This is a genomic window from Leisingera sp. (assembly GCF_982940295.1).
The window spans coordinates 107,377-147,974 of sequence record NZ_CEYXRG010000010.1 but is presented as its reverse complement, the minus strand read 5'-3'; the positions used below and the strand labels follow the sequence as shown (position 1 = coordinate 147,974).

The following is a 40,598-nucleotide window of genomic DNA, read 5'->3' as shown; positions in this document are numbered from 1 at the left end:
ATCCGCCGGCCCTGCCGGCTTAAATACTTCGTTTAAAACGGAACGTCGTCCGTGGCAGAAACAAAGCGGGCGACCACTTTCTTGGTGCCTGCCTTCTCAAAGTCCACTTCAAGCTTGTCGCCCTCGATGCCGGTGATGGCGCCGTAGCCGAACTTCTGGTGGAACACCCGCTCCCCCAAGGTGAAGCTGGAGGTCGCGGTCAGGTCGATCACCTGGTGCTTGCTCTCTTTTGGCTGCGACAGGCCGCGCTGGCCCGCGCGGGCCTGCATCCGCTTCCAGCCGGGCGAGTTGTAGCCATCGGCCTGCGCCATTTTCTCTTCGATCGTTGAGCGCACCTGCCCGCCCGCCATCGCGCCGCCGGGCGCGGCAGCGCCATAGCCGCCGCCATAAAGGCCCGGGGGCGTCAGCACCTCGACATGCTCCTCCGGCAGCTCGTCAATGAAACGCGAGGGCAGCTGCGATTGCCATTGCCCGAACACCCGCCGGTTGCCGGCGAAAGATATGGTGCAGATCTGTTCGGCGCGGGTGATGCCGACATAGGCAAGGCGGCGCTCTTCCTCCAAGCCCTTCAGGCCGCTTTCGTCCATCGAGCGCTGCGAGGGGAACAGCCCGTCTTCCCAGCCCGGCAGGAAGACAGCGGGAAATTCCAGGCCCTTGGCCGCGTGCAGGGTCATGATCGAGACCTTCTCGTCCGCGTCCTGCTTGTCGTTGTCCATCACTAGGCTGACATGTTCGAGGAAGCCCTGCAGGTTCTCGAAAGATTCCAGCGCCTTGACCAATTCCTTGAGGTTTTCCAGACGGCCCGGCGCCTCAGGCGTCTTGTCGTTCTGCCACATGCCGGTGTAGCCGGACTCGTCCAGAATGATCTCAGCCAGTTCCATATGGGTCATGTCAGCGTCGCCGGCCATGCGGCCCCAGCGGGCGATGCCTTCGACCAGCTGACGCAGGGCGCCGCCGCCCTTGCCCTTGATCTGGCCGCTCTCGACTGCAAGCCGCGCACCCTCCACAAGTGAAACGCCATTTTCGCGGGCGATGCTTTGGATGGTCTGCTGCGCCTTGTCGCCAAGGCCGCGTTTCGGGGTGTTGACGATGCGCTCAAACGCCAGATCGTCGTCGGGCGAGACCACGACACGGAAATAGGCCATCGCATCGCGGATCTCCATCCGCTCATAAAAGCGCGGGCCGCCGATCACGCGGTACGGCAGGCCGATGGTCAGGAAGCGGTCCTCGAACGCGCGCATCTGGTGGGAGGCGCGCACCAGAATGGCCATCTGGTCTAGCCCCAAGGGAGCCTGGCCGCGGGTGCCGCGCTGCATCGATTCAATCTCTTCGCCGATCCAGCGGGCCTCTTCCTCGCCGTCCCAGTGGCCGATCAGACGGACTTTCTCGCCGTCACCGGCCTCGGTCCAGAGTTCTTTGCCCAAGCGGCCCTGATTGCCGCGGATCACGCCGCCGGCGGCCGCGAGGATATGGCCGGTGGAGCGGTAGTTCTGCTCCAGCCGGACCACCATAGCGCCGGGAAAATCCTTCTCAAACCGCAGGATGTTGCCAACCTCGGCGCCGCGCCAGCCATAGATCGACTGATCGTCATCGCCGACACAGCAGACGTTCTTATGCTTGCCCGCCAGCAGCCGCAGCCAGAGGTACTGGGCGACGTTGGTATCCTGGTATTCGTCCACCATGATGTAGCGGAACCAGCGCTGGTACTGCTCCAGCACGTCGGGGTGGTTCTGGAAAATCGTGACCATGTGCAAGAGCAGGTCGCCGAAATCCACCGCGTTCAGCTCGCGCAGGCGGGTTTGGTACTGGGCGTAGAACTCGGTGCCGCGGCTGTTATAGGCGCTGGCATCGCCTGCGGGCACCTTGTCCGGTGTCAGTGCGCGGTTTTTCCAGTCGTCGATGATGCCCGCCAGCATCCGCGCGGGCCAGCGCTTGTCGTCGATGCCCGCGGCCTGGATCAACTGCTTGAGCAGGCGGATCTGGTCGTCGGTGTCGAGAATGGTGAAGTTCGATTTCAGCCCCGCCAGCTCAGCGTGGCGGCGCAGCAGCTTGACGCAGATCGAATGGAAGGTGCCGAGCCACGGCATCCCTTCAACAGCCTGGCCCAGCATAGCGCCGACCCGCTCCTTCATCTCGCGCGCGGCCTTGTTGGTGAAAGTCACCGACAGGATCTCATTCGGGCGCGCCCGTCCGGTGCTGAGGAGATGCACGATGCGGGTGGTCAGCGCCTTGGTCTTGCCGGTGCCCGCGCCCGCCAGCATCAGCACCGGGCCGTCGAGGCATTCAACGGCCTCCCGCTGGGCGGGGTTGAGGCTGTCCAGATACGGCATCGGCCGCGCCTGCATGGCGCGGGCCGACAGCGAAGCGCCCTCAAAGGCGTCCATTTCGTCAAAACTGCTCATGGGCGCGATCTTAGCCTGATTCAAGCCTGGCGGAAAGAGGACGTTCACACTCTGTTCACCTGCCTTCCGCCACATCTTCAGGGCCCATTAGCGGCGGCTGTAAAGTGCTCAGCGGAAAGAAAGATTTCAGGAGTCTTACGGGAGATTAACGGGACCGAAAGCAATCCCGGCTAGGGTCGCGGTTGCATACCGCCCCTTAACTTTACAGCACTTCAGGCGCAGAAAAATGAAGAAAAACTTGAGATCCAGCCTTGCTGAAAAGATCCGCAGCTTATCGCTGATCCTGGTCCTTGTCGCAGCCGCGGGCGCATCGGCCTGGGCTGTGTTTGCGGTCCCCACGCCCATCGTGGACCGGATGATCGAAAACGATCTGCGCAAGCAGTCGCAGCATTGGCAGCGCAGGGTGGTGCTGCACATGACAGACGTCGGGGACTCCTTTGAAGAGGGGCGGATCCGGCCCGCGGACGCCCAGGATCTGCTGCTGCTGCCAGAGGAGACGGACGTATTCCGGTTCCGCCTGCTGACCAGCGACGGGGAAATTTTCTGGTCCACCCGCAGCGAAGAGATCGGCGAGTATGAGACCAACGCCTTTTTCAGCACACAGGTCGCGCGCGGCGAGGTCTATTACATGCACGAGCCGCTGCCGGCCTACGAGGTGGATGGGTTCCCGCTGCAGTCCAACGGCTTTGACAGCAGCATCACGCGGGAGGTTGCGCAGGTCTATGTGCCGCTGATTCACAATGGTCAATTCGACGGTGCGATCGATTTCTACACCGATATCACCGACCTGAGGACGACGTTTATCCGCCGCGCCCAGCTGTCGCTGATTGTGCTGACTTCCATTGCGCTCTTGGCCATGACCATCGCCGTCTATGTGGTGTTCAGGACCAACCGGTTCAGCATGAACCAGATGCAGCAGCAGAACAAGAAAGAGCGCGGCATCCTGGATGAACAGCTGCGGCTGGCCCGCGAGGTGCAGCTGCTGGGGGAGCTGAACGAATGGCTTCAGTCAAGCCGCTCCCTGGATGAGCTGTTCGACATGGTTGCCCGTTTCATGACCCACATCCTGCCCACCGCCGAGGGCAGCATCTATGTCTACTCCAACTCCCGCGATGTGCTGGACGGCTGTGCCAGCTGGAACGGCGGCAGCCACAAGGATCACATCCACCCTGAGGAATGCTGGGGCCTGCGCCGGGGCCGCACCTATGAGTTCGGCACCTCTGAGATTGATTTCGTCTGCGAGCACGCGGAGCCGCATGACGGCCGGAGCTATTACTGCTTTCCGATCCTGGCGCATGGTGAAACCGTTGGCCTGATGCATCTGCGGGCGATCAAGGACGAATGCCCGGAGTTTGTCGGCACCAAGAAACTGGCGCAGATGTGCGCGGAGCAGATTTCAATGGCAATCGCAAACGTGCGGATGCGCGACCAGCTGCACGACCAGTCGGTGCGCGATCCGCTGACCGGACTGTTCAACCGCCGTCACATGACGGAAAGCCTGCGCAAGCTCATCGGCGCCAGCCAGAACAGCGGACGGCGGCTCAGCGTGGTGTCGATCGACGTCGACCACTTCAAGAAATTCAACGACAACCATGGCCATGATGCGGGCGATATGGTGCTGCGTGCGGTCGGCTCGGTGCTGGAACAGGCCTGCGACGGCGACGAGATCGCCTGCCGTCCCGGCGGCGAGGAGTTCACCCTGATTCTGCCTGGCCTGAGCCAGGAGGACGTGATGACCAAGGCTGAACTGCTGCGCCAAGGGGTTGAGGATGTGGTCGTCCGCTATGGTGAAAAGGCGCTGCCGCGGATCACCATTTCGCTGGGCGTGGCGCATTACCCGGCGCATGGCACCATGCCGCAGGATCTGCTGCGCGCCTCTGACGATGCGCTGTATGATGCCAAGGCCAAGGGCCGCAATCAGGTCTGCGTTGCGGATGGCGCAATCCCTGCCCCGCGCAATCCGGCGGTGCAGGCCGCGGGCGCCCCGGAACCGCAGGACAAGGATGCCGCGGCCTAGGCCGCAGCCGGGCGCCCGGAAGCCGTGACAGGCGCCGGGCGCTTTTTCTTGCACTCTGCCGCCCGCCGCGTACCAATGCGTGCATGGATTTGCATCAAAGATACCCGGGCCTTAACGATCTGAGAGACCGCGCCCGGGCCCGGCTGCCGCGTTTCGTCTGGGACTATCTGGACAGCGGCACCGGCGGCGAGGCCGCCAAGGCACGTAACCGCACCGGGCTGGACCGGGTGCGGTTTCTTCCGTCCATCCTGCACGGACCGATGGAGCCGGACCTGAGGACTGAGTTCCTGGGCAAGCCGCAGGCCCTGCCGTTTGGCATCGCGCCCGTCGGCATGTCAGGACTGATCTGGCCGGATGCCGAGGCCATCCTGGCCCGCAGCGCCGCCGCGGCGGACATTCCCTTTTGCCTGTCAACCGTGGCCAGCCGCTCGCCCGAGGATCTGGCACCGCACCTGGGGGAGGACGCCTGGTTTCAGCTTTATCCTCCGAAGGATGAGGGCATCCGCACCGACCTGCTGGCGCGGGCCCGGGATGCGGGGTTCCGGACGCTGGTGCTGACGGTGGATGTTCCCGCCGCCTCGCGCCGGGAGCGGCAGACGCGCTCCGGCCTGACCCAGCCGCCGCGGCTGACCCCGCGGCTGCTGGCGCAGATCGCGATGCGGCCCGCCTGGGCGCTGGGGATGGCACGGCATGGGATGCCGCATATGCGGACGCTGGACAAATACATCTCCGGCGCGCAGGCAAACCTGCCGCCAACCGCCCATATCGGTTACCTGCTGCGCACCTCGCCCGATTGGAACTATGTGCAGTGGTTGCGCCGCAACTGGGACGGCCCGTTCATCATCAAGGGCGTGCAGCGGGCGCAGGATGCCAGACGGCTGGAAGAGGCCGGCGCCGATGCGGTCTGGATCTCCAACCACGGCGGCCGCCAGTTCGACGGCTGCCCCGCCGCAATAGACCTGCTGCCGGAGATCCGCGAGGCAGTGCGGATTCCGCTGATCTTCGACAGCGGAATCGAGGGCGGGCTGGACATCATCAGGGCACTGGCGCTGGGGGCGGATTTTGTCATGCTGGGCCGCGCCTACCATTATGCGCTGGCAGCGCTTGGCGCTGACGGCCCGGCGCATCTGACCGATGTTCTGGCCAAGGACATGCAGGCCAATATGAGCCAGCTGGGAACGCCGGATCTGGCGGCCCTTCGATCCCTGGAACCGCGTCTTTTGACGGCGGGGTGAACCGCCGCCCGCGTCAGGCTGTCTTCTCCAGCCGCTCAAAGGCGGCGAGAAAGTCGCGCACGACCTGCCGCACGGCGGTTTCGCTGCCGCGGTCGGGGCTGTTGATCGGGATCAGGTTTTGCAGCGCAAACACGTGCTTTTGCACGGCCCCCGGCAGCACGTGCGGTTCCGAGAAGGCCATCCGCCATTCGGGGAAGGCCCGGTATTCCGCCGGCTCGCTGACCAGCACCCGGATATTGCCGTGCCGCGGGTCGGCACTGATGCGGTGAAACAGCGCAGCCAGCGCTTGTGCCGGGCCTTCGATCACCTGCAGGAACCACCCCTTGTGGCCGACCAGCATGCCGGTCACTTCGGCGGCAGCGTTGGTTTTCTGCGCTTTCTCGACGATTACGGCCAGATCTGTGCTGGTCATGCCGCCCGCAGCCTGGCTGACGTAGATAATACGGTGCATCTTTACTCTCCTTTGCAGCAGCCGGCACCGGGCGCGGCTGGTTTGATGAGGGCAAGCAATTGAACCCAAGCCTGTTTTCAGTCTAACCGCGCAATCGCCCGCTGCCTCTGTACCGGAAGGTCAGGTCCTGGCTCTTTGGTTGCGCAAATCCCTGCATTTCTGACCCAAAGTTGAGCACGCCATCCTAAAGCGGTGCACCCCCGGCTGCCGCTTTCCGGCCCTGCCGCGCTCATCAGCCGGCGCGGGGCCCGTTACAAAGCGGAAAAAACCGGCATCCGGTATGTAACAAAAATCCAAAAACAGGCCGCTTGAGAGCGCAATCATGCCGGAAATACCCAGAACTACGGTTGTGCGGATCGCTAATATCCGCCTAACACTGCACCAACTTGCACGGACCCCGAGGGTGAAATGACCGACTTCAAAAAGATCCTGATTGCCAACCGTGGCGAGATCGCGATCCGCGTGATGCGCGCCGCCAACGAGATGGGCAAGCGCACCGTCGCCGTCTATGCCGAGGAAGACAAACTCGGCCTGCACCGGTTCAAGGCGGACGAAGCCTACCGGATCGGCGAAGGCATGGGGCCGGTTGCGGCCTATCTGTCGATCGACGAGATCATCCGCGTCGCCAAGGAAAGCGGCGCCGATGCGATCCACCCCGGCTACGGCCTGTTGTCCGAGAACCCGGAGTTCGTTGACGCCTGCGCCCGCAACGGCATCACCTTCATCGGCCCCAAGGCGGAAACTATGCGCGCGCTTGGCGACAAGGCCTCCGCCCGCAAGGTGGCGATCGCGGCCGGCGTGCCGGTTATTCCCGCGACCGAAGTGCTGGGCGACGACATGGACGCGATCCGCAAGGAAGCGGCCGAGATCGGCTATCCCTTGATGCTGAAGGCCTCCTGGGGCGGCGGCGGCCGCGGCATGCGTCCGATCCACGCCGAGAAGGAGCTGGAAGAAAAGGTGCTGGAAGGCCGCCGCGAGGCGGAAGCCGCATTCGGCAACGGCGAGGGGTATCTGGAGAAGATGATCACCCGCGCCCGCCACGTCGAGGTGCAGATCCTGGGCGACAAGGACGGCAACATCTATCACCTTTATGAGCGGGACTGTTCGGTCCAGCGCCGCAACCAGAAAGTGGTTGAGCGTGCCCCTGCCCCGTACCTGAGCGACACGCAGCGCGCCGAGCTGTGCGACCTGGGCCGCAAGATCTGCCAGCATGTGAACTATGAGTGCGCAGGCACCGTCGAATTCCTGATGGATATGGAATCCGGCAACTTCTACTTCATCGAAGTGAACCCGCGGGTGCAGGTGGAGCATACCGTGACCGAAGAGGTCACCGGCATCGACATCGTGCAGGCGCAGATCCTGATCGCCGAGGGCAAGACCATTGCCGAGGCCACCGGCAAGGCCAGCCAGGACGATATCCGCCTGAACGGCCACGCGCTGCAGACGCGCGTCACCACCGAGGATCCGCTGAACAACTTCATCCCGGACTACGGCCGCATCACCGCCTACCGCTCTGCGACCGGCATGGGCATCCGCCTGGACGGCGGCACCGCATATGCGGGCGGCGTGATCACCCGGTATTACGACTCGCTGCTGACCAAGGTGACCGCCTGGGCGCCGACGCCCGAGAAGGCGATTGCCCGCATGGACCGCGCGCTGCGCGAATTCCGGGTCCGCGGCGTCAGCACCAACATCGCGTTTGTCGAGAACCTGCTGAAGCACCCGACCTTCCTGTCGAATGAATACACCACCAAGTTCATCGACGAGACCCCGGACCTGTTCCAGTTCAAGAAGCGCCGCGACCGCGGCACCAAGGTGCTGACCTATATCGCGGACATCACCGTGAACGGCCACCCGGAGACCGAAGGCCGCCCGGCGCCCGCTGCCGACCTGAAAGAGCCGCGCGCGCCCAAGGCGGAGCCGGGCAACCTGCCCTATGGCACCCGCAACCTGCTGGAGCAGAAAGGCGCGCAAGCCGTTGCCGACTGGATGAAGGCGCAGCGCCAGCTGCTGCTCACCGACACCACCATGCGCGACGGCCACCAGTCGCTGCTTGCGACCCGGATGCGCTCGATCGACATGATCAAGGTGGCGCCGGCCTATGCGCAGAACCTCAGCCAGCTGTTCTCGGTCGAGTGCTGGGGCGGTGCGACCTTTGACGTGGCCTACCGCTTCTTGCAGGAATGCCCGTGGCAGCGTCTGCGCGACCTGCGCGAGCGGATGCCGAACCTGATGACCCAGATGCTGCTGCGCGCCTCCAACGGCGTCGGCTACACCAACTATCCGGACAACGTAGTGCGGGAGTTCGTGCGCCAAGCGGCCACGACCGGTGTCGACGTGTTCCGCGTCTTCGACTCGCTGAACTGGGTCGAGAACATGCGCGTCGCGATGGACGCGGTGGTCGAGAGCGGCAAGGTCTGCGAAGGCACCATCTGCTATACCGGCGACATCCTGGACCCGAACCGCGCCAAGTACGGCCTCAAGTACTATGTCGGCATGGCCAAGGAGCTGGAAGCCGCAGGCGCCCACATCCTGGGCCTGAAGGACATGGCAGGCCTCTTGAAGCCCGCCGCCGCCCGCCAGCTGGTCAAGGCGCTGAAAGAAGAAGTCGGCCTGCCGGTCCACTTCCACACCCACGACACCTCCGGCGTGGCGGGTGCCACCATTCTGGCGGCAGCTGATGCCGGCGTCGATGCGGTGGATGCGGCCATGGACGCCTTCTCGGGCGGCACCTCGCAGCCCTGCCTCGGCTCCATCGTGGAGGCGCTGCGCAACACCGACCGCGACACCGGCATCGACATCGCCAAGGTGCGCGAGATCTCCGGCTACTGGGAACAGGTGCGGGCGCAGTACGTGGCGTTCGAGAGCGGCCTGCAGGCCCCGGCCTCAGAGGTTTATCTGCACGAAATGCCGGGCGGCCAGTTCACCAACCTGAAGGCGCAGGCGCGCTCGCTGGGGCTGGAAGAGAAATGGGCCGATGTGGCGCAGACCTATGCTGACGTGAACCAGATGTTCGGCGACATCGTCAAGGTGACCCCGTCCTCCAAGGTGGTTGGCGACATGGCTCTGATGATGGTCAGCCAGGGCCTGACCCGTGCGCAGGTCGAGGATCCCGCCACCGACGTGGCCTTCCCCGACTCGGTTGTTGACATGATGCGCGGCAACCTGGGCCAGCCCCCGGGCGGCTTCCCCGAGGGCATCGTCAGCAAGGTTCTGAAAGGCGAGGCACCGAACACCGAACGCCCCGGCGCGCATCTGGAGCCGGTCGACCTGGAAGCGGTCCGTGCCGATCTGTCCAAGCAGCTGGAAGGCTTCAAGGTCGATGACGAGGATCTGAACGGCTACCTGATGTATCCCAAGGTGTTCCTGGACTACATGGGCCGCCACCGCCAGTACGGCCCGGTGCGCACCCTGCCGACCCGGACCTTCTTCTACGGCATGGAGCCGGGCGAGGAGATCACTGCCGAGATCGACCCGGGCAAAACCCTGGAAATCCGCCTGCAGGCCATCTCCGAAACCGACGAGAAGGGCGAGGTGAAGGTCTTCTTTGAACTCAACGGCCAGCCCCGCGTGATCCGGGTGCCGAACCGTCTGGTCAAGGCTTCAACCCAGGCCAACCCCAAGGCGGAAGCGGGCAACCCCAACCACGTCGGCGCGCCGATGCCGGGTGTTGTCGCATCGGTTGCGGTGCAGGCAGGCCAGCAGGTGCATGAAGGCGACATGCTGCTGACCATCGAAGCGATGAAGATGGAAACCGGCATCCACGCCGAGCGCGACGCGGTTGTGAAGGCGGTGCATGTTCAGGCCGGCGGCCAGATCGACGCCAAGGACCTGCTGGTCGAGCTGGAATAAGCTGCTAGGCGGATCTGAAACAAGGGCGTCCTGCCAGTGGCAGGGCGCCCTTTTCATTGCGCGGCGGAACCGGAATTCTGCGAGAATTCCGGCCAGTTTTCCGGCGCGGAAAACTGGGGGCTTCGCCCGCCTGCGAAGCCAGAAAATCCTCGCAGGATTTTTGGCCGTTTCCCGCGCCGGGAAACGGTCTGCCGCAAGGTTTCAGACACGCAACGCCGCAGGCTCCGGCAAGGTCACGGTTTCGACCTGCACAGGCTTGATCACATTAATCCTTCCCGCCCAGCTGTCCGCCTGCGGTGGCTTGCTGTGCGCCAGCAGCCCAAGGCCAATCGCGGCACAGAGGCTGCCAATCCGCAGGAAATCCTTGCAAAGCATCCTATCAATCTCCCCTGACAATCCGGTCTTTGAGGATGAAACGCGCGTCTTGCGCCGTTCCGTCGCGGTCGGTGCGGATTTTTTTCTCCTGCTGCCGATTTTCCTCTTGCAGCCTGGCCCCCAAAACCCTATTTCACCGCTCACCGGATGGCAGCGCGGGCGTAGCTCAGGGGTAGAGCATTACCTTGCCAAGGTAAGGGTCGTGAGTTCGAATCTCATCGCCCGCTCCATCGGGAAACGGACAGGCCGCCCTTCGGGGCGGCCTTTCGCTTTTGCCGGTTTGCCCCTACTCTGGCCCGGTGCGGAATCCCTTGTGCGGAATCACCTTTCCGCCTAGGAACAGAGCAAGAACGCGAAAAAAACACGGGCGGAGCAGAATGCTGACATCGGTAGAACTATGCGCAGGTGCGGGCGGCCAGGCCCTTGGGCTGGAAAAGGCAGGCTTTGACCACACGGCGCTGGTTGAGATCGACAAGCACTGCTGTGCCACCCTGCGCCACAACCGGCCGCAGTGGAACGTGCTGGAAGAGGACGTGCGCAAGTTCAAGGAGGTTGCGGGCGACTACAAGGGCATCGACCTTTTGGCCGGCGGTCTGCCCTGCCCGCCGTTTTCCGTCGCGGGCAAGCAGCTGGGCGAGAAGGACGAGCGCAACCTGTTCGATGACGCGATCGAGATTGTCGACGCCACCCGCCCCCGTGCGGTGATGATCGAGAATGTGCGCGGCTTTCTGGATGCGGTGTTCCATGACTACCGCGAGAAGCTGAAGAAGCAGCTGTCGAAACTGGGCTATGAGACCGATTGGCGGCTGCTCAATGCCTCCGACTTCGGGGTGCCGCAGCTGCGGCCGCGGGTGGCGATTGTCGCCCTGCGCAAGGAATTCGCAGGTCAGTTCAACTGGCCCGAGCCGCTGCCGCACAACCCGCCGACCGTGGGTGCCACCCTGATCGACCTGATGAAGGAACGCGGCTGGCGCGGGGCCGATGACTGGGCCGCCAAGGCGGATGAGATCGCGCCAACCATCGTTGGCGGCTCCAAGAAACATGGCGGCCCCGACCTGGGCCCGACCCGCGCACGGCGCGCCTGGGCGGCTTTGGGCGTTGAGGGCCGCACCATCGCGAACGAGGCGCCGGATCCGTTCCACAACGACATGCCGCGGCTGACGGTGCGGATGGTCGCGCGCATTCAGGGCTTCCCGGATGCCTGGCATTTCACAGGTGCCAAGACCAATGCCTACCGCCAGGTCGGCAACGCCTTCCCGCCGCCGGTGGCCGAAGCCGTGGCGCGGGAACTGAAGGCGGCGATTGCCAAGCCGAAGCTGCATGCTGTGCGAGCGTAGCAACAGAGCGTTAAGGGCAGTGCCCGGCCGCGGGCGGAAACGAAGTGCCCGCCCATGGGGGCGGTCGGGCACTGCCCGGCGTGCCGCCGGGCGGGAGATCCTCATTTGAAACAGAAGCTCCCAGACAGCCTTGTCCTTCCCGGCCATCCGGATTTCGGCATCCTTTTCCCGCTGGCAGAAGAAATCACCACCCGTGCGGGCGGCGCCTTGGCGCTGGAATATGATGTGCCGCAAATGCTGCGGCAGTGCATTGATGATGTGATCATGACGCCCAAGACCGGGCGGCGCGCTTATGAAGAGCTGGAGAAGACCGAAAAGACCTATATCGGCACCCGGGTCGAGATCGAGCTGCGGGCGCTGCTGCGCTTGCGCAAGGGGCGGCTGGATACTGAGATCCTGGGCCAGGATGTCGACATCAAGCACACCATGGGCGGCAACTGGATGATCCCGACCGAGGCGATTGATTGCGCCTGCCTGCTGGTCGCCGCGGATGAGGTGCGGGCGCGCTGCTATCTGGGTCTGATCGTGGCCCGGCCTGAGTATTTGACCGCGGGGCAAAACAAGGACGCCAAGCGCAGCATCTCCGCCGAGGGGTTCCGCCATATCCTGTGGCTGCTGAAGGATCAGCCCTACCCTGCCAATTTCTGGCGGACTGCGGATGAGGCGGCGGTGGAGCAGATCTTTGCAGGTGAGACTGGCAACGATCGGATGGCGCGGCTGTTCCGGCTGATTCAGGGCCGCCCGGTGCCGCGCGACGTGGTGGAGGCGGTGGCGCAGCAGAAGGACTTTATGCGCCGCATCCGGGCCGATGGCGGCCACGGCACCCGCGACATGCTGGCGCGCGAGCAGATCGTGCTGCTGGAAGGCCAGAAGGATGCCCAGCTGATCAAGGCGCTGGGTCTGCCGCCCTGCCCGGCCAGCGCGTTTATTTCCTGCCGGATTGAAAGCAGCTACCATGCCCGCATGGTGGAGCAATCCAGGCACAAGTTGGAATGGCCGACAAGCTGACACCGGAACGGCGCAGCGCCAATATGGCGAAGATCCGCGCCAAGCACACCAAGCCCGAAATGCTGGTGCGGCGGATGGTGCACGGGATGGGCTTTCGCTACCGGCTGCACCGCAAAGACCTGCCCGGCAAGCCGGACCTGGTGTTCGGGCCGCGCCGCAAGGTGATTTTTGTGCATGGCTGTTTCTGGCACCTGCATGAGTGCCGCGACGGGCGCATTCCGGCCAGCCGCCGCGATTACTGGGAGCCCAAGCTACGGCGCAATGTTCAGCGCGACGCAGAGCAAGAGGCGGCATTGCAGGCAGCGGGCTGGCAGGTACTGACGATCTGGGAATGCGAAACCAAGGATCGCGCGGCCTTGAAAAACCGCCTCGCGGACTTTCTGAAATCCACAGAATAACGCTTATCCACAGATACTTGCGCGGTTCTGAAAATTTCCTCTTGCAGCCCGTTTGGGAAAACCCTAAACACCGCTTCACCGAATGGCAGCGCGGGCGTAGCTCAGGGGTAGAGCATTACCTTGCCAAGGTAAGGGTCGTGAGTTCGAATCTCATCGCCCGCTCCATTCGAAAGCCGAAAAGGCCGTCCCTCGGGGCGGCCTTTCGCTTTTTGGCCCGGCGGCGCCGGCGGCATTTTCTTCATCAGACTGTCACTTTCCGCTTGCAGCCTCCTGCCGGATTTCCTATTCACCGCCTCACCGGATGGCAGCGCGGGCGTAGCTCAGGGGTAGAGCATTACCTTGCCAAGGTAAGGGTCGTGAGTTCGAATCTCATCGCCCGCTCCATCGGGAAACGAACAGGCCGTCCTTCGGGGCGGCCTTTCGCTTTTTCCGGCACCGGGTTTGGACGCACCCTGAAATTTGATCAAATTCCCTTTGACGCGCGCCGCAAAACACGCCAAAGCTACTGCAAAACAGCCCCTGCGGCAGGTCATTGTAGGAGTTTGGACATGGCCCCTGTCATCTATCCCACCACCAATTTCACCGCGACCGAGCAGCTGTGCCTGGACCGCGGCGAAGGCATCTATGTCTATGACACGGACGGCAACAAATACATCGAAGGCCTGGCGGGCCTGTGGTGCACCTCGCTGGGCTACAGCAACACCGAGGTGATGGATGCGATCACCGATCAGCTTCACAAGCTGCCGTTCTCGCACACCTTCGGCGGCAAGACTCATGAGCCGATCATGAAGCTGGCCGAGAAGCTCAAGGCGATGGTGCCGGTGGAGGATGCCTATATCTTTTTTGGCAACTCCGGCTCGGACGCCAACGACACCCACTACAAGATGCTGCGCTATTACTTCAACGCCATCGGCAAGCCGGAGAAGCGCAAGATCATCACCCGCGAGCGCGGCTATCACGGGGTGACCGTGGCGGCCGGTTCGCTGACCTCCCTGCCCGCGAACCTGGCCCACTTCGACGCGCCGCTGGAGGCGCTGCATATCCTGCGCTCCGACGCGCCGCATTATTACACCGGCCGCCAGGGCAACGAGACCGAGGAGCAGTTCGTCGACCGGATCATCAGCAATCTGGAAGAGCAGATTCTGGCCGAAGACCCCGACACCATCGCCGCGATGATCGTCGAGCCGATCACCGGCGCGTCCGGCGTGATCGTGCCGCCGGAAGGGTACTATGAGAAGCTGCAAGCGCTCTTGCGCAAGCATGGCATCCTGGTCTGGGCCGATGAGGTGATCTGCGGCTTCGGGCGCACCGGGGCGGATTTCGGCTGCACCACCATGGGCATCAAGCCGGACCTGATGACCTTTGCCAAGCAGCTGAGCTCGGCCTATTTCCCGATCTCGGCCTCTGTGATCCCCGGCTGGATGTATGAGGCGATGATCGCGCAGACCAATGAAGTCGGCGTGTTCGGCCACGGCTACACCTACTCCGGCCACCCGGCGGCCTGCGCCGCAGCACTGAAGACGCTGGAGATCTACGAGCGCGACAACCTGTTCGAGCACGCCGCCGAAGTGGGGGCCTACATGCAGGCGCAGCTGCGCGAGGTGTTCAGCAGCCATCCGCTGGTTGGCGAGGTCCGCGGCAAGGGCCTGATCGCGGCGCTGGAGCTGGTATCGAACAAGACCACCGGCGCGAGCTTTGGCAAGGGGGCCGCGGGTGCCGCCGCGCAGAAGGCCTGCCAGGACAACGGGCTGATCCTGCGGGCAGTCGCCGGCAACGCACTGGCGCTGTGCCCGCCGCTGATCATCACCAAGGCAGAAGTGGACGACATGCTGGCCCGGATGAAGACCGCGGTAGATACGGCTTATGCAGAATTGCAGGACAAAGGCCTGATTGCTGCCTGACCAGCCTGTACTGGGAAGGAAAAACGCCCCGCACTGCGGGGCGTTTTGCTGTCTGCCTCTTGGCTGCCGGTGGCCTCAGAACACCTTGTAGGTCATCGTGGTCAGCGACCGCTCAATCCCTTCGATCTGCAGCAACTGGTCGTTGATGTATTTGCCCACATCCTCGCCGCTGGGGATGTAGAGCTTCATCAGCAGGTCGAAATTGCCGCTGGTGGAGTAGAGTTCGGAGTGGATTTCCCGCAGCGCAATCTCTTCGGCCACCTTGTAGGTGGTGCCGGGCTTGCAGCGGATCTGGACAAAGACGCAGGTGGACATGGGAGGCCCTCATGGCTGATCAGGAATTTGCGCCCAAGCTCGCACGCGCCGCATCCGGGCGCAAGAGACCGGGATGGGACCGGGATTGCTGCAACAGATTGCCCTGCTTGCACAATGCCGCACTTGAGCCAGCCCCCCTGCCCGCCCTATAAGCGCCGGGGCAGAACCAAAGTTCTTGCAGCATGACGAAGGAAAAGCCGCTGATGCGTACCGCCAAAGTGACCCGCAAGACCGCGGAAACCGATATCTCGGTCGAAATCAATCTCGACGGCACCGGGGTTTACGACAACCAGACCGGCGTCGGCTTTTTCGACCACATGCTGGACCAGCTGGCGCGCCATTCGCTGATCGACATGACCATCCGGGCCAAGGGCGATTACCACATCGACGACCACCACACGGTGGAGGACACCGGCATCGCGCTGGGTCAGGCGCTGGTGCAAGCGCTGGGGGACAAGAAGGGCATCCGCCGCTATGGCGAGTGCCACCTGCCGATGGATGACGCCCAGGTGCGCTGCGCGCTGGACCTGTCGGCGCGCCCGTTCCTGATTTGGAACGTTGAGCTGCCCACCCAGAAGATCGGCGCGTTCGACACCGAGCTGGTGCGGGAGTTCTTCCAAGCCCTGAGCACCCACGGCGGCATCACCCTGCACATCGACCAGCTGCACGGGTTCAACAGCCATCACATTGCCGAGGCGGCGTTCAAGGCTGTCGCGCGCGCGCTGCGGCTGGCGGTGGAAACCGACCCGCGCAAGGCGGATGCGATTCCCTCCACCAAGGGTGCACTCTGACATGCTGACGGCAATTATCGACTACGAATCCGGCAACCTGCACTCCGCCGAGAAGGCGTTCCAGCGCATGGCGCGGGAAGTGGATGCGGGCGAGGTCGTGGTGACCTCCGACGCCGATGTGGTTGCGCGTGCCGACCGGCTGGTGTTGCCCGGCGACGGCGCCTTTCCGGCCTGTGCGGCGGAACTGCGCGGCCACAAGGGCATCTATGACGCGATGGTTGAGGCGGTGGAGCAGAAAGGCCGTCCGTTCCTGGGCATCTGCGTCGGCATGCAGCTGATGGCGACCACCGGGCACGAGTATCAGGACACTCCGGGTTTGGGGTGGGTCGGCGGCGATGTCGTGAAGATCACGCCGGCAGACCCGGCGCTGAAGGTGCCGCACATGGGCTGGAACGATCTGGTGATCGACCATGCGCACCCGGTATTTGACGGCATCCAGAGCGGCGATCACGTGTATTTCGTGCACTCCTACCACTTCCGCGTGGCCAATCCGGCGGAACGGCTGGCGCATGTGGATTATGCCGGCGACGTGACCGCAGTCATTGGCCGGGACACGATGGTGGGCATGCAGTTTCATCCGGAGAAAAGCCAGGCCACCGGGCTGCGGATGATCGGAAACTTCCTGACCTGGAAACCGTAAGGGGACGGCGCTGACGCGCCGTTGCCTCCGGCGGGAGTATTTGGGGAAAGATGAAAGCCGCGGCGCTCAGGCGGCAGCCGTCCTCAGCGAAACCGGCGCCACGCCATAGGCCTTGCGGAAAGCACGCGTGAAGCCTTCGGGGCTGGTGTAGGCATAGCGGCGGGCCACCGCCTCCACCCTGTCGCCGCGCGCGAGATCCTGATGCGCCAGGATCAGCCGCCAGCGGCGCAGGTAGCCCATCGGGGTTTCGCCCACCTCTGCAGCGAACAGCTCGGCAAAGCGTGAGAGCGACAATCCCGCCTCCTGCGCCAGATCGGCATTGGTCCAGAGCCTGCCGGGGTGATCATGCATCGCGACGATGGCCCGGCTGAGGCGCGGATCGGCGAGGCCCGCCAGAAGACCCGGCTCTGTCGCCCCCTTCTGGATCTGATTACGCAACAGGCGCACCATCAGCACCTCGCCCAGCCGGTTGATCACCGACTGCGCGCCGCAGTGCTGGCCCTCGGCTTCCTCCTGCATGAGCCGCACCAGCCCCTGGGCTTCGGCATTGCCGGCGATGCCGTAGTCCACCAGCTGCGGCAAGGCGGCCAGAAACGGGTTGCTCTGCCCCGACCACTCCACCCGCGCGGACCACATGACCGTGGCCGGATCCAGCTCCTGCATCGCCCCTTTGGTGCAGTAGAGAATGCGCACCGGCGCGCCGGTGCTGTCCGCCAGCGCTGCCAGATTGGCCTCCCCCGGTCCGGCCGCCTGCACGGCCAGCTGAAAGCGGTCCATCAATGTGGTGAGGCGATCCATAATTCCGGGGTTCCCGTCAGGTTTTTCGGATTTATGCGACAGTAAACTGCGCGATACCTTTGGGCAAGCACCACCACCACTCACATCACACAAATGGAGCGTCACTATGCTGATCCCCCGCCAGAAGACCCCGGACCTGACCCTGCCGACGCTGGACCACGGCCAGTTTGACCTGTCGGCGGAAAACGCCGAGCGCGGCACCGTGATCTGCTTTTACCGCGGCCTGCACTGCCCGATCTGCGCGACCTACCTGAAGGAATTCGAGAAAAAGGTTGCGGCCTTTGCCGAGCGCGGCGTCGACTGCATCGCGATCAGCTCCGACGGCGAGGAGCGCACCCGCGCGATGGCCGACAAGATCGGGGCCAAGGAACTGCGGTTCGGCTATGACCTGCCGCTGTCCGTGGCCAGGGAATGGGGGCTTTATATCTCAACCTCGCGCGGCAAGACCTCGATCGGGATCGAGGAGCCGGAGCTGTTCTCCGAGCCCGGCCTGTTCATGGTGACGCCGGAGCAGACGCTGTACTATGGCTCGGTCCAGAGCATGCCGTTTGTGCGCCCGCATTTCGCGGAGCTGGTGGCGGCGTTGGATTTTGCGATCCCCAATAACTACCCGGCGCGCGGCGAATACACTGGTGAGGTCTAAGCGTCACAGCTGCCGCAGGGGCCGGTGCAATTCGCCGGATTGAACAATAGACAAGGGGTCCGCTTCGATGCATACGGGGCGGACCTTTTGTCACTGCGGCAGCCCCCATTGCACATCCGTTTCGAGAAATACGACCACGCCGACGGCAAGCACCGCTATTGCTTGCTGAGCCTGACGCCGACGCTGTTCGGCGACTGGTGTGTTGAGCGTGTCTCGGGGCCGCTGAACGCTCCGGGCGGGGCGCAGAAGCGGACCTATTTTGCAGGCCATGCCGAGGCGCTGGCGATTTTCGAAGGCTTCCGGGACCGGCAGCTGAAACGCGGTTATGCGCCGATCCCGGTGCAGCTGGGGCTGCTGTAAAGCCCCCGCCGGACTTACTTGATCCGGGTCCAGGTCTGTTTCGAGCAGATCAGCCCGCCCGCCACGCAGCCGCGCAAGGCTAAGGAGCTGCCTGCCAGATCCATCTTGCCGATGTAGACCTTGTTGTTGGACGGCCGCCAGACCTTGCCCTCGTAGGAGCCGTCGCCGTTCGGCAACATGTCGATCACCAGCGTCTTGCCGAGGTTCGGGGACTTGTACTCCCCCTCGCTGTTGAAGGTGCGGGCGATCTTGCCGCAGACGGCAGCACCGCATTTAGCCATCTGGACATGGGCATAGGAGCCGTCGTCGGGCTGGGTCTTCCAGACACCCAGAACCGGATCCGCCGATGCGGCGCCTGCCAAACCCAGTGCCAGCGCGACGCCTGCCAATAGATGTTTCATTCCATTTCCTCCCTGTTTTCAGGCAGCCTGTCCCTGATGCGCCGCTTCTGGCAAGGTTGACTTCGGGTCGCGTTGCAATCTGCCCTCGCGTTGTGCAAAACACCGCCAGCTTGATTTCACGAAGGACCGCCCGGATGATCCTCTACCCCGCGATTGACCTCAAAGACGGCCAGGCCGTGCGCCTGCTGCATGGCGAGATGGACAAGACCACCGTGTTCAACGACAACCCCGCCGCCCAGGCGCTGGAGTTTGTCGAGGCGGGCTGCGAGTGGCTGCACCTGGTGGACCTGAACGGCGCCTTTGCCGGCGAGCCGGTGAACGCCGCGCCAGTCGAGGAGATCCTGAAGCAGACAAAGGTGCCCGCGCAGCTGGGCGGCGGTATCCGCGACATGGCCACCATCGAGCGCTGGATTGATAAGGGCCTGGCGCGGGTCATCCTGGGCACCGTGGCGGTGGAGAATCCGGGCCTGGTGCGTGAGGCGGCGCGGGAATTCCCCGGCAAGGTCGCAGTCGGCATCGACGCCCGCAACGGCAAGGTCGCGACCAAGGGCTGGGCCGAGGAGACCGATTTCATGGTCACCGACCTCGCCAAGTCGTTTGAGGACGCGGGCGTTGCCGCGATCATCTATACCGACATCCTGCGCGACGGCGCGATGAAGGGCCCTAATGTCGAGGCGACTGCCGATCTGGCCAATGCGGTCAGCATCCCGGTGATCGCGTCCGGCGGCGTGTCCTCGCTGGAGGACCTGCGGGCGCTGAAATCCTGCGGTGCGCCGCTCAATGGTGCGATTTCGGGCCGGGCGCTCTATGATGGCGCCATCGACTTGAAAGAGGCGCTGGCGGTTCTGAAGGCCTGACGCCCCGCCCCGGTCTGATCCGGCGAAGGGAAAATTCATGCGCCTTGTCCGCCGAATCCTCGCGACGCTGACCATAGGGCCGATTGTCCTGTGGCTTCTGTGCATTGCCTTCGTGATGCTGCTGGGGTTCGGCTTTGATTGCGAAATCCACGAAGGCTTTGCCAACCCCTGCGTGGTGCTGGGCCATGACCTGAGCGAGACCGCCTATACTGCGGGCGTCCTGGCCGCCTGGGGGCCGCTGATCTTTGGCCCGGTCACGATGGGCGCAGGGCTGTTGTGGGCCATTGCGATCGTGATTGACCGCCACCGGTCCCGCCCGCGCCGCTAAGGCACGGGCAGCCCGCGGGCGGTTTCCGCGGTTATTGCGCTGCCTTGGACGTCAGCTTGTCCAAGGCTCCCTGCATCTTGCCAATGAACGCTGCATCTGCCGGGATTTCGAGGCCCGACAGCATCTCAGCCGGGTCCTCATAGGTCAGCCAGACCTGGCCGTCCGCGTCCTCAAAAGCCAGCACCTTGAGCGGCAGATAGAGCCCTGCCCGCATGTCGGCCTGCATCGCCGGAGTGCCCAGCTTGGGATTGCCGAAGATCAGGAGCTGGGACGGGCTCAGCTCCAGCGCTGCGTTCTGCGCGCCTGCGGCATGGTCCACCCGGGCAAAGACGGTGGCGCCCGCGCCCTCAACCGCGGCCTCCAGCGCGTCCATGGTTTCACCGACGGATTTCTGGCTCTGCACGGTCACCAGTTCCGCGGCGGCAGGCAGTGCGGTGGCGAGGGCGATGGCTCCGGCAAGGAAAAAGGTCTTGGTCATAACAGCTGCTCCAAATTCAGGGACGTCTGATCATGATCGGGGCAACCGCTCCGGCCAGGCAATTCACAACTGCGAGACTGCACAGTTCCAGCGGTTTCGCGCGGATTGCACCCGTGCCCCGGACCAAAACGCGCAGACTCTGCCATATTTGTTGCGCTTACCGCGGGCTTTGCGTACCCACGGGGCCAAGCAGTTTGAAAGGCACGGCAACATGCTGAAGACCCGCATCATTCCCTGTCTCGACGTCGCCGACGGGCGCGTGGTCAAGGGTGTCAACTTTGTCGGCCTGCGCGACGCGGGCGATCCGGTGGAATCGGCCAAGGCCTACGATGCGGCCGGCGCGGATGAGATCTGTTTCCTCGACATCCACGCGACCCATGAAAACCGCGGCACTATGTTCGACGTGGTGCAGCGCACCGCCGAGCAGTGCTTTGTGCCGCTGACCGTGGGCGGCGGGGTTCGCACCAAGGAAGATGTGCGCGCACTGCTTCTGGCAGGCGCCGACAAGGTCTCCTTCAACTCGGCCGCGGTGGCCAACCCGGATGTGATCGCCGAGGCCGCGGATCAGTTCGGCAGCCAGTGCATCGTCTGCGCCATTGACGCCAAGACCGTTGAGCCGGGCCGCTGGGAGATCTTCACCCACGGCGGCCGCAAACCGACCGGCATCGACGCGGTGGAGTTTGCCAAGCTGGTGACCGCCAAGGGCGCGGGGGAGATCCTGCTCACCTCGATGGACCGCGACGGCACCAAATCGGGTTTCAACCTGCCGTTGACCAAGGCCATTTCGGACGCGGTGGACGTGCCGGTGATTGCCTCCGGCGGCGTCGGCAACCTCGATCACCTGGTGGAGGGCGTGACCAAGGGCGGCGCCAGCGCGGTGCTCGCGGCCTCGATCTTCCACTTCGGCGAATACACCATCCAGGAAGCCAAGGAACACATGGCCGCCGCCGGCATCCCGATGCGGCTGAACTGAGGGGCATGCGATGAGCTTTCTGCACGATCTTGAAGCCACCATCCTGTCCCGCAAGGGCGCAGATCCGGACACCAGCTGGACCGCCAAGCTGCTGGCCAAGGGGCCGGAGAAATGCGCCGAGAAATTCGGTGAGGAAGCCATTGAGGCCATCATCGAGGCGGTAAAGGGCGACAAGGCGGGGCTCGCCTCCGAAGGGGCCGATGTGCTCTATCATTTCCTGGTGATGCTGGCCGCCCGCGATGTGGCGCTGGATGACGTTTTGCAGGTGCTGGCGGAACGCCAAGGCCTCAGCGGCATCGCCGAGAAGGCCAGCCGCCCCAAGGGCTGACACCCGGGCCAGGCGGCGGGTCAAGGGAGGCGCAGCCTCCGCGCGCCAGCGCGGCTTGCCCTTGACGCGCACTCTGAAACACACTCGGCAAGGCCCTTGAGGGCACTCCTGCCCCTCAAGGGCTTCTCAGCCTAAAATCTGCGCCGCGCAGCGGCGCCGGGCCCAACCGTGGAGGCCGTCCGGCAGGACGGCGGGAACGGGCGGGAGCGCCCTGCCCGGCCGCAGACATCACAGCTTCGAGGAAATGATTCCGGTGGCAAAGCCGCCCATGCGCAACTCGCCGAACAGCCGCTGGTATTCGATCTTGGGACAGCGGTTCTGGATTACGGTGACGCCGCGCGCCTCGGCCTTGGCAGCGGCCTCTGCGTGCTCGACCCCGATTTGCATCCACACGGTCTTCAGCCCGGGAAACGCCTCCAGCGCCTCGTCCACAATCGGCGGCACCGCTTCGGAACGGCGGAAGATGTCGACCATATCCACCGGCGCGTCTATCTCCGAGAGGCTGGCATGCACTGTCTCGCCGAACAGCCGCTTGCCCGCATGGCCCGGGTTCACCGGGATCACCCGGTAGCCCTTGAGGCCCAGGTAGCGTGCCACATAGTAACTCGGCCGCACCGGGTTCATCGAGACGCCGACCACCGCAACCACCTTGGTGCGCTGCAGAACCTTTTTCAGATGCTCATCACTGTAATCAGTCATGCCGCGCACCCTAGCCTTGCCGCACAGCGCCGCAAAGCCGGATTCGCCGTACGCGAACAAAAATGCGCCCGGACGAACCGGGCGCAAGGTATGGAACGAGGGACAGTGAAAAAGATCTGCGGTGGTTCCACTCCGCAGTCTGTATTGAATATGGGTCACAGTCTGGAAAATAAAAGCCCTCCTCGCGAAATCGTGAGGTGACGGGCTATTTGCGGAGAATCACCGGCCAGTGCAGCCGCGCCTGGGTGATCAGCTCGCCGCGGCGGGTAACCCAGACACCCTGTGCCTCCGGGTTATTGAGCAGAAACAGCTCGCCATCCACGATCGCCCAAAGCTGCGGATTGCCATCCGCAAGCACCCCCTGCGACATCGCAAAGGCGCAATAGCCGCCAAAGGCGGGCGCATAGGCGCGCGGGTTTGCCTCGAACCGGGCCTGGTTGCTGGCCGAGGCGAACCGCCACACGACCCCCTTCCACATCACCGCATGGCCGCGCCGTCCGCGTTCAGCGGCCCCATGCACAAAGAACGCCACCGGGTCATAGCCGCCGATAGCGACCCCCGAACGGGAGGAGAACATGGCCGCATCCGCCCGGGCCGGACCGGGCAGCGCCAGCAACAGAACCGCAACAGCCATTGAAATCAGGCGCAGGGCCACGTCATTCTCCATTCACGTTTTTGCAGCAGTTCACTGACTCTGCCGCAGCGCCCTGCCCTTGCAAAGGGAGCATACGCAGATGTGATTACCCCGTTACGGGTTGGCCCCGACTAGCGTGCAATTGAGGCGTAAAGCGCAATCGCAGCCGCGTTGGAGACATTGAGCGAGCCGAAGCCGCCCGCAGCATCGATCCTGACCAGCTGGTCGACAGTCTCCTTGGTCTTTTGCCGCAGCCCGGGGCCTTCCGCCCCCAGCACCAGCGCCACCGGCTGATCCTTTTTCCCCTCCAGCGCGGCTTCCACGGTCTGCTCTGCCTCGCCGTCCAGGCCCAGCACGGTAAAGCCCATCTGCTGCAGCTCGGTGATGGTGTCGGCCAGGTTGCGCATCCGCAGGTACGGCTGGCGCTCCAGCGCGCCGCTGGCGGTCTTGGCCAGCGCCCCGGTTTCAGGGGCCGAATGGTGGCGGGTGCCGATCACCGCACTGGCGCCCAGCACCTCGGCCGAGCGCAGGATCGCGCCGACGTTATGCGGATCGGTGACCCGGTCCAGCAGCAGTACCCGCGGCGCCTCGCGGCCGATGCAGTTTTCGGCGAGTCCGCCCCAGTTCAGCGGCTTCACTTCCAGCGCCGCGCCCTGATGCACCGACTGCGGATCAATTGGCGGGTTGAACTTGCGCGGGTCAATGACCTCGGCCTCGACACCGGATTCTTCGATGGCATCCGCCAGCTTCGCCTGCGCATTCATCGTCACCATCAGGCGCAGTTTTTCGCGCTTGGGATTGAGCAGCGCATCGCGCACCGCATGCAGCCCGAACAGCCACACGGTTTCCGCTGCGGCCGCCCGCTTGGCCTGCTCTTTTTCGACGACCCACTTGGGTTTCTTGGACATTTTGCTCTCCGGCAGAAAGAATTTGCGGGGCGCGCGAAAAACTTGCGATTTTCCTGTTGACGCCCCTTTGGCCTGCTTGTAATCACGCCTCCACATCAGGTGCAACAAGCAACTGACAGTGGGCGACAGGCCGCAAGGTGTGGCAGGGGACTGTAACTCCCTCGCGGAGACGCACGCCTGGTTCGATTCCAGGGTCGCCCACCATTATCCCTCTTAACATGACGGACGATGGTGGTTCAGCAGCAAGGCTGAACGGGCCGCACGCTGCCCTACGCAGCAAAAAGCCCGCGTGAAGTTCGCGGGCCTTTCGATTGATTTCAAAAGAAAATCGCCGGGGTCAGGCAGTTTCGGCCACGGCCTGCTCCGCCCATTCAACCAGCGCGTCCAGATCCGGGCCCGCCTCGACTGCCATGCCGTCAGCAAAGGCCTGGAACGGCTCCACATTCATCTTGTTGACGCCGGAAATCACCGGGATGCCCAGTGCCAGCGCCTCGCCTATGATGGGGCGCATGCCGCGGCCGTCGGCCTCGTGCTTGCCGAATTTGTTGACGATCATCAGCTGCGGCGCCTCGCCGGATTGCAGCGATGCAGAGACCTGCCCCACCGCCTGTTCCAGCGCCTCGGGGTTCAGGCGGCAGCCGCGGGCGCCCGCGCCCAGGGACTGCGAAATGCGGATGGTTTCGCCGTCCGGCAGCACCCGCACATCCATGTCGCACAGCTCCTTGTCGTAGCATTCCACATTGGTCTGCACGATCCCCGCCAGGCGGAGGCCCTTGGCCTGCAGCCGTTCGGCCAGTTCGCTCAGCAGGCGGTCGGTGGCGCCGCGCTCTTCGGTCATCACATAGGCCAGGTGCATGTGTCGGTCTCTCCAGTGTCGTCTGATTTCATAGGTGGTCATGCGGCGTCCGGGGTCAACCCCTACCAGGGCAGCGGGCTGTAGCCGATGACCGGCGCGTGCAGGATCAAGAGCGCCAGGAACACCGCCGCCGCCAGCCCGGCCTCACGGGTCGCGGGCCGCAGGCGGGCAAGGTTCAGCCGCGCGGTATTGCGGCTGAGACGGCGCCATTCGCCCTGCCCCATCTGGCGCTGCTTACGCTTGTCAATCAGCGCCATGCCAATCCAGGCGAAGCCTGCGAACAGGCCGAACAGGATCACATGCGCGAGATCGCCATTGGCCAGCAGATGCGCCCCGGCCCAGAGCGCCATCGCCGCCAGCAGCGGGTGGCGGCTGACGGCCAGAATGCCGGGGTCTGCCGGGTCAAAGGGCTTGATGCCAAGCCCGCCAAAGCTGAACGGATTCTGCCGCATCATCCCCGCAACCGCCAGCAGGCAGGCCAGCGGCATCACCAGCAACGGCACCCAGCGGAAACCCTCCCAATAGGGCAGCACGCCCACGTAGGGCGCGCGGGCGGCAGCCACCACCAGCCACGCCAGGATTGCCAGCGACAGCACACTGTAGGCAATGATGTATCCGCGCAGTCCCAGGCGGCTGACCAGCCAGGGCCGCACCGGCGGGCGCACGGGGATGGCGTGGCTGGCCAGGAACAGCATCAGCGCGGCGGTGAATTCAAGCCAGCCCATCGGGGTCTCTCCGGGTATAGATCAGTCTTCTGTGCAGCTATAGGCGGGCTGGCAGTCTATAACGTTGCCCCAGATCAAAAAAGGGCGCCGCTGGGGCGCCCTTTCGTGGTTATTCGGGATGTTTACAATCCCAAGGCTTTGCGCCGCTCCTCGGCAAAGCCCTGCACCATGCGGTCGGCGATCAGGGCGAGGATCGCCATCGCCGCACCGGCGGAAATGCCCAGCCCCACATCCGCCTGACCGAGCGCCAGGTAGATCGACTGGCCAAGGCCTGTGGTGCCGATCAGCGCCGCAATGACCAGCATCGCAAAGGCATAGAGAATGGTCTGGTTTAGCCCCAACAGGATCGACGGCGCCGCATAGGGCGCGCGGATGTCCTTGAGCATCTGCCACTTGGTGGCGCCGGATGCCGTTGCTGCCTCGATCATTTCATCCGGTGTGGAGACCAGCCCGTGCCTTGTGTAACGGATCATCGGCACGATGGCATAGGCGATGATCGCCAAGAAGGCAGAGAACTCGCCAATCTGGAACACCATCAGCACCGGGATCAGGAACACGAACAGCGGGATCGTCTGCAGCATGTCGCAGACCGGACGCACCACCCGCCAGACACCGGGCGAGACCGCCGAGGCCAGTCCGATGGCACCGCCCATCACTGCGCAGGCAAAGACCGCCGCGCCCGACAGGTAGAGCGATAGCAGCGCCCGCTCCCACAGGCCGGAGACCAGAATGGTACCCAGCAGAACCACCGTCAGCACTGCCAGCCCGCGCCCGCCGGCAACCCATGCCAGCGCGCCTGCCCCCGCCAGAACAAACGGCCAGGGCAGCTGCGAGATGCCGGTTTCCAGCATCCCGGCGGCGATCAGCAGCATCACGCCCAGCGCCAGCTGCCCCCGCAGGGCAAAGGCGACGGCAGCGGCGGCACCTGCTGCGAACAGCCCCAGGCTCATCGCCGGGGTCCAGGCAAAGCCCCAGGTGAAGGGCAGCACCGCCTGGTCCAGCCCGATCCGCAGCGGCAGCAGCACGTAGAACAGCACATTGTTCTTGAGCGCCGTCAGGAACTCGGCATTGGCGCTGGTGAACGCCGAAAGGCCCCGATCCACGCTGTCCGCCACCGGATTGAACAGCGCATAGGTGCCGGGCTGCTGAACGCTGCCCCAAAACACCACGCTCACCACTGCGCCGAGGGCCAGGATGCCCCAGGCAACGCGCGGATCGTATTGCGCACGCCGGTCCTGGGTCAGGGTGCCGCTCATCCGGTCGATCAGGATCGCAAAGATCACGATCACCAGGCCCGCCAGCAGGCTCTGGCCGAACTGCGCCTTACGCATGGTCAGCAGCACCTCCCAGCCGATGTCGTCAAAGCCGCCGATCACCGCGGCGATGATCACCATCGACAGCGCCGCCATCAGGCATTGGTTGACACCCACCATGATTTGCTGCCCGGCAGAGGGGATCTCGCACTGGAACAGCTGCTGCAGGCGGGTGCCGCCGGACATGATGGCGGCTTCCTTGATCTCCGGCTCCACCCGTTCAAGGCCCAGCAGCACGTTGCGCGCCATCGGCGGCGCTGCGTAGATGGCAGAGGCGATGAGCCCCACCACGGGGCCAAAGCCGAACAGCACCAGCAACGGCGTGAGATAGGCGAAGGTCGGCACCGTCTGCATGATGTCCAGCACCGCCTGCACCGGCTGGCGGATCTTGGGGTATTCATTGGCAAGGATACCGATGCCGCCGCCGATGATCAGCGCCAAAGGTACCGAGACAGCGACCAGCGCCAGAGTGTTCATGCTTTCGGGCCAATAGCCCGACGCCAGCACAAAGCCGAGGCCCACCACCGCCATCAGCGCCATCCGCACCCCGCCCAGCATCCAGGCCAGCGCCGTGGCGGCACAGATGACCAGCGGCCAGGGCGTGTGGCTCAGCACATAGTTGGCGGCTTCCATCGGGTAGAACATCAGCGCCGAGAAGCTGCGGGCCGCGGGTTTGATCAGCGCCAGGAACCACTCCATGGCGGCCCCCACCCAGTCGGTTGCGGGCAGGACCCAGGCGGCGGGGAATTTCACCAGCCACGGCAGGCTGCTTTCCAGCAGCAGGCACAGCGCGCCGACCGCCGCCGCAATCAGCGCCGCAATAGAGCCTTTCGAAAGACCTGCCATCACCCCTGCTCCACCTGCAGCGCCGCGGCCAGATCCGCCGGGTTCACCACGCCGACCAGCTTGCCCTCGGGCGTGCGCACCGGCACGGGCTCGTACAGCTCCATGCAGCGCGCCAGCGCCGCGTCCAGCGTCATGTCCTGGCGCAGGCCGGGGTCGTCGGCACCATAGACATGGTGCTCACCCGGCTGCATGACCGAGGCGACACGGGCATGGCGGCCCTTTGCGACGTCCTTGGAAAACTCGCGCACGTAATCATCGGCCGGGCGCAGCACGATATCGGCAGGCGTGCCGATCTGCACAACCTTGCCGTCGCGCATGATGGCGATGCGGTCGGCAAGCTTGAGCGCCTCGTTGATGTCGTGGGTGATGAAAACGATGGTGGTTTTCAGCTTGGCCTGAATCTCCAGAAACTCATCCTGCAGCTGCCGCCGGATCAGCGGGTCCAGCGCCGAGAACGGCTCATCCAGGAACCAGACCGAGCAATCGGCCACCAGCGAGCGGGCAATGCCGACGCGCTGGCGCTGGCCGCCGGACAACTCGCGCGGATAGTTCTTTTCCCGCCCGCCAAGGCCGACGAGTTCGATCACTTCCTGCGCCTTGGCCAGCCGCTGCTTTTTCTTCACCCCCTGCACCCGCAATGGGTAGGCGACGTTTTCGGCTACGGTCATATGCGGGAACAGGCCGAAGTGCTGGAACACCATGCCCAGCTTCTTGCGCCGCAGCTCGATCAGCCGCTTGGGGCTGGCTTCGACGATGTTCTCGCCGTCGATGCGGATCTCGCCGCCGGTGGCGTGCAAAAGGTGCGAGATGCAGCGGATCAGGGTGGACTTGCCGGACCCCGACAGCCCCATGATCACGAACAGCTCCCCTTCCTTCACATCAAAGGAGGCGTCCTGCACCGCCGGGATCAGTCCCTTGCCGCGCAGTTCCTGCGCCGCCGCTTCGGGTGTTTCGTTCCGCGACAGCGCCTCCTTCAAGGCGCTGTCTGCGTTGTTGCCAAACACCTGCCAGACATTCCGGCAGGTGATGGCGGGCGTTTCAGAGCCGCTCACTGGCTTTGGCTCAATTGATGGCAGCGTCGACAACCGGGCGCCACTTGTCCTCATTGGCGGCCATCCATTCGGCGACCACCTCTTCGACCTTGCCGCCGTCCACGTCGACCGCGCCCATCATCGGCTGCTGGTCTTCCACGGCCAGGGTGTAGTTCGACAGGATTTCAAAGGCCGCGGGCCAGGTTTCTTCGGTGCCGGACCAGGCGGCCTTGAAGATCCGCGAGGGCGAGAAGTCGCAGTCGTTCACCGCATCCGGGTTCGGACCCCAGGCCGGATCGCTGAAGCAGGCGTCCTCACCCGGCGGCAGGTCGACGAATTTCACGTCATAGGCCGACATCGCCCAATGCGGCTGCCAGAAGGTGATCAGCAGCGGCGTCTTGCGCTCGGTCGCGGCGCGCAGCTCGACGATCAGTGCGGCCTCGGAGCCTGCGGGCACCGCCTTGAACGGCAGCCCCAGACCGGTCATCCGGTCCGCACCCGGCGTGCCCCAGTCGGCGGGGTAGTCGACCAGACGGCCTTCGGGCAGGGTTTCAGCGGTGGCAAACTGCATTGCGCAGTCCTTCAGCGCTTCCCATGCGGGCAGACCGGGGCAGATCTCTGCCACATGCGCCGGGTAGGCGATGCCTTCGCGGGCGTTCAGCTCCAGGTCGCCCAGTTCGACGACAGTGCCCTCTTCAATCTTCTTGGCGTATTCGTCGGAGACATTGGAGGACCAGATTTCCAGTGTCGCGTGGATGTCGCCGTCGGCAATTGCCTGGAACTGGTTCATCATGCCGGCCGAGACATACTCCACATCATAGCCCGCCGCCTTGAGCATCTCACCGGCGATATGGGTGGTCACATGCTGGCCGGTCCATTCGTTCACCGCCAGCTTGATCGGCTTGCTGGTGTCGCCCAGCTCCGCCGCCGAGGCGATACCGGCAGCCACGGTCATCGAGGCTGCGCCCAGTGCCAGCGCATATCCTTTGAAATTCATCTCAATACTCCCTGTCATTATCCTTTTGCGCCGCCGTTTTCCGGCTGTGGCGCATCTTTTGGAACCCGGCGGTTCGCGGCACCTGCCTGGCCTTACGGCCGGTCTTGTTGCTGTCAGCGTGTGCCCATGACCCAAGTGTGGCCGGGGATAATGCAAGTATTGGAACATATTGCGGCACTTTGTCGAGAAAATGCGGCGCAAAACGTAAAAAATTCTGATTGACGGTTCAAGTTTTTGTGCAAACGGACAAGATCCGGAATCACTCCGGGCCGCCGCCTCCGCTGTGCCAAAGCTGCTTACCGCAGGCCCGGCTCCGCCATCAAGCCGTCTGCAGACAGCAAAAAGCGCCCCCGCACCGGCGGGAGCGCTGAAAACGTTCCTAAAAGCCCAAAGCTCAGGAGCGGCCCTTGCCGGTGGCCTCCTCAACAACCGGCATCCACTTGGCGCGGTTCACCGCCAGCCAGCCCCGGGCGGCCCCCGCCACGGTTTCACCGCGCACGTCCACCAGCCCGATCAGCGGCTGCTGGTCCCAGATGCTCAGCTCATAGTTCTTGAGGATCTCATGGGCTGCGGGCCAGCGTTCCTTGAAGCCGGACCAGCTCGCCTTGACCACGCCGCCGCGGTAGAAATCGCAATCACCGGTGGCCTTGGGGTTCGGCCCCCAGGACGGATCAGTGTAGCAGGCCGGTTCAGGCTTGGGCAGGCGCACGAATTGCAGCGCGTAAGAAGACATCGCCCAATGCGGCGCCCAGAAGGTGGCGATCACCGGGCGCTTCTCTTTGTAGGCCTGCTGGAATTCCTCGATCATCGCGGCCTCGGACTCGGCCGCGACCACATCAAACGGCAGGTCCAGCGCCCGGATCCGGTCCGCCCCGGGGGAGCCCCAGGATTCCGGATAGGCCAGATAGATACCGCGGTTGCCCTTGCCATCCTTGGAGAAGATCCCCGCACAGTCGCGCAGCGCCTCCCAGTTGGGCAAGCCAGGGCACATCTGCGCCACATAGGGCGGGAAGACCACGCCGTTGCGCGCATCCAGCCCCAGATCGCCCAATTCTTCCAACCGGCCCGCGTCCCGCGCGGCGGTGTATTCGTCAGGGTCGCTGCTGGTCCAGATCTCCACCATGGCATGAAGTTCGCCAGTGGCAATCTGCTCGTACAAGGCGCTCTGATCCGCCTCGACATACTCGACGGTATAACCCGCCTCTTGCAGCATGCCGCCCGCGATATAGGTCGACAGGCGCTGGCCGGTCCAGTTGTTCAGCGACAGGCGGATCGGCGTCTCCGCATCCCCCATATCGGCTGCTTCGACGGCCCCCGAAACCGCCAGCGCCGCCAGCGCTGCCGCAAACGCTTTGACTTTCATTGGCATCACTCCCGTACTGCCGGTCTACCCACGTGCCGCGCTCTCAGGCGCAGCTCCGGAACCGGCATAGCAGCGGGACATTGACAAAGATTAACGCCGCGCGGAAACGGCGGCGCCAAAGAATAGAAAAAAGCCTAAAACTTGCTTCAAGCGCGCGTTGCACCGCCGGAACAACGCAACTGGATCAGGCCGTGCGCCGGGCCACCAGCAGCACCGGATCATAGGTCAGAGGAAGCTTGCCGCCCTGGCCGAACTGCGCCCGGTAGGCGTCCTCGAAATCCCGCAGACGCCGGCGGCTCCAGCTTTGCTGGGCGTGACCGTTGACGCCGGTCTGGCGCAGATGCCTTAGCAGCGCCAGCGCGCTATCGAACTCCAGCACCACAGGTGCTTGGGCGGCCGCCACGAGGTCCAGGCTGCCGGGCAATACCGCCCGCCACTCCCCGGCATCCAGGTAGCTGGGCGCGGCGGCGGCTGAGCCCAGAGCCGCCAGCTCGCGGAACTGGCCGCGGCCAAAGCCCGACAGCGCCAGCCAGCCCCCGGGTTTCAGACGCGCTGCCAGCCGCGCTGTCAGCGCAGGCAGGTCCGGGATCCACTGCACGGTGGAGGCCGAGGCGATCAGATCCAGCTCCTGCGGCAGCGGCAGGCTTTCCACCGGCCCGGCCTCGAACCGGGTTTGCGCAGGCGCAGCGTCACCCAGTTCCTGCAACGCAGAAGCCGCCTCCGGCACCAAGTCGTTCAGCAGCAGACTGCCGATTTCGAAACGCTGCACCAGCTGCCGGGTCAGATGACCGGTGCCGCAGCCGAATTCCAGCGCCGCCCCGAATTGCCCTGGCGCGCCCTCAGCCTGCAGCATCCGCGCCAGCTGAGCAGCGATATCCGCCTGCACCGAGGCGTTGCGGTGATAGCTCTCCAGCCCGCGGCGGAAGCTTTGCCGCACCCGCGACCGGTCAAGCTGCGGAGGCATCATGTCTTTCATTGCAACAGCGCCTCCCAGGTCTCGAACTGGCTAAAAGGCGCGTGTGGCGCGTCGATCTGGCTGACCGCCTGCCCCGCCCAGGCCCGCGCCAGATTGGCGGGCGGAAAAATCTTGTCACCAGAGCTGATCCAGATCCAGTCAAACCGCGTTTGCGGTGCGTCGCCGCGGCGCTCCACTGCCAGCAGCTCCGCCCGGAGCGCGTCCACATCCACCGGCTCGGGGGGCTGCGGCTGCCCGAAAACGCGGGTCAGAAAGCTCTGAAAGCTTTCCAGGCTCAGCGTCTCGGCTGTCTTGCGGAAGACCGCGGGCGGAATACCCGCACTGCGGTTCACCGGTTTCAGGCTGCCGTTCACCGCCACCTTGCGGTGGAACGGATCGGACCGCCCCTGCTGCCAATGGCCATAGGCCGCGACGCCAAAGGACCAGGCCAGCAGGCTTACATGGTCATAGGCAGACAGATCCGGCAACTCCGCGTTCAGATCGCTGTAGCCGCTGGCAAACAGAATATCCTGCGGGCCGTCGAGGTGCCAGAACACCTCCGGCCCCACAGCCCAGCCGCCAAAGACCACGATGGCCTCGGCTGCCTGGTTCTGTTTGATCCAGCGGAATTCCATGGTTACAGCTCCCGCGCCAGCCGAAGCATGCCGGCGGTGATCTGGCTCAGCTGATCCGGTGAGGTGATGAAGGGCGGCATGGTGTAGATGTTGCAGCCGAAGGGCCGCAGGAACACACCCATCTCATGCGCGCGGGCATGGGCCTCGTCCGCCGAAACCCGGTGCTTCATCTCGATCACGCCAATGGCCCCCAGCACCCGCACGTCCGCCACGTTGGGAAGATCGCGCGCCGGGGCCAGTTCCGCCTCCATCTGCTCGCCGAGTGCGGCCACGGTGCCGCGCCAGTCCTGGCCCGTGAGCAGGTCAAGCGACGCCTTGGCCGCAGCACAGGCCAGCGGGTTGCCCATATAGGTCGGCCCGTGCATGAACAGGCCGGGATTGCCGCCGCCGATACCCTCCGCCACGCGGTCATTGGTCATGGTGCAGGCGAAAGAGATATGCCCGCCCGTCAGCCCCTTGCCAAGGCAGATGATATCCGGCTCAACGGTGCTGAAGTTGGTGGCAAACAGTTCCCCTGTGCGGCCAAAGCCGGTGGCGATCTCGTCAAAGATCAAGAGGATACCCAGTTCATCACACAAGGCACGCGCCTGGTTCAGGTATTCCGGATGATAGAAATACATGCCGCCTGTGCCCTGAACGACGGGCTCCAGGATAAACGCGGCGATCTTCTGCGCATTGGCCTCTAAGACGGCGCGCAGTTCTCCCAAACCGTTCCGTGCCGGATCGTCGACCCACGCCTCATGGATGCGGACCGGCGGGCGGGAGACGAAATGCTGCACGCTCAGCGCGCCTTGGAACAGGTGGTGCATGCCGGTGTCCGGATCGCAGACGCTCATCGCCTTCCAGGTGTCGCCGTGATAGCCGGAGCGGATGGTGGCAAACTCCTTGCGCTCCGGCTGGCCAATGGCGTGCTGGTACTGCACCGCCATCTTCATCGCCACTTCGACCGAGACCGAGCCAGAGTCGCAGTAGAAGATGCGGGTGAGGCTGTCCGGCGTGATCTCCAGCAGCTTGCGGCCCAGGTCGATTGCCGGGTCATGGGTCAGCCCGCCAAACATCACATGCGGCAGGGTGTCGAGCTGATCGTGAATCGCCTTGGTGATCGCCGGGTTCTTGTGGCCGTGCATCATGCACCACCAGGACGACATGGCGTCGATCAGCCGGGTGCCGTCATCCAGCGTGATATGCACACCCTCGCTTTCCTTCACCACGAAGGTCGGGCCGGGTTTGGCGACATTGGTATAAGGATGCCAGAGGTGCCGCTGGTCGAATTCCAGCTGGCTGAGGTCAGCGGCGCTCATGCCAGCGCCTCCTTGATCAGGTCCATGCGGATGCTGGCCTGAAAGGCCACGGCCAGCGCATCAGAGGTCAGCTCGCCCAGCACCGGCAGACGGCCCAGATGGGCCACTTGGCCGAACTGGCAGATGGTTTCCTCCACCGCCGGTTCCGCGTCGCCGATGAAAGCAACGCCCACAACGGTACAGCCCGAATCCCGAAGCGCTTTCAGCGACAGCAGCGTGTGGTTAATCGTCCCCAGCTGCGTCCGCGCACACAGGATCACCGGCGCTCGCCAGCGCGCGAAGAGGTCAAGATACAGGACCTCCCGGTTCAGCGGCACCATCAGCCCGCCTGCCCCCTCGGCCACCAGCACGCCATCAGCTTCGGGCAAAGGCAGCGCGTCCGGGTCGATCTCCACACCCTCGGCCTCTGCCGACAGATGCGGCGAGGCGGGCAGTTTCAGAAGATAGCCTTCGGGCAGCGCCGGGCGGCCCGACAGGCGGGAGACGATCTGGCTGTCCGTCTCTTCCTCCAGCCCCGATTGCACCGGCTTCCAATAGGTTGCGCCCAGCGCCTGCACCAGGCCGGCCGAAAAAACGGTCTTGCCAATGCCGGTATCGGTTCCGGTCACGATCAGCGCACTCATGCTGCACTCTCCATTTCCCGGGCGAGGTCTTCGAACATCCGGGTGATGACCCCTGCCCCCGTGTTCAGCGTGATCGACAGCCGCAGCCGAGAGGTGCCGCGGGGCACCGTCGGCGGGCGGATGCCGCGGATGTCATAGCCCTGGCTTTGCATGGCGGAAGCCAGCGCCATGGTGCGCTTGTCGTCACCGATCACCACCGGCAGGATCTGGCTTTGGAATCCTTCCAGCCCGCACAGGCGCTTGGCTTCGCCCTGCGCATGGGTGATCCCCTGCCACGCCTGTTCGCGGCGGCCCGGGTTTTGCTGCAGCTCCTGCAAGGCAGCCCGCACCAGCGCCGCGTTCAAAGGCGAAGGCGCGGTGGCAAAGATGAACCCGCGCGCCTTGTTGATCAGCGTCTCGATCAGCACCCGCTGGCCGCAGATCAGCGCGCCAGAGGCTCCCAGCGCCTTGCCGCAGGTGTGCAAGCACAGGACGTTCGAGCGGTGCGCAATCTCATGCGCCAGCCCACGGCCCAGATCGCCGAACACACCCGTCGAATGCGCTTCATCCACCACCAGCACGGCGCCGTCGGCATCGGCCAGGGCCATCAGCGCCTCCAGCGGAGCGAGGTCGCCGTCCATGGAATAGACCGCCTCAACCGCGATCCAGACCTGGCCGGTGCCGCCCTCCGCGCGCCAGTCCTTCAGCACCCTCGCGGCATCCTCCGCGTCGCTGTGGGCAAAGCTGCGTGTCTCGGCCCGGCCCAGCCGCATCCCGTCATGGGTGCTGGCATGGATCAGCGCGTCATAGAGCACCAGATCGCCCTGCTGCGGCAGGGTGGAGAAAATCGCCTGATTGGCGTTGAACCCGCCGCCCATGAACAGCGCCGCCCCGGTGCCGAAAAACTCCGCAGCCTCGGCTTCCAGCAGCTGGTGTTCAGCATCATTGCCGCGCAGCAGGCGCGAGCCGCCTGCCCCCACCGGCACCCCGCGCGCCAGCGCATCTGCGGCAGCGGCGCGCAGCACATCACTGCCCGCCAGCCCAAGGTAGTCGTTGGAGGCAAAGTCGTGCCCGTCCCGCGGCATCAATTGCCGGTAGCGCCCGCGCGTGCGCAGCGCTTCCAGCGATTTCTTATGCCTCGGGAAGGCGCCCGCCATCAGCGGCTGCCGTCGCAGCCCGCGGCCATGGCGGTGATGCCCAGACGGTCAAACAGCTGCTGGTCCTTGTCCTCTTCGGGGTTGTCCGCGGTCAGCAGCGTGTCGCCCACAAAGATCGAGTTGGCACCGGCAAAGAAGCACATCGCCTGCATCTCGTCCGACATATCGGTGCGGCCTGCGGACAGGCGCACGTGGGATTTCGGCATCAGGATGCGGGCCAGCGCCACGGAGCGGACGAATTCGATCGGGTCCAGCTTCTCGACATTGGCCAGCGGGGTGTCGGCAATCGGGATCAGCATGTTCACCGGCACCGAATCCGGGTGCACCTCCAGCGTGGCCAGCGCCAGAATCATGTCGATGCGGTCCAGCTGCTGCTCGCCCATGCCGACGATGCCGCCTGAGCAGACCTTGATGCCCGCCTCGCGCACCCGGTTCAGGGTGTCGATCCGGTCGGCGAAGGTGCGGGTGGTGATGATCTCGGAGTAGTAGCGCTCGGAGGTGTCGATGTTGTGGTTGTAGTAGTCCAGACCAGCATCGCGCAGGCGGAACACCTGTTCCTCGTCCAGCATGCCGAGCGTCATGCAGGTTTCCATGCCCAGGTCCTTGACACCCTGCACCATCGCCTCAAGTGCGGCCATGTCGCGGTCCTTGGGCGAGCGCCAGGCGGCGCCCATGCAATAGCGGGTCGCGCCGCCTTCCTTGGCTTTCTTGGCCTCGGCGATCACCCGCTGCACCTCGATCAGCTTGGACGCCGACAGCTGCGCGCCGTTTCGCGCCGACTGGGAGCAATAGGCGCAATCCTCGGCGCAGCCGCCGGTCTTGATGCTGAGAAGCTTGGATTTCTGCACCTGGTTGGGGTCGAAATACTGCCGGTGCACGGTGTGTGCCTCAAACAGCAAGTCCATGAAAGGCTTGTTGTAAATCGCTTCCGCTTCCTCGCGGGTCCAGTCGGTGCGGATGGGTGCAGCGTCCAGCATGCTGTCTCCTGTTCTCTATACCTGTTGGCCATGCGCGGATGGCGTTTCCAGTTTTTATAGATAATTTTGAGGCCGCCGATCAAGCACCAAAGCTGCGCTGCAGCGATTTGCCTCGCAGATGCCTCCTTAAGACCAGTATCGCACTGAAGATAATGCCAAAAAATAATCTATGAAAATAGCGGTTGACGCGAACCCCGCCCCTCCCCTAGCCCTATAGGCACGCAGGGGAGTCCCGCCCAAGGGACTGAGAGGCGTCATGGTGCGGGGCAGCCCGGACCGGCGGCGCGACCCTTTGAACCTGACCCAGTTGACACTGGCGTAGGAAGCTAGGACGCGCCTTTTGGCCCCTTGTCCCCGCGGGGACAGCCGTTTGAAACGGGCGCATTCCGGTCAAGCAGGCCCCATGCCTGCCGGTTTCCCGAGCCAAAACTCACCTGGTGTCTTTTCTGAGTTTAGGCTTCGAGGAGCACCAAAAAATGAACGTCCCCAACCCCAAGATTACGACGGGCGCATTGCCCGCGTCGCGCAAGATCTACGTCAGCGGCGAGGTCCATCAGGACATCCGCGTGCCGATGCGCGAAATCTCCACCCACCCCACCGCGGGCGAGGCGCCGCTGCCGGTCTATGACAGCTCCGGGCCCTATACCGATCCGGAGGTGCTGACCGACATCCGCGAGGGTCTGCCAGCACTGCGCCGCCAGTGGATCGAGGCACGCGGCGATGTCGAGACATACCAAGGCCGCGATGTTAAGCCGGAGGACAACGGCTTTGTCGAAGGCGACCGGCTGACGCCGGAGTTCCCGGTGAAACCCGCCCCCCTGCGCGGCAAGGATGGCAAAGCGCCGACCCAGCTGGCCTATGCCCGTGCAGGGCTAATCACCCCGGAAATGGAATTCGTGGCGATCCGCGAAAATCAGCTGCGCGAGCTGTCCCCCTGCCACGCCAAACGCGACGGCAATGATTTCGGCGCCAGCATCCCCGACTACGTGACTCCGGAATTCGTGCGCCAGGAAATCGCCGCGGGCCGCGCCATCATCCCGGCCAACATCAACCACCCGGAAATCGAGCCGATGATCATCGGCCGCAATTTCAAGGTGAAGATCAACGCCAATATGGGCACCTCGGCCGTCACCTCCTCGATGGAGGAAGAGGTCGACAAGCTGGTCTGGGCGATCCGCTGGGGCGCCGACACGGTGATGGACCTGTCGACCGGGCGCAACATTCACAACACCCGCGAATGGATCGTGCGCAACTCGCCGGTTCCGATCGGCACCGTGCCGATTTACCAGGCCCTGGAGAAGGTCAATGGCATCGCCGAGGACCTGACTTGGGAAGTGTTCCGCGACACGCTGATCGAGCAGGCGGAACAGGGCGTCGATTATTTCACCATCCATGCGGGCGTACGGCTGCACATGGTGCCGATGACGGTGAACCGGGTGACGGGGATCGTCTCGCGCGGCGGCTCGATCATGGCCAAGTGGTGCCTGCATCACCACAAGGAGAGCTTCCTCTATGAGCATTTCGAGGAGATCTGCGACATCTGCCGCCAGTATGATGTCAGCTTCTCGCTGGGTGATGGCTTGCGCCCCGGCTCCATCGCGGACGCCAATGACGAGGCGCAGTTTGCCGAGCTGGAGACCCTTGGGGAACTTACGAAAATTGCCTGGGCCAAGGATTGCCAGGTGATGATCGAAGGGCCGGGCCATGTCGCCATGCACAAGATCAAGGAGAACATGGACAAGCAGCTGGAGTGCTGCCACGAGGCGCCCTTCTATACGCTTGGGCCGCTGACCACCGACATCGCGCCGGGCTATGACCATATCACCTCTGGCATCGGCGCGGCGATGATCGGCTGGTTCGGCTGCGCCATGCTGTGCTACGTGACACCCAAGGAGCACCTGGGCCTGCCCGACCGTGACGACGTCAAGACAGGCGTGATCACCTATAAGATCGCCGCCCATGCCGCCGATCTGGCCAAGGGCCTGCCGGGCGCCCAGCGCCGCGACGATGCGCTGAGCCGGGCGCGGTTCGAATTCCGCTGGGAGGATCAGTTCAACCTGTCGCTGGACCCGGATACCGCGCGTGAGTTCCACGACCAGACACTGCCGAAACAGGCCCATAAGGTCGCCCATTTCTGCTCCATGTGCGGGCCGAAATTCTGCTCGATGCGGATCAGCCACGACATCCGCTCGGAAGCGCAGAAAGAGGGCATGGAGGCCATGGCCGCCAAGTTCCGCGAGGGCGGGGAGCTGTACGTGCCTGCCGCTGAAGCAGCGGAACCGGCGGAATGATCACCATCGCAGGCGCGGGCCTTGCCGGCCTCGCCTGCGCCTATGAGCTGGCGCAGCGCGGGGCGGCAGTCACCGTCCATGAGCAGGGCGAGACGCCCGGGGCCAGCAGCGTCGCGCGCTTTGCGGGCGGCATGCTGGCGCCCTGGTGCGAACGCGAAAGCGCCGAGGAGGAGGTGATCACCCTCGGCAGCCGCGCCTTCGATTGGTGGGCCAAGGTCACGCCCGTCCACAGGCGCGGCACGCTGGTGGTGGCGCCTGCCCGCGACCGGGCGGAGCTGACCCGCTTTGCCCGCCGCACCACCGGCCACCGGGGCGTGGACGGGGCGGAGATTGGAGAGCTGGAACCGGCGCTGGCGGGACGGTTTGCGCAAGGGCTGTTCTTTGAGCAGGAAGCGCATCTGGACCCGCGGCGCGCTTTGCGGGACCTGACTGCGACGGTGCAGGAAATGGGGGTAGAGATCCGCTATGGCTCCCCTGCTCCGGCCCGCGTCTCGCTGGACTGCACCGGCATGGCGGCACCGCTGCCCGGCCTGCGCCCGGTGCGCGGTGAGATGGCCGTCCTGCACTGCCCGGAGGTGGAGATCAGCCGCACCCTGCGGCTGCTGCACCCGCGGATGCCGCTGTATCTCGTTCCCCGCGGGGACGGGTATTTCATGATCGGCGGCACCATGATCGAGAGCAGCTCGGACCGCGCCATCACCCTGCGCTCGCTCAGCGAGCTGCTGAGTGCCGCCTTTGCCCTGCACCCGGCCTTTGCGGAGGCCAGCGTTGTGGAGACCGGCGCGGGGCTGCGCCCGGCCTTCCCGGACAACCTGCCGCGGCTGACCGCACAGGACGGCACGCTCTGCCTCAATGGCCTGTACCGGCACGGCTTCCTGCTTGCCCCCGCAATGGCACGGCTAGCCGCTGACCGCTTGATACCGGAGATATCAGATGAAGATCATCGTGAACGCCGAACCGCGTGACGTGTCCGCAACCGACCTTCAGACGGTCCTGGATGAGCTGGGCTTTGCCTGCTCTGCCGTTGCCACCGCGCTGAACGGCACATTCATTGCCCGCGGCAAGCGGGAGGGGGTGCTTCTGACCGAAGGCGACCGGCTGGAGGTTCTGGCCCCGATGCAGGGAGGCTGAGATGAAAGTTTACGGAACAGAAATTGCCTCGCGGCTGCTGTTGGGCACTGCGCAATATCCCTCGCCTGCGGTTTTGGCCGAGGCGGTGGCATCCAGCGGCACGGAGGTTATCACCGTCAGCTTGCGCCGTGAAACCGCCGATGGCTCCGGCGCCGGGTTCTGGGAAGGGCTGCGGCAAACGGGCTGCCGCATCCTGCCCAACACGGCCGGCTGCCATTCGGTGCAGGAGGCGGTGACCACCGCCCGTATGGCGCGGGAGCTGTTCGATACGGCCTGGATCAAGCTGGAG

The 40,598-nt window shown here is 64.4% G+C and carries 41 protein-coding genes, 4 tRNA genes and 1 riboswitch (1 of these 46 running past the window's edge); of the genes, 23 read left to right on the top strand and 22 right to left on the bottom strand.

The window, feature by feature from the left end:
* Positions 1-32: 32 nt before the first annotated feature.
* Positions 33-2,402 carry an ATP-dependent helicase gene (locus AC4HIX_RS11570; RefSeq protein ID WP_490399101.1) on the bottom strand — a complete coding sequence of 790 codons (2,370 nt, stop codon included), beginning with the start codon at positions 2,400-2,402 and terminating at the stop codon, positions 33-35.
* A 226-nt stretch (positions 2,403-2,628) separates the two neighbouring features.
* Here AC4HIX_RS11570 and AC4HIX_RS11565 point away from each other — a divergent pair, with 226 nt between their 5' ends.
* Entirely contained in the window at positions 2,629-4,419 is a 1,791-nt protein-coding gene (locus AC4HIX_RS11565; RefSeq protein WP_490399100.1) for a sensor domain-containing diguanylate cyclase, read from the top strand.
* A gap of 83 nt (positions 4,420-4,502) precedes the next feature.
* Positions 4,503-5,654: an alpha-hydroxy acid oxidase gene (locus AC4HIX_RS11560; RefSeq protein ID WP_490399099.1), complete on the top strand. Its 1,152-nt coding sequence runs from the start codon at positions 4,503-4,505 to the stop codon at positions 5,652-5,654.
* A gap of 13 nt (positions 5,655-5,667) precedes the next feature.
* On the opposite strand, the gene AC4HIX_RS11555 is transcribed toward AC4HIX_RS11560, so the two are convergent.
* Entirely contained in the window at positions 5,668-6,105 is a 438-nt protein-coding gene (locus AC4HIX_RS11555; protein ID WP_490399098.1) for a BLUF domain-containing protein, read from the bottom strand.
* Between the two features lie 408 nt (positions 6,106-6,513).
* Here AC4HIX_RS11555 and AC4HIX_RS11550 point away from each other — a divergent pair, with 408 nt between their 5' ends.
* Positions 6,514-9,957: a pyruvate carboxylase gene (locus AC4HIX_RS11550; RefSeq protein ID WP_490399097.1), complete on the top strand. Its 3,444-nt coding sequence runs from the start codon at positions 6,514-6,516 to the stop codon at positions 9,955-9,957.
* A gap of 201 nt (positions 9,958-10,158) precedes the next feature.
* Here the strand turns inward: AC4HIX_RS11550 and AC4HIX_RS11545 are convergent, their stop codons facing one another.
* On the bottom strand, positions 10,159-10,332 hold the full coding sequence (locus tag AC4HIX_RS11545) for a hypothetical protein (protein WP_475046526.1): 174 nt from the start codon (positions 10,330-10,332) through the stop codon (positions 10,159-10,161).
* Between the two features lie 155 nt (positions 10,333-10,487).
* Here AC4HIX_RS11545 and AC4HIX_RS11540 point away from each other — a divergent pair.
* The 7 genes from AC4HIX_RS11540 (at position 10,488) to AC4HIX_RS11510 (ending at position 14,976) form a co-directional block, all read left to right on the top strand.
* Positions 10,488-10,562 (top strand) — tRNA-Gly (locus AC4HIX_RS11540).
* 147 nt (positions 10,563-10,709) lie between these two features.
* Positions 10,710-11,669 carry a DNA cytosine methyltransferase gene (locus AC4HIX_RS11535; protein ID WP_366661516.1) on the top strand — a complete coding sequence of 320 codons (960 nt, stop codon included), beginning with the start codon at positions 10,710-10,712 and terminating at the stop codon, positions 11,667-11,669.
* Between the two features lie 105 nt (positions 11,670-11,774).
* Positions 11,775-12,677 carry a NaeI family type II restriction endonuclease gene (locus tag AC4HIX_RS11530; protein WP_490399096.1) on the top strand — a complete coding sequence of 301 codons (903 nt, stop codon included), beginning with the start codon at positions 11,775-11,777 and terminating at the stop codon, positions 12,675-12,677.
* Positions 12,662-13,075: a very short patch repair endonuclease gene (locus AC4HIX_RS11525; RefSeq protein ID WP_490399095.1), complete on the top strand. Its 414-nt coding sequence runs from the start codon at positions 12,662-12,664 to the stop codon at positions 13,073-13,075. Before AC4HIX_RS11530 ends, AC4HIX_RS11525 begins: the two co-directional genes overlap by 16 nt.
* Before the next feature lie 90 nt (positions 13,076-13,165).
* A tRNA-Gly gene (locus tag AC4HIX_RS11520) sits at positions 13,166-13,240 on the top strand.
* A gap of 144 nt (positions 13,241-13,384) precedes the next feature.
* A tRNA-Gly gene (locus AC4HIX_RS11515) sits at positions 13,385-13,459 on the top strand.
* 164 nt (positions 13,460-13,623) lie between these two features.
* Positions 13,624-14,976 (top strand): aminotransferase, encoded by a 1,353-nt coding sequence (locus AC4HIX_RS11510; RefSeq protein WP_490399094.1) that lies wholly within the window; start codon positions 13,624-13,626, stop codon positions 14,974-14,976.
* Positions 14,977-15,051: 75 nt separating this feature from the next.
* On the opposite strand, the gene AC4HIX_RS11505 is transcribed toward AC4HIX_RS11510, so the two are convergent.
* Positions 15,052-15,291 (bottom strand): Lrp/AsnC family transcriptional regulator, encoded by a 240-nt coding sequence (locus AC4HIX_RS11505; RefSeq protein WP_027236986.1) that lies wholly within the window; start codon positions 15,289-15,291, stop codon positions 15,052-15,054.
* A 203-nt stretch (positions 15,292-15,494) separates the two neighbouring features.
* Between AC4HIX_RS11505 and hisB the strand changes: the two genes are divergently transcribed.
* Positions 15,495-16,082, top strand: coding sequence for an imidazoleglycerol-phosphate dehydratase HisB (gene hisB / locus AC4HIX_RS11500; RefSeq protein WP_027236985.1), 588 nt, complete (start codon positions 15,495-15,497; stop codon positions 16,080-16,082).
* Position 16,083: 1 nt separating this feature from the next.
* On the top strand, positions 16,084-16,722 hold the full coding sequence (gene hisH, locus AC4HIX_RS11495; protein WP_490399093.1) for an imidazole glycerol phosphate synthase subunit HisH: 639 nt from the start codon (positions 16,084-16,086) through the stop codon (positions 16,720-16,722).
* Positions 16,723-16,788: 66 nt separating this feature from the next.
* Here hisH and AC4HIX_RS11490 read toward each other — a convergent pair whose 3' ends face one another.
* Complete coding sequence (locus AC4HIX_RS11490; protein ID WP_490399092.1) at positions 16,789-17,520, bottom strand: AraC family transcriptional regulator; 732 nt, start codon at positions 17,518-17,520, stop codon at positions 16,789-16,791.
* 106 nt (positions 17,521-17,626) lie between these two features.
* Here AC4HIX_RS11490 and AC4HIX_RS11485 point away from each other — a divergent pair, with 106 nt between their 5' ends.
* Positions 17,627-18,163, top strand: coding sequence for a peroxiredoxin-like family protein (locus AC4HIX_RS11485; RefSeq protein ID WP_490399091.1), 537 nt, complete (start codon positions 17,627-17,629; stop codon positions 18,161-18,163).
* A 108-nt stretch (positions 18,164-18,271) separates the two neighbouring features.
* A complete protein-coding gene (locus AC4HIX_RS11480) occupies positions 18,272-18,523 on the top strand; it encodes a WGR domain-containing protein (RefSeq protein WP_058284404.1) in 252 nt (83 codons plus the stop codon).
* Positions 18,524-18,537: 14 nt separating this feature from the next.
* Here AC4HIX_RS11480 and AC4HIX_RS11475 read toward each other — a convergent pair whose 3' ends face one another.
* Positions 18,538-18,924, bottom strand: coding sequence for a DUF2147 domain-containing protein (locus AC4HIX_RS11475; protein ID WP_490399090.1), 387 nt, complete (start codon positions 18,922-18,924; stop codon positions 18,538-18,540).
* 134 nt (positions 18,925-19,058) lie between these two features.
* Here AC4HIX_RS11475 and hisA point away from each other — a divergent pair, with 134 nt between their 5' ends.
* Both hisA and AC4HIX_RS11465 read left to right on the top strand, forming a co-directional pair.
* On the top strand, positions 19,059-19,781 hold the full coding sequence (gene hisA / locus AC4HIX_RS11470; RefSeq protein WP_490399089.1) for a 1-(5-phosphoribosyl)-5-[(5-phosphoribosylamino)methylideneamino]imidazole-4-carboxamide isomerase: 723 nt from the start codon (positions 19,059-19,061) through the stop codon (positions 19,779-19,781).
* Between the two features lie 37 nt (positions 19,782-19,818).
* Complete coding sequence (locus AC4HIX_RS11465) at positions 19,819-20,109, top strand: hypothetical protein (RefSeq protein ID WP_490399088.1); 291 nt, start codon at positions 19,819-19,821, stop codon at positions 20,107-20,109.
* 31 nt (positions 20,110-20,140) lie between these two features.
* Here AC4HIX_RS11465 and AC4HIX_RS11460 read toward each other — a convergent pair whose 3' ends face one another.
* Complete coding sequence (locus AC4HIX_RS11460) at positions 20,141-20,587, bottom strand: DUF302 domain-containing protein (RefSeq protein WP_490399087.1); 447 nt, start codon at positions 20,585-20,587, stop codon at positions 20,141-20,143.
* A 211-nt stretch (positions 20,588-20,798) separates the two neighbouring features.
* Between AC4HIX_RS11460 and hisF the strand changes: the two genes are divergently transcribed.
* Entirely contained in the window at positions 20,799-21,560 is a 762-nt protein-coding gene (hisF, locus tag AC4HIX_RS11455; protein ID WP_421054587.1) for an imidazole glycerol phosphate synthase subunit HisF, read from the top strand.
* Positions 21,561-21,570: 10 nt separating this feature from the next.
* On the top strand, positions 21,571-21,888 hold the full coding sequence (locus tag AC4HIX_RS11450) for a phosphoribosyl-ATP diphosphatase (protein WP_490399086.1): 318 nt from the start codon (positions 21,571-21,573) through the stop codon (positions 21,886-21,888).
* Positions 21,889-22,116: 228 nt separating this feature from the next.
* On the opposite strand, the gene AC4HIX_RS11445 is transcribed toward AC4HIX_RS11450, so the two are convergent.
* The 3 genes from AC4HIX_RS11445 to rlmB all read right to left on the bottom strand — a co-directional run bounded on the left by AC4HIX_RS11445 (position 22,117) and on the right by rlmB (position 24,129).
* On the bottom strand, positions 22,117-22,587 hold the full coding sequence (locus tag AC4HIX_RS11445; RefSeq protein ID WP_490399085.1) for a CoA-binding protein: 471 nt from the start codon (positions 22,585-22,587) through the stop codon (positions 22,117-22,119).
* A gap of 205 nt (positions 22,588-22,792) precedes the next feature.
* Positions 22,793-23,254 (bottom strand): YHS domain-containing (seleno)protein, encoded by a 462-nt coding sequence (locus AC4HIX_RS11440; RefSeq protein ID WP_490399084.1) that lies wholly within the window; start codon positions 23,252-23,254, stop codon positions 22,793-22,795.
* A 98-nt stretch (positions 23,255-23,352) separates the two neighbouring features.
* Complete coding sequence (gene rlmB / locus AC4HIX_RS11435) at positions 23,353-24,129, bottom strand: 23S rRNA (guanosine(2251)-2'-O)-methyltransferase RlmB (protein ID WP_475046545.1); 777 nt, start codon at positions 24,127-24,129, stop codon at positions 23,353-23,355.
* 120 nt (positions 24,130-24,249) lie between these two features.
* Between rlmB and AC4HIX_RS11430 the strand changes: the two genes are divergently transcribed.
* A tRNA-Tyr gene (locus AC4HIX_RS11430) sits at positions 24,250-24,333 on the top strand.
* Between the two features lie 133 nt (positions 24,334-24,466).
* Here AC4HIX_RS11430 and AC4HIX_RS11425 read toward each other — a convergent pair.
* From AC4HIX_RS11425 to bioB, 12 genes are all read right to left on the bottom strand, one after another.
* Entirely contained in the window at positions 24,467-24,985 is a 519-nt protein-coding gene (locus AC4HIX_RS11425) for a DUF2478 domain-containing protein (RefSeq protein WP_490399083.1), read from the bottom strand.
* Positions 24,986-25,047: 62 nt separating this feature from the next.
* On the bottom strand, positions 25,048-25,710 hold the full coding sequence (locus AC4HIX_RS11420) for an NnrU family protein (protein WP_490399082.1): 663 nt from the start codon (positions 25,708-25,710) through the stop codon (positions 25,048-25,050).
* Positions 25,711-25,832: 122 nt separating this feature from the next.
* Complete coding sequence (locus tag AC4HIX_RS11415; protein WP_490399081.1) at positions 25,833-27,869, bottom strand: ABC transporter permease; 2,037 nt, start codon at positions 27,867-27,869, stop codon at positions 25,833-25,835.
* Positions 27,869-28,921, bottom strand: a complete 1,053-nt coding sequence (locus tag AC4HIX_RS11410) for a quaternary amine ABC transporter ATP-binding protein (protein ID WP_490399080.1) — start codon at positions 28,919-28,921, stop codon at positions 27,869-27,871. The genes AC4HIX_RS11415 and AC4HIX_RS11410 overlap by 1 nt, the downstream gene beginning before the upstream one ends.
* Before the next feature lie 10 nt (positions 28,922-28,931).
* Positions 28,932-29,897 (bottom strand): ABC transporter substrate-binding protein, encoded by a 966-nt coding sequence (locus tag AC4HIX_RS11405; RefSeq protein WP_490399079.1) that lies wholly within the window; start codon positions 29,895-29,897, stop codon positions 28,932-28,934.
* A 394-nt stretch (positions 29,898-30,291) separates the two neighbouring features.
* Positions 30,292-31,260, bottom strand: a complete 969-nt coding sequence (locus AC4HIX_RS11400) for an ABC transporter substrate-binding protein (RefSeq protein WP_490399078.1) — start codon at positions 31,258-31,260, stop codon at positions 30,292-30,294.
* Between the two features lie 184 nt (positions 31,261-31,444).
* Positions 31,445-32,236 (bottom strand): methyltransferase domain-containing protein, encoded by a 792-nt coding sequence (locus AC4HIX_RS11395; protein ID WP_490399077.1) that lies wholly within the window; start codon positions 32,234-32,236, stop codon positions 31,445-31,447.
* Complete coding sequence (locus AC4HIX_RS11390; protein WP_490399076.1) at positions 32,233-32,850, bottom strand: pimeloyl-ACP methyl esterase BioG family protein; 618 nt, start codon at positions 32,848-32,850, stop codon at positions 32,233-32,235. Before AC4HIX_RS11390 ends, AC4HIX_RS11395 begins: the two co-directional genes overlap by 4 nt.
* A gap of 2 nt (positions 32,851-32,852) precedes the next feature.
* Complete coding sequence (bioA, locus tag AC4HIX_RS11385) at positions 32,853-34,151, bottom strand: adenosylmethionine--8-amino-7-oxononanoate transaminase (protein WP_490399075.1); 1,299 nt, start codon at positions 34,149-34,151, stop codon at positions 32,853-32,855.
* Positions 34,148-34,774: a dethiobiotin synthase gene (gene bioD / locus AC4HIX_RS11380; RefSeq protein ID WP_490399074.1), complete on the bottom strand. Its 627-nt coding sequence runs from the start codon at positions 34,772-34,774 to the stop codon at positions 34,148-34,150. The genes bioA and bioD overlap by 4 nt, the downstream gene beginning before the upstream one ends.
* A complete protein-coding gene (locus tag AC4HIX_RS11375; protein WP_490399073.1) occupies positions 34,771-35,910 on the bottom strand; it encodes an 8-amino-7-oxononanoate synthase in 1,140 nt (379 codons plus the stop codon). Before AC4HIX_RS11375 ends, bioD begins: the two co-directional genes overlap by 4 nt.
* Positions 35,910-36,887: a biotin synthase BioB gene (gene bioB, locus AC4HIX_RS11370; protein ID WP_490399072.1), complete on the bottom strand. Its 978-nt coding sequence runs from the start codon at positions 36,885-36,887 to the stop codon at positions 35,910-35,912. The genes AC4HIX_RS11375 and bioB overlap by 1 nt, the downstream gene beginning before the upstream one ends.
* A 213-nt stretch (positions 36,888-37,100) precedes the next feature.
* Positions 37,101-37,229: riboswitch (TPP riboswitch) on the top strand.
* A gap of 134 nt (positions 37,230-37,363) precedes the next feature.
* Between bioB and thiC the strand changes: the two genes are divergently transcribed.
* The 4 genes in view from thiC to AC4HIX_RS11350 are tightly spaced (at most 1 nt apart) and all read left to right on the top strand, a layout consistent with a single transcriptional unit that may run on beyond the window.
* On the top strand, positions 37,364-39,178 hold the full coding sequence (gene thiC / locus AC4HIX_RS11365) for a phosphomethylpyrimidine synthase ThiC (RefSeq protein WP_490399071.1): 1,815 nt from the start codon (positions 37,364-37,366) through the stop codon (positions 39,176-39,178).
* A complete protein-coding gene (locus AC4HIX_RS11360) occupies positions 39,175-40,143 on the top strand; it encodes an FAD-dependent oxidoreductase (RefSeq protein WP_490399070.1) in 969 nt (322 codons plus the stop codon). The genes thiC and AC4HIX_RS11360 overlap by 4 nt, the downstream gene beginning before the upstream one ends.
* On the top strand, positions 40,112-40,309 hold the full coding sequence (gene thiS / locus AC4HIX_RS11355; RefSeq protein WP_490399069.1) for a sulfur carrier protein ThiS: 198 nt from the start codon (positions 40,112-40,114) through the stop codon (positions 40,307-40,309). Before AC4HIX_RS11360 ends, thiS begins: the two co-directional genes overlap by 32 nt.
* Position 40,310: 1 nt before the next feature.
* Positions 40,311-40,598 carry the beginning of a thiazole synthase gene (locus AC4HIX_RS11350; protein WP_490399068.1) on the top strand. Its footprint extends 480 nt past the window's final position, so only the first 288 of its 768 coding nucleotides appear in the window; the start codon lies at positions 40,311-40,313; its stop codon lies off the right edge, out of view.

Bases quoted from the DNA above. Each gene is read 5' to 3' on its own strand.
- AC4HIX_RS11570 (WP_490399101.1), bottom strand. From the start codon at position 2,402: ATGAGCAGTTTTGACGAAATGGACGCCTTTGAGGGCGCTTCGCTGTCG.
- AC4HIX_RS11565 (WP_490399100.1), top strand. From the start codon at position 2,629: ATGAAGAAAAACTTGAGATCCAGCCTTGCTGAAAAGATCCGCAGCTTA.
- AC4HIX_RS11560 (WP_490399099.1), top strand. From the start codon at position 4,503: ATGGATTTGCATCAAAGATACCCGGGCCTTAACGATCTGAGAGACCGC.
- AC4HIX_RS11555 (WP_490399098.1), bottom strand. From the start codon at position 6,105: ATGCACCGTATTATCTACGTCAGCCAGGCTGCGGGCGGCATGACCAGC.
- AC4HIX_RS11550 (WP_490399097.1), top strand. From the start codon at position 6,514: ATGACCGACTTCAAAAAGATCCTGATTGCCAACCGTGGCGAGATCGCG.
- AC4HIX_RS11545 (WP_475046526.1), bottom strand. From the start codon at position 10,332: ATGCTTTGCAAGGATTTCCTGCGGATTGGCAGCCTCTGTGCCGCGATT.
- AC4HIX_RS11535 (WP_366661516.1), top strand. From the start codon at position 10,710: ATGCTGACATCGGTAGAACTATGCGCAGGTGCGGGCGGCCAGGCCCTT.
- AC4HIX_RS11525 (WP_490399095.1), top strand. From the start codon at position 12,662: ATGGCCGACAAGCTGACACCGGAACGGCGCAGCGCCAATATGGCGAAG.
- AC4HIX_RS11510 (WP_490399094.1), top strand. From the start codon at position 13,624: ATGGCCCCTGTCATCTATCCCACCACCAATTTCACCGCGACCGAGCAG.
- AC4HIX_RS11505 (WP_027236986.1), bottom strand. From the start codon at position 15,291: ATGTCCACCTGCGTCTTTGTCCAGATCCGCTGCAAGCCCGGCACCACC.
- hisB (WP_027236985.1), top strand. From the start codon at position 15,495: ATGCGTACCGCCAAAGTGACCCGCAAGACCGCGGAAACCGATATCTCG.
- hisH (WP_490399093.1), top strand. From the start codon at position 16,084: ATGCTGACGGCAATTATCGACTACGAATCCGGCAACCTGCACTCCGCC.
- AC4HIX_RS11490 (WP_490399092.1), bottom strand. From the start codon at position 17,520: ATGGATCGCCTCACCACATTGATGGACCGCTTTCAGCTGGCCGTGCAG.
- AC4HIX_RS11485 (WP_490399091.1), top strand. From the start codon at position 17,627: ATGCTGATCCCCCGCCAGAAGACCCCGGACCTGACCCTGCCGACGCTG.
- AC4HIX_RS11475 (WP_490399090.1), bottom strand. From the start codon at position 18,924: ATGAAACATCTATTGGCAGGCGTCGCGCTGGCACTGGGTTTGGCAGGC.
- hisA (WP_490399089.1), top strand. From the start codon at position 19,059: ATGATCCTCTACCCCGCGATTGACCTCAAAGACGGCCAGGCCGTGCGC.
- AC4HIX_RS11465 (WP_490399088.1), top strand. From the start codon at position 19,819: ATGCGCCTTGTCCGCCGAATCCTCGCGACGCTGACCATAGGGCCGATT.
- AC4HIX_RS11460 (WP_490399087.1), bottom strand. From the start codon at position 20,587: ATGACCAAGACCTTTTTCCTTGCCGGAGCCATCGCCCTCGCCACCGCA.
- hisF (WP_421054587.1), top strand. From the start codon at position 20,799: ATGCTGAAGACCCGCATCATTCCCTGTCTCGACGTCGCCGACGGGCGC.
- AC4HIX_RS11450 (WP_490399086.1), top strand. From the start codon at position 21,571: ATGAGCTTTCTGCACGATCTTGAAGCCACCATCCTGTCCCGCAAGGGC.
- AC4HIX_RS11445 (WP_490399085.1), bottom strand. From the start codon at position 22,587: ATGACTGATTACAGTGATGAGCATCTGAAAAAGGTTCTGCAGCGCACC.
- AC4HIX_RS11440 (WP_490399084.1), bottom strand. From the start codon at position 23,254: ATGGAGAATGACGTGGCCCTGCGCCTGATTTCAATGGCTGTTGCGGTT.
- rlmB (WP_475046545.1), bottom strand. From the start codon at position 24,129: ATGTCCAAGAAACCCAAGTGGGTCGTCGAAAAAGAGCAGGCCAAGCGG.
- AC4HIX_RS11425 (WP_490399083.1), bottom strand. From the start codon at position 24,985: ATGCACCTGGCCTATGTGATGACCGAAGAGCGCGGCGCCACCGACCGC.
- AC4HIX_RS11420 (WP_490399082.1), bottom strand. From the start codon at position 25,710: ATGGGCTGGCTTGAATTCACCGCCGCGCTGATGCTGTTCCTGGCCAGC.
- AC4HIX_RS11415 (WP_490399081.1), bottom strand. From the start codon at position 27,869: ATGGCAGGTCTTTCGAAAGGCTCTATTGCGGCGCTGATTGCGGCGGCG.
- AC4HIX_RS11405 (WP_490399079.1), bottom strand. From the start codon at position 29,897: ATGAATTTCAAAGGATATGCGCTGGCACTGGGCGCAGCCTCGATGACC.
- AC4HIX_RS11400 (WP_490399078.1), bottom strand. From the start codon at position 31,260: ATGAAAGTCAAAGCGTTTGCGGCAGCGCTGGCGGCGCTGGCGGTTTCG.
- AC4HIX_RS11395 (WP_490399077.1), bottom strand. From the start codon at position 32,236: ATGAAAGACATGATGCCTCCGCAGCTTGACCGGTCGCGGGTGCGGCAA.
- AC4HIX_RS11390 (WP_490399076.1), bottom strand. From the start codon at position 32,850: ATGGAATTCCGCTGGATCAAACAGAACCAGGCAGCCGAGGCCATCGTG.
- bioA (WP_490399075.1), bottom strand. From the start codon at position 34,151: ATGAGCGCCGCTGACCTCAGCCAGCTGGAATTCGACCAGCGGCACCTC.
- bioD (WP_490399074.1), bottom strand. From the start codon at position 34,774: ATGAGTGCGCTGATCGTGACCGGAACCGATACCGGCATTGGCAAGACC.
- AC4HIX_RS11375 (WP_490399073.1), bottom strand. From the start codon at position 35,910: ATGGCGGGCGCCTTCCCGAGGCATAAGAAATCGCTGGAAGCGCTGCGC.
- bioB (WP_490399072.1), bottom strand. From the start codon at position 36,887: ATGCTGGACGCTGCACCCATCCGCACCGACTGGACCCGCGAGGAAGCG.
- thiC (WP_490399071.1), top strand. From the start codon at position 37,364: ATGAACGTCCCCAACCCCAAGATTACGACGGGCGCATTGCCCGCGTCG.
- AC4HIX_RS11360 (WP_490399070.1), top strand. From the start codon at position 39,175: ATGATCACCATCGCAGGCGCGGGCCTTGCCGGCCTCGCCTGCGCCTAT.
- thiS (WP_490399069.1), top strand. From the start codon at position 40,112: ATGAAGATCATCGTGAACGCCGAACCGCGTGACGTGTCCGCAACCGAC.